This window comes from Mycobacterium sp. KBS0706 (genome assembly GCF_005938675.2).
Classification (GTDB): domain Bacteria; phylum Pseudomonadota; class Alphaproteobacteria; order DSM-16000; family Inquilinaceae; genus Inquilinus.
Window position 1 is genome coordinate 55,362 of sequence record NZ_VCCH02000012.1, and the last position, 51,261, is coordinate 106,622.

The 51,261-nt window shown below is 69.3% G+C and carries 69 protein-coding genes, 3 tRNA genes and 1 pseudogene (2 of these 73 running past the window's edge); 37 read left to right on the forward strand and 36 right to left on the reverse strand.

The window, feature by feature from the left end; genetic code table 11:
* The 6 genes from FFK22_RS08840 to FFK22_RS08865 all read right to left on the reverse strand — a co-directional run.
* Positions 1-1,102, reverse strand: the 5' portion of a protein-coding gene (locus tag FFK22_RS08840; RefSeq protein WP_186002383.1) for a phage portal protein. Its footprint begins 410 nt before the window's first position; only the first 1,102 of its 1,512 coding nucleotides appear in the window; its start codon is at positions 1,100-1,102; the stop codon falls past the left edge of the window.
* Positions 1,099-1,311, reverse strand: coding sequence for a phage head-tail joining protein (locus FFK22_RS08845; protein ID WP_138886035.1), 213 nt, complete (start codon positions 1,309-1,311; stop codon positions 1,099-1,101). The genes FFK22_RS08840 and FFK22_RS08845 overlap by 4 nt, the downstream gene beginning before the upstream one ends.
* A gap of 1 nt (position 1,312) precedes the next feature.
* Complete coding sequence (locus FFK22_RS08850; protein ID WP_138886034.1) at positions 1,313-3,310, reverse strand: phage terminase large subunit family protein; 1,998 nt, start codon at positions 3,308-3,310, stop codon at positions 1,313-1,315.
* Complete coding sequence (locus FFK22_RS08855) at positions 3,307-3,933, reverse strand: hypothetical protein (protein WP_138886033.1); 627 nt, start codon at positions 3,931-3,933, stop codon at positions 3,307-3,309. Before FFK22_RS08855 ends, FFK22_RS08850 begins: the two co-directional genes overlap by 4 nt.
* Positions 3,934-4,242: 309 nt before the next feature.
* Positions 4,243-4,953 carry a hypothetical protein gene (locus tag FFK22_RS08860; RefSeq protein ID WP_138886032.1) on the reverse strand — a complete coding sequence of 237 codons (711 nt, stop codon included), beginning with the start codon at positions 4,951-4,953 and terminating at the stop codon, positions 4,243-4,245.
* Between the two features lie 342 nt (positions 4,954-5,295).
* Positions 5,296-7,065: a hypothetical protein gene (locus FFK22_RS08865; protein WP_138886031.1), complete on the reverse strand. Its 1,770-nt coding sequence runs from the start codon at positions 7,063-7,065 to the stop codon at positions 5,296-5,298.
* A gap of 274 nt (positions 7,066-7,339) precedes the next feature.
* Here FFK22_RS08865 and FFK22_RS08870 point away from each other — a divergent pair, with 274 nt between their 5' ends.
* Complete coding sequence (locus tag FFK22_RS08870; RefSeq protein ID WP_138886030.1) at positions 7,340-7,609, forward strand: BrnT family toxin; 270 nt, start codon at positions 7,340-7,342, stop codon at positions 7,607-7,609.
* Positions 7,590-8,054 carry a BrnA antitoxin family protein gene (locus tag FFK22_RS08875; protein ID WP_138886029.1) on the forward strand — a complete coding sequence of 155 codons (465 nt, stop codon included), beginning with the start codon at positions 7,590-7,592 and terminating at the stop codon, positions 8,052-8,054. The genes FFK22_RS08870 and FFK22_RS08875 overlap by 20 nt, the downstream gene beginning before the upstream one ends.
* Before the next feature lie 100 nt (positions 8,055-8,154).
* On the opposite strand, the gene FFK22_RS08880 is transcribed toward FFK22_RS08875, so the two are convergent.
* Together FFK22_RS08880 and FFK22_RS08885 are read right to left on the reverse strand one after the other, a co-directional pair.
* Positions 8,155-10,425 carry a DNA cytosine methyltransferase gene (locus FFK22_RS08880; protein WP_138886028.1) on the reverse strand — a complete coding sequence of 757 codons (2,271 nt, stop codon included), beginning with the start codon at positions 10,423-10,425 and terminating at the stop codon, positions 8,155-8,157.
* Positions 10,425-11,624, reverse strand: coding sequence for a CHC2 zinc finger domain-containing protein (locus FFK22_RS08885; RefSeq protein ID WP_138886027.1), 1,200 nt, complete (start codon positions 11,622-11,624; stop codon positions 10,425-10,427). The genes FFK22_RS08880 and FFK22_RS08885 overlap by 1 nt, the downstream gene beginning before the upstream one ends.
* Before the next feature lie 122 nt (positions 11,625-11,746).
* Between FFK22_RS08885 and FFK22_RS08890 the strand changes: the two genes are divergently transcribed.
* Positions 11,747-12,334, forward strand: a complete 588-nt coding sequence (locus FFK22_RS08890; protein WP_138886026.1) for a hypothetical protein — start codon at positions 11,747-11,749, stop codon at positions 12,332-12,334.
* Between the two features lie 11 nt (positions 12,335-12,345).
* Here FFK22_RS08890 and FFK22_RS08895 read toward each other — a convergent pair whose 3' ends face one another.
* The 7 genes from FFK22_RS08895 to FFK22_RS08925 form a co-directional block, all read right to left on the reverse strand.
* A complete protein-coding gene (locus tag FFK22_RS08895; RefSeq protein ID WP_221938485.1) occupies positions 12,346-12,885 on the reverse strand; it encodes an MT-A70 family methyltransferase in 540 nt (179 codons plus the stop codon).
* Positions 12,886-12,925: 40 nt separating this feature from the next.
* Positions 12,926-13,474 (reverse strand): hypothetical protein, encoded by a 549-nt coding sequence (locus FFK22_RS08900; protein ID WP_138886024.1) that lies wholly within the window; start codon positions 13,472-13,474, stop codon positions 12,926-12,928.
* Complete coding sequence (locus tag FFK22_RS08905) at positions 13,474-14,001, reverse strand: hypothetical protein (RefSeq protein ID WP_138886023.1); 528 nt, start codon at positions 13,999-14,001, stop codon at positions 13,474-13,476. Before FFK22_RS08905 ends, FFK22_RS08900 begins: the two co-directional genes overlap by 1 nt.
* Positions 13,998-15,092 (reverse strand): GcrA family cell cycle regulator, encoded by a 1,095-nt coding sequence (locus FFK22_RS43805; protein ID WP_221938486.1) that lies wholly within the window; start codon positions 15,090-15,092, stop codon positions 13,998-14,000. The genes FFK22_RS08905 and FFK22_RS43805 overlap by 4 nt, the downstream gene beginning before the upstream one ends.
* Positions 15,092-15,562, reverse strand: coding sequence for a phage regulatory CII family protein (locus tag FFK22_RS08915; RefSeq protein WP_138886022.1), 471 nt, complete (start codon positions 15,560-15,562; stop codon positions 15,092-15,094). Before FFK22_RS08915 ends, FFK22_RS43805 begins: the two co-directional genes overlap by 1 nt.
* 288 nt (positions 15,563-15,850) lie before the next feature.
* The gene (locus tag FFK22_RS08920) at positions 15,851-16,069 is read right to left on the reverse strand and encodes a hypothetical protein (protein ID WP_138886021.1); all 219 of its coding nucleotides are present in this window, start codon (positions 16,067-16,069) and stop codon (positions 15,851-15,853) included.
* Positions 16,066-16,272: a DNA-binding transcriptional regulator gene (locus FFK22_RS08925; RefSeq protein WP_138886020.1), complete on the reverse strand. Its 207-nt coding sequence runs from the start codon at positions 16,270-16,272 to the stop codon at positions 16,066-16,068. The genes FFK22_RS08920 and FFK22_RS08925 overlap by 4 nt, the downstream gene beginning before the upstream one ends.
* Positions 16,273-16,366: 94 nt before the next feature.
* Between FFK22_RS08925 and FFK22_RS08930 the strand changes: the two genes are divergently transcribed.
* The 23 genes from FFK22_RS08930 to FFK22_RS09030 all read left to right on the forward strand — a co-directional run bounded on the left by FFK22_RS08930 (position 16,367) and on the right by FFK22_RS09030 (position 28,304).
* Entirely contained in the window at positions 16,367-17,071 is a 705-nt protein-coding gene (locus FFK22_RS08930) for a helix-turn-helix domain-containing protein (protein ID WP_186002384.1), read from the forward strand.
* Between the two features lie 209 nt (positions 17,072-17,280).
* Complete coding sequence (locus tag FFK22_RS44390) at positions 17,281-17,415, forward strand: hypothetical protein (protein WP_306770086.1); 135 nt, start codon at positions 17,281-17,283, stop codon at positions 17,413-17,415.
* A 2-nt stretch (positions 17,416-17,417) separates the two neighbouring features.
* Positions 17,418-17,651, forward strand: a complete 234-nt coding sequence (locus FFK22_RS08935) for a hypothetical protein (RefSeq protein ID WP_138886018.1) — start codon at positions 17,418-17,420, stop codon at positions 17,649-17,651.
* 8 nt (positions 17,652-17,659) lie between these two features.
* Positions 17,660-17,734: transfer RNA gene (locus FFK22_RS08940), tRNA-Met, on the forward strand.
* 227 nt (positions 17,735-17,961) lie between these two features.
* Complete coding sequence (locus tag FFK22_RS08945; RefSeq protein ID WP_138886017.1) at positions 17,962-18,288, forward strand: hypothetical protein; 327 nt, start codon at positions 17,962-17,964, stop codon at positions 18,286-18,288.
* Positions 18,288-18,677, forward strand: a complete 390-nt coding sequence (locus tag FFK22_RS08950) for a hypothetical protein (protein WP_138886016.1) — start codon at positions 18,288-18,290, stop codon at positions 18,675-18,677. Before FFK22_RS08945 ends, FFK22_RS08950 begins: the two co-directional genes overlap by 1 nt.
* A gap of 10 nt (positions 18,678-18,687) precedes the next feature.
* A complete protein-coding gene (locus FFK22_RS08955) occupies positions 18,688-19,104 on the forward strand; it encodes a hypothetical protein (RefSeq protein ID WP_138886015.1) in 417 nt (138 codons plus the stop codon).
* On the forward strand, positions 19,097-19,549 hold the full coding sequence (locus FFK22_RS08960; RefSeq protein ID WP_138886014.1) for a hypothetical protein: 453 nt from the start codon (positions 19,097-19,099) through the stop codon (positions 19,547-19,549). The genes FFK22_RS08955 and FFK22_RS08960 overlap by 8 nt, the downstream gene beginning before the upstream one ends.
* The gene (locus FFK22_RS08965; protein ID WP_138886013.1) at positions 19,546-19,785 is read left to right on the forward strand and encodes a hypothetical protein; all 240 of its coding nucleotides are present in this window, start codon (positions 19,546-19,548) and stop codon (positions 19,783-19,785) included. The genes FFK22_RS08960 and FFK22_RS08965 overlap by 4 nt, the downstream gene beginning before the upstream one ends.
* Before the next feature lie 49 nt (positions 19,786-19,834).
* Positions 19,835-20,185: a hypothetical protein gene (locus FFK22_RS08970; protein ID WP_138886012.1), complete on the forward strand. Its 351-nt coding sequence runs from the start codon at positions 19,835-19,837 to the stop codon at positions 20,183-20,185.
* A gap of 13 nt (positions 20,186-20,198) precedes the next feature.
* On the forward strand, positions 20,199-21,182 hold the full coding sequence (locus tag FFK22_RS08975; RefSeq protein ID WP_138886011.1) for a DUF2303 family protein: 984 nt from the start codon (positions 20,199-20,201) through the stop codon (positions 21,180-21,182).
* 1 nt (position 21,183) lies between these two features.
* Positions 21,184-21,528 (forward strand): hypothetical protein, encoded by a 345-nt coding sequence (locus FFK22_RS08980; RefSeq protein ID WP_138886010.1) that lies wholly within the window; start codon positions 21,184-21,186, stop codon positions 21,526-21,528.
* Positions 21,528-21,725 carry a hypothetical protein gene (locus FFK22_RS08985; protein WP_138886009.1) on the forward strand — a complete coding sequence of 66 codons (198 nt, stop codon included), beginning with the start codon at positions 21,528-21,530 and terminating at the stop codon, positions 21,723-21,725. Before FFK22_RS08980 ends, FFK22_RS08985 begins: the two co-directional genes overlap by 1 nt.
* On the forward strand, positions 21,722-22,576 hold the full coding sequence (locus tag FFK22_RS08990) for a dATP/dGTP pyrophosphohydrolase domain-containing protein (protein WP_221938487.1): 855 nt from the start codon (positions 21,722-21,724) through the stop codon (positions 22,574-22,576). The genes FFK22_RS08985 and FFK22_RS08990 overlap by 4 nt, the downstream gene beginning before the upstream one ends.
* Positions 22,576-23,445, forward strand: coding sequence for a DHH family phosphoesterase (locus FFK22_RS08995; RefSeq protein ID WP_138886008.1), 870 nt, complete (start codon positions 22,576-22,578; stop codon positions 23,443-23,445). The genes FFK22_RS08990 and FFK22_RS08995 overlap by 1 nt, the downstream gene beginning before the upstream one ends.
* The gene (locus tag FFK22_RS42820) at positions 23,438-23,596 is read left to right on the forward strand and encodes a hypothetical protein (RefSeq protein WP_186002385.1); all 159 of its coding nucleotides are present in this window, start codon (positions 23,438-23,440) and stop codon (positions 23,594-23,596) included. Before FFK22_RS08995 ends, FFK22_RS42820 begins: the two co-directional genes overlap by 8 nt.
* A complete protein-coding gene (locus FFK22_RS09000) occupies positions 23,593-24,297 on the forward strand; it encodes a hypothetical protein (protein ID WP_138886007.1) in 705 nt (234 codons plus the stop codon). The genes FFK22_RS42820 and FFK22_RS09000 overlap by 4 nt, the downstream gene beginning before the upstream one ends.
* Positions 24,294-24,788: a DUF1643 domain-containing protein gene (locus tag FFK22_RS09005; RefSeq protein ID WP_138886006.1), complete on the forward strand. Its 495-nt coding sequence runs from the start codon at positions 24,294-24,296 to the stop codon at positions 24,786-24,788. The genes FFK22_RS09000 and FFK22_RS09005 overlap by 4 nt, the downstream gene beginning before the upstream one ends.
* Before the next feature lie 11 nt (positions 24,789-24,799).
* Positions 24,800-25,921: a hypothetical protein gene (locus tag FFK22_RS43810; protein ID WP_221938488.1), complete on the forward strand. Its 1,122-nt coding sequence runs from the start codon at positions 24,800-24,802 to the stop codon at positions 25,919-25,921.
* Between the two features lie 3 nt (positions 25,922-25,924).
* Positions 25,925-26,215: a hypothetical protein gene (locus FFK22_RS09015; RefSeq protein ID WP_138886005.1), complete on the forward strand. Its 291-nt coding sequence runs from the start codon at positions 25,925-25,927 to the stop codon at positions 26,213-26,215.
* 7 nt (positions 26,216-26,222) lie between these two features.
* Positions 26,223-26,732 (forward strand): hypothetical protein, encoded by a 510-nt coding sequence (locus tag FFK22_RS09020; RefSeq protein WP_138886004.1) that lies wholly within the window; start codon positions 26,223-26,225, stop codon positions 26,730-26,732.
* Entirely contained in the window at positions 26,729-27,001 is a 273-nt protein-coding gene (locus tag FFK22_RS09025; RefSeq protein ID WP_138886003.1) for a hypothetical protein, read from the forward strand. Before FFK22_RS09020 ends, FFK22_RS09025 begins: the two co-directional genes overlap by 4 nt.
* A gap of 19 nt (positions 27,002-27,020) precedes the next feature.
* Positions 27,021-28,304 (forward strand): site-specific integrase, encoded by a 1,284-nt coding sequence (locus FFK22_RS09030; protein WP_138886002.1) that lies wholly within the window; start codon positions 27,021-27,023, stop codon positions 28,302-28,304.
* 196 nt (positions 28,305-28,500) lie between these two features.
* On the opposite strand, the gene FFK22_RS09035 is transcribed toward FFK22_RS09030, so the two are convergent.
* The 11 genes from FFK22_RS09035 to pgm form a co-directional block, all read right to left on the reverse strand.
* A tRNA-Phe gene (locus FFK22_RS09035) sits at positions 28,501-28,576 on the reverse strand.
* 55 nt (positions 28,577-28,631) lie between these two features.
* Complete coding sequence (locus tag FFK22_RS09040; RefSeq protein WP_138886001.1) at positions 28,632-28,829, reverse strand: DNA gyrase inhibitor YacG; 198 nt, start codon at positions 28,827-28,829, stop codon at positions 28,632-28,634.
* 45 nt (positions 28,830-28,874) lie between these two features.
* Positions 28,875-29,957, reverse strand: coding sequence for a ribonuclease E/G (locus FFK22_RS09045; protein ID WP_186002386.1), 1,083 nt, complete (start codon positions 29,955-29,957; stop codon positions 28,875-28,877).
* On the reverse strand, positions 29,954-30,553 hold the full coding sequence (locus tag FFK22_RS09050; protein ID WP_306770087.1) for a nucleoside triphosphate pyrophosphatase: 600 nt from the start codon (positions 30,551-30,553) through the stop codon (positions 29,954-29,956). The genes FFK22_RS09045 and FFK22_RS09050 overlap by 4 nt, the downstream gene beginning before the upstream one ends.
* 5 nt (positions 30,554-30,558) lie before the next feature.
* Positions 30,559-30,777, reverse strand: a complete 219-nt coding sequence (gene infA / locus FFK22_RS09055) for a translation initiation factor IF-1 (protein ID WP_138885999.1) — start codon at positions 30,775-30,777, stop codon at positions 30,559-30,561.
* Positions 30,778-30,886: 109 nt separating this feature from the next.
* A complete protein-coding gene (locus FFK22_RS09060) occupies positions 30,887-31,180 on the reverse strand; it encodes a type II toxin-antitoxin system prevent-host-death family antitoxin (protein WP_138885998.1) in 294 nt (97 codons plus the stop codon).
* Positions 31,181-31,404: 224 nt separating this feature from the next.
* On the reverse strand, positions 31,405-31,845 hold the full coding sequence (locus FFK22_RS09065; protein ID WP_138885997.1) for an arsenate reductase ArsC: 441 nt from the start codon (positions 31,843-31,845) through the stop codon (positions 31,405-31,407).
* Positions 31,846-31,848: 3 nt separating this feature from the next.
* Entirely contained in the window at positions 31,849-32,340 is a 492-nt protein-coding gene (locus FFK22_RS09070) for a UPF0262 family protein (RefSeq protein ID WP_138885996.1), read from the reverse strand.
* The gene (gene hisD, locus FFK22_RS09075) at positions 32,337-33,629 is read right to left on the reverse strand and encodes a histidinol dehydrogenase (protein WP_138885995.1); all 1,293 of its coding nucleotides are present in this window, start codon (positions 33,627-33,629) and stop codon (positions 32,337-32,339) included. The genes FFK22_RS09070 and hisD overlap by 4 nt, the downstream gene beginning before the upstream one ends.
* Positions 33,613-34,281, reverse strand: a complete 669-nt coding sequence (gene hisG / locus FFK22_RS09080) for an ATP phosphoribosyltransferase (RefSeq protein ID WP_138885994.1) — start codon at positions 34,279-34,281, stop codon at positions 33,613-33,615. Before hisG ends, hisD begins: the two co-directional genes overlap by 17 nt.
* Positions 34,282-34,379: 98 nt before the next feature.
* Positions 34,380-36,035: a phosphoglucomutase (alpha-D-glucose-1,6-bisphosphate-dependent) gene (gene pgm / locus FFK22_RS09085; RefSeq protein WP_138885993.1), complete on the reverse strand. Its 1,656-nt coding sequence runs from the start codon at positions 36,033-36,035 to the stop codon at positions 34,380-34,382.
* Between the two features lie 222 nt (positions 36,036-36,257).
* Here pgm and FFK22_RS09090 point away from each other — a divergent pair, with 222 nt between their 5' ends.
* On the forward strand, positions 36,258-36,851 hold the full coding sequence (locus FFK22_RS09090) for a TetR family transcriptional regulator (protein ID WP_138885992.1): 594 nt from the start codon (positions 36,258-36,260) through the stop codon (positions 36,849-36,851).
* A 75-nt stretch (positions 36,852-36,926) separates the two neighbouring features.
* Here FFK22_RS09090 and FFK22_RS09095 read toward each other — a convergent pair whose 3' ends face one another.
* Complete coding sequence (locus FFK22_RS09095; RefSeq protein ID WP_138885991.1) at positions 36,927-37,691, reverse strand: calcium-binding protein; 765 nt, start codon at positions 37,689-37,691, stop codon at positions 36,927-36,929.
* A 244-nt stretch (positions 37,692-37,935) separates the two neighbouring features.
* Between FFK22_RS09095 and FFK22_RS44760 the strand changes: the two are divergent.
* Positions 37,936-38,100, forward strand: a pseudogene (locus tag FFK22_RS44760) (TetR/AcrR family transcriptional regulator); the annotation flags it as partial.
* A 45-nt stretch (positions 38,101-38,145) separates the two neighbouring features.
* Here FFK22_RS44760 and FFK22_RS09100 read toward each other — a convergent pair.
* Positions 38,146-38,742, reverse strand: a complete 597-nt coding sequence (locus FFK22_RS09100) for a TetR/AcrR family transcriptional regulator (RefSeq protein ID WP_138885990.1) — start codon at positions 38,740-38,742, stop codon at positions 38,146-38,148.
* A gap of 127 nt (positions 38,743-38,869) precedes the next feature.
* Here FFK22_RS09100 and FFK22_RS09105 point away from each other — a divergent pair, with 127 nt between their 5' ends.
* The 5 genes from FFK22_RS09105 (at position 38,870) to FFK22_RS09125 (ending at position 43,640) form a co-directional block, all read left to right on the forward strand.
* Positions 38,870-39,625, forward strand: a complete 756-nt coding sequence (locus tag FFK22_RS09105) for an SDR family NAD(P)-dependent oxidoreductase (protein WP_138885989.1) — start codon at positions 38,870-38,872, stop codon at positions 39,623-39,625.
* A gap of 267 nt (positions 39,626-39,892) precedes the next feature.
* Positions 39,893-40,672: a substrate-binding domain-containing protein gene (locus tag FFK22_RS09110; RefSeq protein ID WP_138885988.1), complete on the forward strand. Its 780-nt coding sequence runs from the start codon at positions 39,893-39,895 to the stop codon at positions 40,670-40,672.
* A 102-nt stretch (positions 40,673-40,774) separates the two neighbouring features.
* Positions 40,775-41,851 carry an ABC transporter substrate-binding protein gene (locus FFK22_RS09115; protein WP_306770088.1) on the forward strand — a complete coding sequence of 359 codons (1,077 nt, stop codon included), beginning with the start codon at positions 40,775-40,777 and terminating at the stop codon, positions 41,849-41,851.
* Positions 41,852-41,878: 27 nt separating this feature from the next.
* Entirely contained in the window at positions 41,879-42,871 is a 993-nt protein-coding gene (locus FFK22_RS09120; protein ID WP_221938490.1) for an iron ABC transporter permease, read from the forward strand.
* 49 nt (positions 42,872-42,920) lie between these two features.
* The gene (locus tag FFK22_RS09125) at positions 42,921-43,640 is read left to right on the forward strand and encodes an ABC transporter ATP-binding protein (RefSeq protein ID WP_138885987.1); all 720 of its coding nucleotides are present in this window, start codon (positions 42,921-42,923) and stop codon (positions 43,638-43,640) included.
* Between the two features lie 18 nt (positions 43,641-43,658).
* On the opposite strand, the gene FFK22_RS09130 is transcribed toward FFK22_RS09125, so the two are convergent.
* Positions 43,659-43,859, reverse strand: a complete 201-nt coding sequence (locus tag FFK22_RS09130) for a hypothetical protein (protein ID WP_138885986.1) — start codon at positions 43,857-43,859, stop codon at positions 43,659-43,661.
* 189 nt (positions 43,860-44,048) lie between these two features.
* Between FFK22_RS09130 and FFK22_RS09135 the strand changes: the two genes are divergently transcribed.
* Genes FFK22_RS09135 through FFK22_RS09145 form a run of 3 tightly spaced genes read left to right on the forward strand, consistent with a single transcriptional unit; the run spans position 44,049 to position 46,691 of the window.
* Complete coding sequence (locus FFK22_RS09135; RefSeq protein ID WP_138885985.1) at positions 44,049-44,858, forward strand: ABC transporter permease; 810 nt, start codon at positions 44,049-44,051, stop codon at positions 44,856-44,858.
* Between the two features lie 34 nt (positions 44,859-44,892).
* A complete protein-coding gene (locus FFK22_RS09140; protein WP_138885984.1) occupies positions 44,893-45,870 on the forward strand; it encodes an ABC transporter substrate-binding protein in 978 nt (325 codons plus the stop codon).
* A gap of 5 nt (positions 45,871-45,875) precedes the next feature.
* Positions 45,876-46,691, forward strand: a complete 816-nt coding sequence (locus tag FFK22_RS09145; protein WP_138885983.1) for an ABC transporter ATP-binding protein — start codon at positions 45,876-45,878, stop codon at positions 46,689-46,691.
* A gap of 5 nt (positions 46,692-46,696) precedes the next feature.
* Here FFK22_RS09145 and FFK22_RS09150 read toward each other — a convergent pair whose 3' ends face one another.
* From FFK22_RS09150 to FFK22_RS09165, 4 genes are read right to left on the reverse strand one after another with little or no spacing between them, the layout of a single operon-like run.
* Positions 46,697-47,137, reverse strand: a complete 441-nt coding sequence (locus FFK22_RS09150; RefSeq protein ID WP_138885982.1) for a DUF2948 family protein — start codon at positions 47,135-47,137, stop codon at positions 46,697-46,699.
* A gap of 1 nt (position 47,138) precedes the next feature.
* Positions 47,139-48,422, reverse strand: coding sequence for a UDP-N-acetylglucosamine 1-carboxyvinyltransferase (murA, locus tag FFK22_RS09155; protein ID WP_138885981.1), 1,284 nt, complete (start codon positions 48,420-48,422; stop codon positions 47,139-47,141).
* A gap of 33 nt (positions 48,423-48,455) precedes the next feature.
* A complete protein-coding gene (gene dcd / locus FFK22_RS09160; protein ID WP_138885980.1) occupies positions 48,456-49,010 on the reverse strand; it encodes a dCTP deaminase in 555 nt (184 codons plus the stop codon).
* 3 nt (positions 49,011-49,013) lie between these two features.
* Complete coding sequence (locus FFK22_RS09165; protein WP_138885979.1) at positions 49,014-49,199, reverse strand: hypothetical protein; 186 nt, start codon at positions 49,197-49,199, stop codon at positions 49,014-49,016.
* A 152-nt stretch (positions 49,200-49,351) separates the two neighbouring features.
* Between FFK22_RS09165 and FFK22_RS09170 the strand changes: the two genes are divergently transcribed.
* Positions 49,352-49,426, forward strand: a tRNA-Thr gene (locus FFK22_RS09170).
* Between the two features lie 34 nt (positions 49,427-49,460).
* Here the strand turns inward: FFK22_RS09170 and FFK22_RS09175 are convergent.
* From FFK22_RS09175 to FFK22_RS09185, 3 genes are all read right to left on the reverse strand, one after another.
* Entirely contained in the window at positions 49,461-50,468 is a 1,008-nt protein-coding gene (locus FFK22_RS09175) for a hypothetical protein (protein ID WP_138885978.1), read from the reverse strand.
* A gap of 75 nt (positions 50,469-50,543) precedes the next feature.
* The gene (locus tag FFK22_RS09180; protein WP_138885977.1) at positions 50,544-50,756 is read right to left on the reverse strand and encodes a hypothetical protein; all 213 of its coding nucleotides are present in this window, start codon (positions 50,754-50,756) and stop codon (positions 50,544-50,546) included.
* A gap of 366 nt (positions 50,757-51,122) precedes the next feature.
* A protein-coding gene (locus tag FFK22_RS09185; RefSeq protein ID WP_138885976.1) for a cisplatin damage response ATP-dependent DNA ligase crosses the window boundary here: on the reverse strand, positions 51,123-51,261 show its 3' portion. 1,445 nt of this gene lie beyond the right edge of the window; 139 of the gene's 1,584 nt are visible here — the last part of the coding sequence; its start codon lies off the right edge, out of view; it ends in the stop codon at positions 51,123-51,125.

The following is a 51,261-nucleotide window of genomic DNA, read 5'->3' on the forward strand; positions in this document are numbered from 1 at the left end:
TCTGCTCCTGCTCCGCTTCGCAGCGGCGCTGGAACTCGTTCAGCCCGGCGCGGATCGAGGAGAAGTTCACCCCCGTCAGGTCGCCGGTCAGTTGCTCATAGGTCACACCGATGCCGACCGCGATGGCCCGCAGGTTGACGCGCATGAACTGCTCGTAGCTGCCGCCGACATCGGCGGGCTCAGCGAATTTGATGTCTTCTCCGGGCTTCAGGAACTGCGTCGTGCCAGGTTCCATCACCCCGCCGGTACCGGTCTCCGGATCCGCCGCTCCGACCAGCCCGGCCGTGTCCGCCTCCTGCGAGGTGATGAAGGCCGTGAACATGGCGGCGAACTTCTTGCGCACCACCTCGGCATCGCCATACTCCAGCATGTCGCGGATCTTCAGGATCACGCTCGACAGCCAGGGATAGCCACGGACCTGGCCGGGCCGCAGCGGCTTGAAGATGTGCAGCACCTCCGACGCCGGCACCCGCACCGGGATCATGCTGACGTTGCCAGTCAGGATCTCGCCGGGGTGCTTCTGATACAGCCAGTAGGCGACGCGCTGCCCGGTCGTGTCGAACTCGACGCCGCAGATGATCTGGTTGCCGTTCGGCAGCGGCTCGGTCTTCTCGACCGGCAGATGGTCGGCCTCGATCACCTGGATCTGCAGCGGCACCGACAGGCCGTCCGTCGACCGGCGTGGCCGGAAGCGGATCAGCACCTCGCCGGCCTCGATCACCGACCGGGCCGCCAGGCGCTGCTGGCCGTAGAAATCGGTCAGGCCGTCGGCGTCGCTCTCGTCCGTCCAGTCCAGCCACAGCTCCTGCAGCGCCTCGCGGAACGCCTCGTCCTTCGCCCGGCTCATCGGCTTGATGCCGGTTCCCACCAGGTTGGCGGCATAGGTCTCGATGCCGTTTCCCGCCCACGGATCCTTGCGGGCGAGGTCGCGTGACCGGGCGCGCAGCCAGGTCAGCGATCCGCTGAGGATGGCGTTGATGCCGGACGAGCTCGGCCGCCAGTGGCGCAGCCGGCGCCCCTGTCCCGCGCCGTCGAAATCCGGCTCGCCGCCGATGTACAGCCTGGTCCCCTTGATCCGGGTGCGGGTGGCGGCGGGGGTCACCGGCACAGCCCCCGGCGGCTGGACAGCAGTACCTGCCGCGGCGGCGGGTTGCCGGCCTCGGTGGCCAGCGCCTCCTCGACCAGGCGAAGCGCCTCCTTCAGGTCGGCCATCGACCGGTACTCGACCGACCGGCCGTTGTGGGTGACGCGCAGCGTCCCGTTCACGATCGCCTTCTGCAAGGCGTCGCGCTCTGCGGTGGTGTAGGCCATGCTACCTCGCGAGAGAGCTGCGCAGCACCCGGCCGCGCCCTGCGGGCCGGGGCTGCGGCGACGCCGGCGGCGGTGCCGGTGTCTCAGGGGCCGGTGCCGCCGCGACGATCGGGCGGCTCGGCTCGAACAGGTCGGGATGCGCGGCGTTTCGGATCTCGGCGCCGGCTGCGGCCAGGCGCGCCTCGATCTCGTCCGCCGCCTTGTCGGTCAGGGCACGCCAGCCGCAGCGGATCGCCGCGGCCTCGGCATAGATCGCGGTGTCCAGCGCCTCGTTGTCCTGCGCCTCCGGCTTGGTCCAGACATAAACCGTGAAGCCGTCGGCCCGCTTCTTCGGGGTGCGCCGTTCGGAGCACAGCTCCTGGAAATACTCGTCCTCGAGCCCCTGTGGGAAGCCGACGAAGCCGCGCTCCTGCGGATCGTCCTTGGCCAGGGCGGTGTACAGCGTCGTCTTCAGGCCGGACACGCCGACATTGTAGAACCGCTTCTGGCGCTTGCGCGGCTTGCCGTCCGGCTTCTTGTCGGTCTGGGTGGCGGCCAGCGGCGGCGCCGTCTCGCTCCGGGCGCCGCGAACCATGATCACCCTGGTTTCCGGGTGCTTCTTCGCCCAGTCCTCGACGTCGCGGGTCCAGGCGTTGCCGTCGATCGCCAGCATCTGCAGCTTGCGGTGCGGTACGCGCTCGCCGCCATGCTCGTCCGGCCAGGTCTCCAGCAGCAGCTCGTCCAGCTTCGTCCGGCAGGCGTCGGTCGAGATGTGGCCCGGGATGACCCGGTACTCCACCACCCAGCGGCGGCCATCGCGGCCGAAGGCCTGAAACTGGACCTCGACATGATCCTTCTGACAGTCGGCGCCGGCAACGAAGATCAGTCCGCCATGGGGGATGACGCCGAGCTTGTGGCCGAACTCCTTGGCCCGGTCGCGCAGCGCCTCCCATGGAGGGCTCTCGCCGACGCCCTTGTACGCCCGGCCGATGGTGTCGTTCAGGAACACCATTTCTGCGGCCGGGTTGCCTTTGGCCTTGATCCAGGCCCGGGCGATATTGGCCCAGGACTGCGAGGGCGAATAGGCGGCCCAGATGTAGAACGAAAGGTCGGCCGCGCCAGGGTTGTTCGCGACCCAGTCGCCGCTGGCGATCATCTGGTTGCGGTGCCGCTCCTCGATCCGCTCGTCGCAGGCGACGCAGGTGAAATGCGCGTCGTCCGGATCGGCCTCATCGAGGCCGGCCAGCATGTTCTCCCAGACCAACTCCTGCATCACACCACAATGTGGGCAGGGGACGTGGTAATGCTCCTGGGTTCCGGCCTTGTAGTTCCGCGTAATGCGGCAATTGTGCTCCAGCAGCGGAGTCGAGACCTTGAAGATCTTGGCGAACAGGAAGGCCATAGACCGGCTGTCGGCGCCGGTCTCGCTGTCGCCGGCCTTGAGCACCTCCCATTTCGACAGGTCGTCCTGGATTTGAACCCGGGCCGACTTCATCGAGACGGCCGGGCCGCTGTTCGACCCGGCGACGGTCAAGGCGCCGCGACCGTCCTGCCGCTCGTAGTACAGGATGCTCTGCTGCCCGCTCCGGCTCCGCTCCTCCCCGAGCAGTTCCCGCAGCCGCGGCGTGTTTCTGATCATGGGCTTCCACTTGGTGCGGACCCATTCCGTCGCGTTGCTCTCGGTCGGGTGGTAGTAGATGACCTGGCACGGGTCGAGGTCCAGCGAACCTCCGACAAACACCTGGCAGATCACCGACTTCCCGATCTGGGCGCTGCCCATCAGCGTGACGATCCGCGCCGGGTGGTCCGGCGACAAGCCCTCAAGGATGCGCTTGAACTGCGGCATCCGCCGCGGATCGTAGCGCCCAGGGAACGGGCTCTCCTCACCGAACCGCACATACTCATGGGCCCAGGCCGAATAGTCCGGCGGCGCCGGCGGCTCCAGCACCTTCTGCGCGACCGTGGCGAAGAGCCAATCGAGGTTCGCCAGGGGACGGAAGTCGGCAGCGACGTCGCTCATCCCTGCGGCTCGTCCTCTTCGGCCTGCTGGCTGGTCGCGACGCCGGCGGCGGTCGCGCCCATCTGGTCGGCGATCTTCTGGCGGACGGATCGGAAACCGCGGCGCAGCGCCAGGATCACGCTCTTCCTGTCGCCGGTCGGAACAGCCAGCAGCTCGTCGGCCAGGTCAGGGAACGCCGCCTCGATCAGCGCCATCAGCTCGACCAGGCGGCGCGACCAGGCCGGCTGGATCTCCGCGGTCCGCACCCAGGTGCCGTTGCTCGCCAGCAGCTCGGCCCGGGCCCGCAGCGCCTGCGTCTCCTTGAGCTCGGCATTCGCCCGCACCAGCCGCTGCTGGTCGTTGTTCAGCGCCGGAGGAATCGCCGCGGCCGCGCTGGCAGCCGAGGCCTGGGCCGCCCGCTGGATCGGATCCAGCGTCAGGTCCAACTGCCGCAGCGCCTCGTCGACAACGATACGCTCGACGCCGTCCTCGTGGTCGAGCGCCCGGCCGCTGATCTTCCCGTCCTTCACGTACCCGGTGACGGCCGCCTTCGACCGGCCGATCATGCGGCTGAACTCGGCCTTGGACACGACGCGTCGGGCAGCGCCGTCACCGGCGCCGCCAGCACTGGCTGCGATGGTCATGACGATGCTCCGATTGAACCTATGAACGGGCTGGCCGTTCAGGCGTTAACCCTGTCGTGAACCCCTAAATCTGCCCACCCCAAACTCCATTGCTGCCCGTATACGTCGGGCGGCCGGAAGGACCCAAAGGGGTGGGGGCCCCCAGGGTTTCGGCGTTACACCACAACAAGTTTCAACGCAGTAATGTCAGGACCGATCCGGCCTGAACGACGAAGCCCGCCGCGGCGGTGCCGGGCGGGCTCGGTGGACGCACGCTGCGTTCCTGCTCGAAGTCAATAGTCATAAACCTGGGGGCTGTCAAGCACCCGTTCACCAATAGGTGGTGGCATTAAACCCGGTGATGACGTGGTCGCGCAGCGCGACCCCGGCCAGCGCCCGCTGCAGCGACGTCATCGCCTCATGCCAGCGCCGATACGCGCCCTGCTGCCACATGATCCACTCGATCGACGGCGCCCAGTTGAGCGGGCAGTACATCACCTCGACTGTCCTGGCCTTCGGCACGTCCCGCATCCTGCGGCGCCGCTCGTCCCATTCCTGTTCGAAGTACTCCTCCGACACCCGCTCAGCCACCAGCTGACGGTACTCGACCCGGTTCCCCTCGATCGCCTGCCGCTCTCGCCACTCGGCGGCATTGCGATAGGTCTTCAGGTCCATCCACCCCCAATTGACATCCCGATCGCGCACTGCGATCTCAGGCCACGCGCGCGGCAGGCACGATGGCCACTCTGGAGCATCGCCGAGGCGGGCGTGGAAGGCGACGATCGGATCCTTGACCCGGTCTGCCAGGGCCACTGCGTCCGGATGTACCCGGTCATTGAGCCCCTTGTGCTGGCCCCCGTCGACCGTGCAGCCGAGCCGCCGGATGTCCTCGACCCGACCGTGCCGCGAGACGGGCACAGGCTCATCCCCATCCAGCTCACGCTCCGCCTCGAACAGCCCGCGGCCGGTGACGATGTCGACCCGCTGCACTTGGTACGCCCAGACGCACAGGTCGAACAGGTCCAGGTGCCGCTTCACCACGCGCCGCTCATGGTCGGGCCGAACGCCGGTTCCGGCGGTTCTGGCATTATTCCGACGATGTTCCGATCTCAGTTCCGGCTTACCTATTGATTTCATTGTATATTCCTATAATCGGAACCAAATTCGAGGCATACGGTCACTCTCAACGCACGCGCGCACCCGCGTTTAGGGCCGTCCCGACATCGGCTTATCCGGTTCCGATCCGGCCTTTCCCATGCGATATCAACAGCTTGGCCGGAACCGAGGTCGGAACCGGGCCGGAACCGACCGGAACCGCAGTTCCGGCTAAGCCCTTGATGTGCCGTCGGAGGGGGTGACAGGGGCCTGCCCTGCGGCCGCACGTCAGTCATCACCGTCGAGATCCGGACCCGACCCGCGGGTCATGGGCTCGTACTCGGGCAGCAGGGTCCAAGGGATGACGACGGCATGGCTCTTGGGGCCGCCGAACTGCCAGGCGCGTCCGCTCGGCCGGGCCACCCAGTCAGGCCCGCGCACCGGGCTGCCCAAGCGCAGCAGCGAGATGCGATGGCCCCCGCCCTCCCAGCGCGTCCCGGCATAGATGCGCTTCACCGCCTGGTGGTTGTTCGCCACCAACAGCACAGGCCGCTCCGACCCGTCCTCCCGCTTCTCCGGCTCGAGCCGCATGCCATAGGCGCGCAGCTCGTCCCGGTACGGACTGGTCAGGTCCTTCGCGGCCGCGGCCACCATGGCGCCGAGCGTGATGCGCTTGCGGGCCTTGTACGGGTCGGCCGGCTGGCCCAGCAGGTGGTTCCAGCACTGCGCGGCGTCGCCGTCTTCCTCGTCGGCCTGGCTCAGCTCGGAGATGATCCCGCCGAGCCGCTCCATCTCCGCCGCCACGCTGTCGGGGTCAGGGGGGCCGTCATGCAGCAGCAGATCGCGCCCGGCCAGCAGCGCCGCGAACATATCGGCCTGCCGACCGTCGCACCCAGCCTCGATCAGCGCCCGCCGCCACACCGGGGCCGAGGCCTCGAACACTGGCCATTGCTTGATGGCCCGTGCCCTCAGCCTTGGGCTCATCCCCCGGGCCCCCTCGGTCGCGGCAGTGAGCTTCGCTTCGGCGTCGGGGTCCCGCGTCGCCTTCACGAGGCGGAAACCGTAGATGCGACTGCGGTCCTGCGGCAGGAGCGGAGGCGGGTTGATGCCGGCGAGAAAGGCCGAGCCGGAGACGTGGTTTCGCATCGCCTCCTGGTTGGGCGACCCGCGCGCCACCTCGGCCCCCTGCGCGCCCGACATGCGGCGGATCAGCCCGATCACCATCTGCATGCGCGACGCGCCGCCGCCGCCCGGCGCCACCTCGGCCTCGTCCAGCAGGATGGCGCGGGACTGGTTGGTCAGCGAGGCGCGGATCCCGGCCTCGGTGTAGTCGTTCAGCGTCTCGCTCTGCGGCCCCAGCCCGGCGCCCAGCAGCACGATCAGCGCCGTCTTGCCGGAGCCGTGCTCGGCGTCGCACTGCATGTGCACCCGCCATGGTGGCATCTCACCGAGGAGCGCGAGGGCGTACCAGCCGAACACCATGTCGGCGTCGACCGGCTCGCCGAACCGCCACAGGTCGATCGCGTCGCGCATCCGCTGTGCGTCCTCGGCCGAGGCCGGCTCGTCGAAGTCCGGCCTGGCGCAGCGCGGCCGGGCGACATAGAGGCCGGGGTCGAGCCGCAGCCCGGGCCGCCGCCATCCGCCGGCGACATAGACCGCGTCGCCGCAATGCACGATCGGCGACCCGTCCGGCGCCTTCCAGACGCCCAGGCCTCGCCGCCCGAGCGACGGATCGTACAGCCCGATGCGGTGGCACCGCGTCATCAGGTCGGCCGCCGCCTTCTTCGCGTTGAAGTCGTTGACCGGCTCGCCGTCCTTGTCGTGGCGGACGTGGTTGGCGATCAGCCACGCGTCGCGCCCCTCGAACAGCGACAGCAGGCCGATCGCGGTGAAGTCGGACCGCACCATCCGCCGCAGCTCGCCGGAGGGCGACAGGAACCAGTACACGCCGTCGGTCGACCCGACCGCGCGCACCGGGCAGTCGTCCCGCTCCTGGGCGTCGATGGTGGCGAGGATCGGATCGGGGCGATCCCCCGGATCCTCGGTAGGATCGACCATCTACAGCAGCCTCCCCTGCCCCGGCTTGGCCGGCGGATTTGTCATCTTCGGCTGGATGGTGGGCTCGGGAGGCGAAGGGCGATGCTCGGCGCAGAACCACTCGCCGAGTGCCGGCGGAACCTTCAGTAGGTTGCAGCCGTAACCGAACATCGCCCGGCCGCCGCAGACCTTGCAGCTGAACTCGATGTGCCGCCCGTCAGTTCGCATGATGATACAGCCATTTTGTATATACGATTTTCCTTGCAATCGAGAAACCCGTATATACAATCAACACATGTTCGAGTGGGACGAAGACAAGGCCGCAGCCAATCTCGCCAAGCACGGCGTGGCCTTCGAAGCCGTCAGCGACTTCGACTTCGCCACCGCGATCGAGACACTGGATGATCGGTTCGACTATCGCGAAAGCCGTTGGGTGGCGATCGGGTTTATCGGAACCGACCTGCACGTCCTGGTCTATACGCCGCGCGGCACCGACGTCCGTGTCATCAGCCTGCGCCGGGCTAATGCCCGGGAGAGGAAAGCCTATGAGCAAGCGAAAGCCTAACCACGTCAGCCAGGAGGCCTGGGACGCCGTCGACTCCCCTCCCCTGTCCGACAAGATGCTGGCCCGCATGCGCCCGGCGACCGAAACACATCCTGGATTGGTCGCCGAACAGCGGCGCACTCGGGGGCCGCAGAAGACACCGACTAAGGAGCTCGTCTCGATCCGGCTGGATCGCGATCTTCTGACCCGGCTGCGCGCGCAGGGGGAAGGCTGGCAGCGGATGGCGAACGAGACACTACGCCGCGCGGTCGGCCTGACTGCCGCCGCTACCGGGGCCGCCGTAGTGCTGCGGTCTGCCGCCGGGAAGCACTCGGCCAAGGCTGTAGCCGGCAGCGCTCTGACGCAGAGCTCCGGGAAGAAGAGAGACGGCCGCCACCCGGCCAGCGACACCGCCAGAACCGGAGGGACTGCCAACACCATGACCGGCAAAACGCGGAAGAAGTAGCGTTTGTAGACTGTCGTCTTTGGCGCATGCCGAAGTCGACAATGGACGACTGAGGGGGCCGCTCCCCCAGGGGCGGCCCTTTTCTGTACGGTTTCCGTACTCACGCCGCCACCTCGTCGATATCCATCAGGGCACCGATTAGGGCCCGGGCGGTGCGCACCGGCACGGCGTTGCCGATCTGCTTCGTCACCTGCTCGCCGGTGCCGCAGAATTCGTACTCCGTCTCCTCGTCCGAGAACGATGTCGCCCGCGCCAGCTCCGGGTTCTTCAGCATGCGGAACGGCAGCTTCAGCACGTGCAGCACACCATCGATCAGCACTAGGCGCCGCACGGCCGCGAGGCGCCGCAGCTCGGCGTCGGCATCGGCCACGGCCTCCGGCGCCGCCTCGGCCAGCCCGAACCGCGCCTTGGTGGTGACGGTCTCCAGCGGCTCGTCGACCGGGCTAGCCACGCCGGTCGCGTAGTAAGGCTGGACGAAGGGTTCGACCAGACCCATGCCGCGCTTGCCTGTCACCGACGGGATCGGCTCGCCGATCGGCTGCACCCGCCCGTCCTGGCCGGCATGGGCCACCTGGAGCAGTACAGGCTCGGCCATGGCCTGCGCCTGCACCGTGGTTATGGTCCGCAGCGGCTCAGCAGCCGATCGCACCCCAGCGCCGCCGCCGCCCTGCTGGTCCAGCTGCACGATCACCGGTTCGGCAACGGCCAGGCTGTCGCGGGTCAGCAGCGTCGGCAGAGGCTCGCTCGCCGGGGCGATGCCGCGCGCCCGTCCACCCGACTGGTTTACCGGGAACACCACGGGCTCGGCCACCGCCAGGTGAGGCACCTGCGCCGTGATCGTCGGCGTCGGCTCGTCTATTGACCGGGCGTCGGACCCGCCCTTCAGGTTCACCAGCGTCGGCTCCACCAGCGCTATCGCGCCGTCCATGGCGATGGTCGGCAGCGGCTGGGCGACAGGCCTGGCGACGGCGCCGCCGTGCTGGCCGAGTACGAACGGCTCCGGCACCGATTCGGCGACATAGCCGGCGCCGCGCGTGGTCACGGTCGGCATCGGCTCGTCGACCGAGGCGACGCGGTCGCTGCCGTTCTCGCCATGGCGGTTCAGCAGAAAGGGCTGTGCCTCGGCCGAGACGACGGCCGGCTTGCCGTGGTTCGTCATCGTCGGCAGCGGCTCGTCGGCGGGCCGGACCGGCGGCGCCGAGCTCTTCGGCACCAGGAACGGCTCGGCCAGCGCGCCGGCGCCATGGCTGGTCACGGTCGGCAGCGGCGCATCGATGGCGTGGGTGCGCGGCGCCTGGCCGGGCCGCTCGCCGAACTGCGGCACCAGGAACGGCATGGCCAGCGCCAGATGCGTGCCCTGGGACGTCAGCGACGGGATCGGCGCATCGACCGGCTGGGCCGTGCCGGTGCCGCGCAGCTCCACCAGGCAGGGCCCGGCATGGCCCGCAGCACCGGCCGCAGGGCCGCGCTCGACCTTCACCGCCTTGTCTCCCCAGCGCGCGATCGACCGCTCGATCTCGACGTCCAGCGCCGCCATGTAGGCCGGCGCCAGCGGGCCAAAGAACCGCTCGGCCCCGATCCGGGTGCGGCGCAGCGTGTTCGGGCGCAGCGGCACGGCCCGCTCGAACACGCACCGGCCCTTGTCGCTCCAGTCGATGATCTCGCGCGCCGAACGCCAGGGTTTCAGCCCCAGCAGCACGGCGCGCGAGGCCGGGGCGTGGCTCGGCTGCGGCCAGCGGATCCTGCGGCCGTCCGACCGGCCCATGGCGAAGAACCGGGATCGGGTCGTGGCGTCGCCGTGGTCGGCGCAGTTCTCGATCCGCCAGTCCATCCGCATGCCGACGGCGCGCAGCGCCTTCAGCCAGGCCCGGAAGTATTCGCCCTTGCGGCTCGGGATCGGCCGGCCCGTCTTCAGGTCGCACGGGCCCCAGTCGACGAACTCGGGCACGTTCTCGATCAGCAGGCGGCGCACCCGCAGGGTGGTGCACCAACGAACGATGATCCACGGGTCCATCCGCTGCTGGTCGTTGACCGGCTTGCCGCCGCGCGCCCGGCTGTGGAAGGTGCAGGTGGGCGAGGCCAGCAGCAGGTCGAGATAGCCCTCCGGCACCAGGACCTCGGGCTTGGCCGATTCCAGGTCGGTGCAGTAGTGCCGCGCCTCCGGATGGTTCCGCTGGTGCGTCTCGATCGCGATCGGCCAATGGTTGACGCAGGTCAGGATCATCTCCAGCCCCGCGAGCTGGAACGCCTTCTTCGCGCCGGTCGATGTTCCGCCGGCGCCGCAGAACAGGTCCGCGACCATCTTCTTGCGCAGCTTCGGTGCCGCGCTTGCCGGCAGCAGGTCGTCGGTACGGAAATCGCCGTCCGGCATCAGTCAGTCCCCTCCGGCGGCTTGCGCGCCATGTCGTTGAAATCCATCCCGGCGGCGGCCCAGCTGGCCCAGGCGTCGATGCCGAGGGCGCGATAGCGGTCCAGGCCGCGCTCCACCAACAGGCGCCCGGCTTCCGGATCCTTGCCGTCGCTGTCGCCGAGCCAGCCGAATCGCAGCGTTCCGGGCGGCGGCACGAAGCCGGGCCGGGCCGGGTCGGGAACCGGTGAGGGCCGTCGCTGCCAGCGCACCCGCCCGTTCACGATCTCGCGCGTGCCCGGCTTCTTCGGGCCGTGGCCCAAACCGCCGCCGGCAAGGTTGCCCAGGGACCCCAGCGCCCACACCGCGTCGCCGCGCCCGGCGCGCCGCAGCGCGGCCAGCACCGTCATCGACGTCTCGATCCCCTCGCCGCCCCGCATCGTCGGTCCCGGCGGCGTCAAGCGGATCGAGCCGCCGAAATACTGGCCGAAGATCTTCTTGGCCGGCAGGATCTCGCCGGTGACCGGGTCGGCCAGGTCCGTCTTCACCCAGCGCCCGTCGACCGCCACCCGCAGCCAGGTGACATGCGTCGCGATGTGCGACCCGTCCGGCCCCTGCACCATGGCAACCATGGCGGGCGGCGTGGCCACCACCCGATAGCGCTCGGCGCGCGGCGCGCGCGGGTCCGTCCGCTCGTCCAGCCAGTGATACGGCACCAGGCCGCAGCGGATCACCGGCGGCACGCCGCCGATCGCGTCGATGTCGATGCCGCGGCCGCGCAGATAGAGCTCGACCGCCGTGCCCCCGACCGGATGCTTGCCGGCGGCGGCCCAGATCTCGGCGGCGTTCTGCATCTTGGCCCGCTGCGAGGCGGCACGGCGCCGCTCGGCCTCCGCCTCCTGCCGGCGGATCCGCTGCCGGTCCGCCTCGGTCAGGCGCTGCGGTCCGCCCAGCTGTTCGACCGCGTCGAGGAAGCCGATCCCGTCCAGCCGGCGGACGAAGGCGATGGCGTCGCCATGGGCGCTGCAGCCGAAGCAGTGGAAATGCCCGGGCCGCGGGTGCCGGAACACGAAGAAGCTTGGCGTCGTCTCCTGGTGGAACGGGCAGCAGCCCGACAGCTTGCCGCTCCGCTCCTTCAGCAACACCCCGCGCTTGCGCACCAGCTCGGCCAGGTCGACCCGGTCCAGCACCGCGCGAACGTCGATCTCGTCTCGGGCGGTCAAGGCACACCGACCCGGTCGAAACACTTCAGAACTGAAGTATTAGCCACTATTGCACTGGCATATCCGGCTCCCCATCTGTTCGCCCGACTGGAAATAACTCCAGCAACAGTTGGGAGCAGCTCATGAGTGCGGACGTTGAATATCTGTGCACGTTTTCTGTGAAGCCGCGGAAGATCGGCGAACCGCCGATTCTGGCGGGCTCGAACGAGCAGCCGCCACACACCGTCACGGTGAAGGTCGACATCAAGTCTGACGTCTTGGCGGCCCCGATCAGCGAAACCGTCAGGATCGGGGACATGACGGCTGCCCGCGAGGGTAGGATCGTCGCGGCTGCGGTCGCCTACGGCATCGCCGGCCTGCTCACCGATGCCGCCGAGGGCGGCATCGGCCTCAACAAGGTCAACGATCCGACCCTCGCGATCAGCCAGGCCGGAGGGGTGCTCCGATTCACCATCGAGATTGGCCCGAGTCTCACCGTGCGAGCCCAGGTCAAGGAAGTCACCGATCTCAAGGCGATCAACAGGCACGCCGAGGCAGCCTTTCGCGACAGCGCGGCCGAAATCAGGGCTGCCGTCCAGGGCTATTGGATCGCCGAGGATGCGTCCTTCATCCACGACCTGTTCGACAAGGTCCACCGGGGCCCCATCTGGATTCAGGACAGCAAGCGCCTCGTCCAGCGCGGGCTGCAGGACATCATTAGCGGCGCGTGACATAGGCGCGGTCATGGTGCGACCTCGTCGAACAACCCGACCTGGTCGCCCCAGGCGGTCCACCCGGGGCGGTTGCTGCGCGAGAACAGTTCGAGGTACGGGCCGTCGAGCAGGAGTTCGAGCCGCTCCCGCATCTCGTCCGGCTTGCGGCTGTGCTCGCGGACCGGGGCGCTGATGACGTTGCGGATGGCTCGGTGGTACCGCTTGGGCTCTCCGATCGTGGCGATCAGGTAGGGATCGCAGGCATTCCGCTCGATGTAGCCGGGCCCGAAGGCCTCATGCTTGCCGGTGGGGCTGAGCTTCCGCCACGCCCCGCCGGACTTGTACGTGAAGCCCCAGGCGTTGACGACGTCGAAGGCCTGTTCGAGGAATGGCCACGTCGTCCACAGGTAGAGCACGCAGTCGCCGGCGGCGAGATCCCGCACCGGCATCGCCCTGATCTCGTCGATCGGCATGCAGCGATAGTGGCGAGTGGCGTTCTTCCCCTCGCCCTTGGCGCTGCGATTCCGGAACAGCCAAGGGGGATCCGCGTAGATGACGCGGTATCCCATCGGCCTGATCTCGTCCCCCCAGAACCATCCCATCGCCGGTTCACCGCGGCTCGGCCGGCGGCGCCAGCAGGTCGAACAGGCACGCCATGACGCCCGCGGCCGTGCCGTCCGCGTTGCGCAGGAAGGCGCCGCGCAGCGTCTCGATCGTGCAGCCATGCTGCAGCGCCAGGCTGACCGCGATCGCAGCGTCCTTCGTGGCGATGGACAGCGCGGTGCCGGTCTTGCCGCTGTCGAGGAAGATCTCGCCGATCCGGCCGTCCGGCTCAGGCCGGTAGCCGATGGTGGCGACATAGCTGAAGCCGCCATGATCGAAGGTGATCGTGTCGGACTGACGGCGCTGCGGCAGGCGATCGCGATCGGTCATCGGGTCCAGCTCCGCCTCGAGCCGGTCGAGCGCACCGCGGAGGTCGGCCATCTCCCGGCGCAGCCATGCACCGTTGGTTTCGCGGGCATACGGCGGCAGCTCCGGATTGACGCTGTCGATACCGAAGCGCTGGGTCTTCCCAGCGGCGGCAAGGAACTCCCCCGCCTCCTCGACAGCATGCGCGAGAGCGAAGTCGAAGCCTGGGGCTAGGTACTTCTGATGCATCACACCGCCTCCGCCGCCAGCGCGGCGCTGCAGCCGGTCAGGCTCTGCGCCGGCGCGGCACTGCGCACCCCGAGATGCGTCCAGGTCTCGGCCCCGGCTTTCGGCCCCTGGATGCGGATCGGCGGCCCCCGACGCAGCGACGCATCATAGGCGGCGACGCTGATCCGGGTCGGCCGCGGCCAGCCGGCCGTCGCCTCCCGGATCCGGGCATCGACCTGTTGCCGCTTGATGGCCAGCATCGTCTCGGCGCGCGGCACGGTGCGTTGCCCGGTCGCGCACATCTCGAACACCCGCAGCCGCTTTCCGCCATGCAGAGCGATTCGGCCAGCCTGCACCAGCCGCCCGATCTCGTAGGACACGACGTTGCCGGAGTGCCGATGCCGGCCGTCGGCAGCGGCATACAACCTGAAGCCCGCGGCGCGCAGTGCCGCCTCCATGGCTTCGTTGCGCGGCGTTTCCTCACCAGCGGCCGCTGCCCGGGCGATGATGTCGAGCACGAACAGGGTGCGCGGCGGAAGATCGGTCATGCGGCATCCTTGGGTTTGGCGGTGCTCCGGGGCAGCAGCGGCTGCCAGCACAGCGCGTGGTGCTCGGGGCAATAGCTCGACCGGCGGCCGTCCGGCCGCTCCAGCACCGGCGCGCCGCAAAAATCGCGATCGCGCGCCTCGCCGTGCAGGTACTGGCAGGCGCCGAAGGGCGACCGGTCTGTCAGGCCGGCGCCGGATGCCCAGCCCCGGCTCGGAGGTTTGGTGCGATAGCCCTTGTCGCGCCACGGGGCGGGCGCCGGAGACGGCTCGTCCGGCATCGGCTCCGTGGCCGTCCGTGGCATCGGCTCGGCGGCAGACCGCACCTTCGCCAACGTCAGGCCGAGCCGTCCGGCCTTGCCGATGACGGCGTTCCGCGAGACGCAACCCAAGATCTCGGCGATCTCGCTGGCGGACCGTACGCCCCACAGCTGGCGCAGCATCGCCACCTTGTTCTCGGTCCACGCCCCGGTCGGGCCATGCTTCCGCCGCGGCGCCGGCGCCTGCAGCATCTCGACCGGAGCCGCGGTCGATTCGACTCGACCGCTCCGTTCCGTCACACTCGCCGCGGCGCCGCGTTGAGACGGCGCACCTATGGGGAGAGATCGAGATGGCGAAGAAACCGGCGAACGAGACGACATCGCCGAAGGCGGGGTCGGCGGCATCGAGGGTGCTGCGCGATCCGAAGTCGACGAAGGACCAGAAGTCGGCGGCGGGCAGTGCCCTGACCCAGCGGCCGACGAAGAAGAAGTAGCACCGGCCGGGGCGCTGGCGCTCGCCGCCGGCGCCTCGACCGGCAGGGTGCCGGGTTGCTCTCCACCCGGCGAAGTCGCGTCCATTCGCTCAGACGTTGCAGCCGGCCTCCGACGGCCGGCAATCCTACTCACGGGCTCCGCCTCGGCCGTCTTCGGCTTGGCCTGGGCATCGACGCCCGCTTTCGCGTGGGATCCATCGGCCGGCTCGCCCTGCAGCCGCGCCGTGGCATTGGCGATCGCGGCCTGCACGGCGCGGATGCCAATCAGCAGCCGGCACGAGATCTCGACCTCGTCGAGCCCCTTGGCGTGCAGCTTGAGGATGCGGCGGTCCTGGGACATCACGCCCGCCTCGGCGCGAGGTCGCGCTCCAGCTCGGCGCGCATCGCGGTGGCGACGCGGATCACGTCGCCCAGCTCGTCGCAGATCTTCCGCCGCTCGGCGCCGGTCAGGCGGCCGTCGGCCGTCGCCTCGTCGACCGCGCGGTTGACGTCGCCGAGCTCGGCGCCGATGCGGCGCAGATGCGCGTCGGGCCCGACCGCCCGCAGCGGCACCGGGCCGCCCATCGCCGCGGCCTCGGCCCGGACCAGAGCGACGATCGTCTCCACCAGATCGTGGCCATGGCCCCGCACCTCGCAGGCCGCCGCCAGGCGCACCAAATCGTCCACGCCCAGGCGCCGCCCCTCATTCGGGTTGCTGGCCTTGCGCAGCGCGTCGATGGTCTTGCCGGTGGCGGCGATTACGCCGGCCTCGCCCAGCGACGCCATCATGCGCAGCGTCAGCTCGCCCAGCATCGTGCGCGGCGCGGTCATAGCGTGCCCACCATGTGGGGCCGTCGCATTTCGGCACCCCGATCGGACGAGACAACGGCCTCGACCATGGCCACATGCCGGACATGGACGGCAGCGACCACATCATTCGGGAATCGGGCACCGGCGACGATCCGCTGCGGGTCGGCGGCGCAGTCCTTCGCCTTGCGGCAGGCGGCGCGGTCGGTGCAGGCGGGGCACACCATCACGGCCACCCCAGCCACAGCAGGATGCCGGCCACCGCCCAGAACGGGGCGACGATCACCAGCCCGTTGACGAGCGGGTGCCACCTCATGGCCGCCGTCCGAACGCTATCCGGGATGCCGGACGCGGCGGCGCCGCGCTCCGCTGCAGCCGGCGGTCGCCTAGCATGGCCGCGGCGCAGCAGGCCAGGCCGAGCGCCAGGGCCGGTGCGCCGGCGATCCAGTCGCCGTGCAGCATCGGCTGTGCGCCGGTCGGCAGCAGCACCCCGGCCGCGCAGGCGGTGACGATGACGAACACGCGCATCATGCTGCGGTCTCCCGAGCGGCATAGAAATCGTTGGCCGTGACCTCGCCGCCGGTCGCGTCCCGGATCTTCGCCATTTCGGGCGGTCTCGGGATCCGCTCTCCGCTCACCCAGCGGTGCACGGTCTTGCGGTCGCGGCCGATCTGCCGCGCGAACTCGGCCGGGCTGATGCCCCGCACCTGCAGATAGTCACGAAGGATGGTCATGGGCCCGAACTGTGGCCATTTTAGACACAGAGGTCAAGCCGAATGTGGCCGAACTGATTACAGCGCATCGGGACCAATTCGGCCACAATCAGACATGGCAAACCGAATCAAAGAGTTGCGCGAGGCTGCCGGCCTCTCTCTGGACGGGCTGGCCAAGCTCGTCGCCGTCGATCGGTCGACCATCTGGAAGCTGGAGACCGGCCGGCAGAAGCTGACGGTTGATTATCTCAAGGCCATCGCCGCTGCCCTGCGCGTCGACATCGCCGATGTGGTCGAGTCGCGCGGCAGCGAGAAGGCCGCCGAGGTGTCGGGCCTCGCAGCGACCAGCAGCGTCGTCGAGATGCCGCGCGGGCTGGAGCTCATTCCGGTGGTCGGCGCGGTCCAGGCCGGCCACTGGGTTGAGGCGCTGGAGTTGCCCGAAGAGGAGTGGGAATGGATCTCGGCGCCTGTCGACCCGCGGCTGCGCCAGGTCAAGCGATTCGGGTTGCGGGTGAATGGCCGGTCGATGGACCTGGTCTATCCGGAAGGAACCATCCTCGTCTGCGCCAAGCTGCTGGATCTGGGCATCGAACAGCAGCCTGGGCAACGCGTCATCTGCCTGCGCCGCAGCCGCGAAGGGCTAATGGAGGCGACGGTCAAGGAATACGTGGTCGACAACGGACGTCGCCTGCTGATGCCACGGTCGTCCGTGCCGGCCTATCAGCAGCCGGTAGAGCTACACGACCCCGGCCCGGACGACGCCAACGGCGACGTGCTCGTCTTCGCTCTCGTCCTCGGCAGCTACCGCTCTGAAATTTAAGCGATTTGGCTACACTCGTTGCTTAGTGCATTCGTGATGTAGCGGATCCAGCTACAATCTCGCTTGACACATCGTGGCCGTTTCAGCCACAGTCCCTCTTGCACGTCCGCATCGTGCATGAAACCTCCCTGTTCACTGGCCCGGGGTGACAGCACCCCGGGTCCCTTTTCGGGGAGGCGAGAGAGGGAGGCCCCGCGTGGGGTATGTCGATGCCCGAGCTTCTTCCCGAACCCCTGATGATCGGCCTAGCCCTGATGGGCGCCTGCCTCGGCGTCTGGGCCATCAAGCTGCTGTTCGTCTCGATCTACACCGCGCCATACGACCCGACCGAGGAGCGCGGCTGACCATGGCTGTCCACCTCTCGGAGAGCGCCAAGGCCGCTTGGAAGTGGCTGAAGGATCACAACGGCGACGGCGGCTTCGACAAGAACGGCGTCCTGCTGGCCGGCGGCGAGCAGGCCCCGTTCATGCGCAGCACCTGGAACACCCTGCGGGACGGCGGTGCCGTCGAGTTCTACCGCAACGGCCAGCGCGGCCGCCCGCGCGTTCGGATCAACCAGTTTCCCGGCTTCGACAGCTAGCCCCTTCCAGCAGGGTAGATCAGCGGTAGATCGCCGGGCTCATAACCCGGAGGCCGCGGGTTCAAATCCCGCCCCTGCAACCAGATCCGGCGCAAGGCGCCGGAGGCGTCGGCAGTAGGCCGGAGAGATGCCCGGCCGAATACGGCGCCACCCCCGCCCCCTTACCCGGCCTCCACCGGGTGGGGGTCGAGGCGTCAGAGGGGCCGGCGGCCGTGCCGCCATGCGGTACGGGCCAATGGCTTACCGGGACCGACACATCAGGTCTACGCCGCCGGCCCCTCGTCCACTCCGCACAGGGAGACCGGCCGCCATGTCCGCCGCCACCATCGCCACCATTGCCGACCTGGAGCGCGCCTTCGACGGCCGCATCCCGGCCGGGCTCCTGGAGCTCGCCAAGCGGGCGCCGCAGCGGGTCGCCCGCATCTGCCGCACCCGGGTCCGCGCCAAGCTGAAGGCCGGCGCGGTCCGCTCGGCCATGGTCGAGGCGATCGTCGAGATCTTCGAGGCCCAGGGCGGCGAGGTGTCCGAGGCGGACCTGCTGTCCCGCGGCTTCACCCGCAAGGACCTGCACGACCACGGCCACGCCGCCAAGGCCGCCGCCCGCCCCCGCCTGCGCCGCGACCGGAGCGCCGCGTGATGGCGGCCCGGATGATGAGGGGCAGCCCCGCCGGCGCGAAGCCCGTGCCGCCGCGACGCGACATGCGGCCAACTATCCCAGCCCCTCCGCCTGCCATCCGGCCCGAGCTGCTCGACGCGCTCGTCTCCCATGCGCGGTTGCATCGGGACAAGCTGGACGTGAGATCGCTCGCCATGGACGGCGAGCGGTTTCCGCCGATCAGCCGCATCCTCAGCTTCGCCACAGAGGGTGAATACACGGCGAGGGAAGTCATCAAGCTCCTGGCCCGGCTGGACCAGCGGGATGCGCTCCGCACCATCATGCTGCACCAGGCGCTGCGCTGGTTGTATGCGGCCGGCGAAGTCCTGACGGCTCCGGGCGACGCTTCCGACGACGAGATCCCGTTCTAGGAGGCCGCCGATGCCTGACAGCACCAGCCCGGCCGCCCCGCTGCCGTCCGCCATCACCGACATCCGCGTCTATGTCGAAGGCGCCGACGGCCTGCACGGCCGCCCCTACATGCCCGACCATGCGATCGACGTGCTGTTGGAGATCGCATGGGAGCGGCAGCGGCGGAACGATCTCGTACGCAGCCGGGCCCTGGATGACCTGATGCCCATCGGGGATTTCATCCTCGATCTGTTCGCTGCTGTCCGCAGTGCGATGGATTGCGCGCCAGCTGCGGGCGAGGTGCGAAGCCGGTTGCTGCAGGTCGCCGGCCTCGCCATGGCCGCGGTCGAGTCGATCGACCGGCGCACCGGCAACGCCCGGCCGGACGATCCGATCGAGCCCGTGCCGCCCGGCGCGGCCGCGCAGGAGGCTGCTGCCCATGGGTGACGTCGTCCAGCTCCGCACGACCCTGCCCGGCCCCCAGCTGCGCCAGGCGCGGCAGCCCCGGCCGATCCCGTTCCGGCCCGACGACACGGTCCGGGACAAGCTGACCGACCGCACCGGCACGGTGCGCGGCTACGCCATGGTGCCGGGCACCAACATCATGGGCTGCGTCATCCGCTGGCGCGGAGCCAGGGTCGACAACACCATGCCGGCCAGCCGCCTGATCCTGGTGCAGCGGGCACCGGCCGCCCCGCCGCCGTCGCCGGCGGACTGGCCGCCCGGCTCCGCCGTGGTCCGCCTGCCATCCGGCCAAGTCCTGCGCCGCGACGCCGGCCGGGCCACCTGGGTGCCGGCTCCGGAGGCCGAGCCCGCCGCCCTGACCGCCCGCAGCATCCGCCCGGCGACCTGGTGGCCCGGCAAGAACGACGACCCGAAGGGGGCGGCATGACCCGGCTGACGAATGAGGAGATCGACCGGATCGCGCTGACGTCAGAGCTGCGCGGCGCCGGCCAGGAGCTGGCCCATCTCGGGTCGCTGATCACCGGGCGCCGCGCGGTGATGCCGTTCGATCTGCGCCAGGCCCGCGGCGCCATCAAGCGCGCCGCCGACGCCCTCGACCATTTCGAGCGGCGCGCCGCCAGCCATCGCGACGCCGATTCATCGCAGCCGCCCAGCGCGGCCTGACCAGAGGGAGCCCATGTCCACGCGATTTCTGGAGAGCAGGGAGACCGGGATGTCCGACACAGCGCCCGAACCGGGCGAAATCACCAGCTTCGCCACCTTCATCGCCCAGCTCGAGGACGGCGACCTGAACGCCGACCTGTCGAAGCTGCTGCAGGAGATCGGCGCAGCCTTGTCGAACCACGCGATCGAGCACGGCGGCAAGCCCACGGCCCGCCTCTCGGTCGGGCTGGCGATCACGCTCGACAGCGGGGTCTTCCAGATCAAGGCGACCAAGAAGGTCACCCTGCCCGATCCGCCGCGGCGCCAAACGATCATGTACGGCACCGCCAGCAACCGCTTTTCCGTCCGCAACCCGCGGCAGTCCGAGCTGTTCGGCCCGCGCGAGGTGAAGACCGTTTGAGGGGAGCACACCTATGTCATCTTCCGAGAACCCCGCGGCGATGATCGCCGCCCCGACCCAGGCCGAGGCGGCGGCCGTCGCCGGCCTGGTGAAGGACCTGCACAATCCGCAGGTCCTGAGCGTACCGCACGTCTCGCCCGGCGAGGCCGGCGACGTGCCGTTCATCGTGCTGCCGAAGGGCATGGAGGCGAAGAGCCTGCAGCCATTCCTGGACGAGACGCGCGTGCGCCCGAAGCGCCGCACCGGCACCGCCACGCTGGCCGACCTGGATTCCTTCATCGACCACGTCAACCGGTTCCGGGACGATCAGTCGGCCATCTTTGCCGACGCCAAGGACGGCACGCCCCAGCTGATCGGCGTCATCGACTATCACGAGGGCGGCGACGGCCTGCCCCGCCACGGCACGCACCGGGCCCTGTACCCGTTCCCGCTGGCCGACGAATGGAAGGCCTGGGTGGCGATCGACGGCCAGAAGCTGGCCCAGGTCGACTTCGCGTCCTTCCTCGAGGAGAGGATCCTGGACATCGCGCCGGTGCCGCTGTGGGCGACGCCGATGTCCGACGTGGTGCCGTCCACCCCGGCCGAGCAGAAGCTGCGCAGCATGATCGACCGGCTGGGCGGCCGCGTCGCCGGGCCCGAGCAGGTGCTGGAGCTGTCGCGCGGCCTGGCGATCGCCGAGAACGCCCAGGCCGAGCAGCGCGTCAACCTCGACAGCGGCGAGGCGACGCTGTTCTTCAAGTCCGAGCATGTCGGCCAGGACGGCCAGAAGGTCCGGATCCCGAACCTCTTCCTGATCACCATCCCGATCTTCCAGCTCGGCGCGGTGTACCAGCTGGCGGTCCGCCTGCAATACAAGCTGCGCAGCGGTAGCATCAGCTGGTTCCTGTCGATCGTCCGCGCCCGCGAGGCCTTCGACGACGCCTTCCGCGAGGCGGCGGAGCGGGCGCGGGTGGAATGCGGCCTGCCCGTGTTCTACGGCACGCCGGAGACCCGCTGAGATGACCCAGCGGCCGGGCGTCCACCGCAGCAAGGCCTTCCTGCACGTCACGCGCTATCTGCGCCTGGACGAGGGCGGCGGCTGCGAGATGACCGCCCGGCCGCCCTCCCTGCGCGCCGGCCAGGTCGCGATGGAGCTCACCATCGCGATCCCGCTCCGCCTGTTCGCCCGGCCGCTGCTCACCGCGCATGTCGCGGTGCCGGAGGACGCGGCGATGCCGGAGCGGCTGTCGGCCGAGGTCGTCCAGCACCTTCAGACCGAGCTCGGCCGGGCCACCGGCCTCGAGGTGTCGATTGACCTGCGGCCTCGCACCCATCCGCCGGCGGCCACGGAAAGCGACGCCTGATGGGTACCATCCCCGATCCGCTCGCCACGATGCGCGACCTGTTCGAGCAGATCAGTGCCATGACCGCACCGGGCGACGTCCTGGGCGCCCGCGGCCGGCCGGTCAAGAAGCTCAGGGCCATCCGCATCACCGCCGACGCAGGCGCCGAGCTGGCCCGGCAGATGCTCGACATCAAGCATGGAAAGGTGACCTTGTGATCGCCGAGATCCTGGCCGACTGCCGCGCCATCGTCGCGCAGCACCACCAGCAGACCCGCACCGATCTACTCCGCGCTATCGACGCCGCCCTGGCCGCGCCGGCGCCGCGCTGGACCGAGGCGGCGGTCGAGCGGATCGCCCTCGCCACCGAGATTCCCGTCGGCACCGTCGCCCGGGTGCTGACGCGCGCCGAGGCCGAGGCCTCGGTCGGGCCGGACAGCTTCGACCTGCTCGCCTTCCTGGCCGAGCTCATGGCCTGGCAGGCCGAGACCTTCGGCCCGCGCCAGACCGTCGCCGGCGTGGTCGACCACATCCGCAGGGAACTGATCGAGGTCGAGGCCAACCCGGCCGATCCGATGGAGCCGATCGACCTGCTCAACCTCGCGGTCAGCCTGCTGCGCCTCGCCGGCGCCACGCCGGACCAGATCTGCCAGCTCTGGCGCCTGAAGTTCGGCATGCTCCAGGCCCGCACCTGGCCGGATTGGCGCACCGCCGACTCCGACCGCGCGATCGAGCACGACCGCTCGGCCGAGCCGCCGACTCAACCCGAGGGCCTGGCCGATTTCGGCCTGCTGGTCAGCTTCCCGGACCAGTCGCCCAGCTTCGTCCACGGCTTCGAGGCCGGGATGATCTGGATGGACCTGCGCGATTCTGCAGACCCGTTCGACCTGACGATGCACAGCGCGAACCGGGTGCTCGCCACCAGGATCGCCTCCCACCACGGCTGGAACGTGACCTTCCGGGCCACCGAGTTCGAGGAGTGGACCACCGCCTCCTTCGCCCGCGGGTCCCGCCCCGCCCTGACCTCGATCGACGGCGGCCGTGCCGCCACACCGCAGGAGCCCCGCTGATGCCCACGCCTGATCTCTGCATCTACCACGGCAACTGCGCCGACGGGTTTACCGCCGCCTGGGTGGTCTGGCGATGCTTCGGCAACGCGGTCGAATTCCTGCCCGGCATCTATGGCGCCGAGCCGCCGGACGTCACGGGTCGGCACGTCGTGCTGGTCGATTTCTCCTACAAGCGGCCGGTGCTGGCGCGCATGGCGGCGCAGGCCGCCAGCCTGCTGGTGCTCGACCATCACAAGACGGCTGCCGCGGATCTCGACGGCTTCGCGGCCGAGCATTCGAACGCGACCGTCGTCTTCGACATGAACCGGTCGGGGGCAAGGCTCGCCTGGGAGCATTTCCACGGCACCACACCGCCCACCCTGGTTCGCTATGTCGAGGATCGCGACCTGTGGCGGTTCCTGCTGCCGGGAAGCCGAGAGGTCGCGGCCTTCGTCTTCTCCTACGGCTACAGCTTCAGGAACTGGGACTATCTCCACGCCCTGATCGGCCGCGGCGAGCCGGGCGACACGATGGGGCTGCAGCAGGCGATCGACGCCGGCGGCGCGATCGAGCGCAAGCACCACAAGGACATCGCCGAGCTGCTGGCCATCGCGACGCGACGCATGGTGATCGGCGGCCACAGCGTGCCGGTGGCGAACCTGCCCTACACCATGGCGTCCGACGCCGGCCAGGTCCTGGCCAAGGGCGAACCCTTCGGCGCCTGCTACTTCGACCGCGCCGACGCCAGGGTGTTCTCCCTGCGGTCGACGCCAGAGGGTGTCGACGTCTCGGAGATCGCGGCGCGCTATGGCGGCGGCGGTCACCGCAACGCCGCCGGCTTCCAGATGCCGCTCGGCTGGGACGGCGACGAGGGCCGGTCCGATGGCTGACCACATCCTGAACCGCCCGGCCCCGCCGGCCAAGCCGAAGGCCGACCCGGCGCCGAAGCCGACGCCAGAGCAGGCGAAGATCGACGAGAACAAGCGCCGCACCAAGGCCGCCGAAGCCGTTGCGCGGGCGATTTCGGGAGGACGTCGATGACCGACCGCCCGATCATCTTCTCCGCGCCGATGATCCGCGCGCTGCTCGACGGCCGGAAGACGCAGACCCGGCGGCTGATCAACAAGACATGGGCAAAGGCCGCACCCGGCGACCGGCTGTGGGTCAAGGAATCCTGCGCCGACGAGCATCCGCTCTCGATCCAGGACGGCCGTTATTCACAGCTAGGCCGCGCAGGAATCCCGGGACCGCCGCCCGTCAACTATCGCACGATCTATCGCATCGATGGCGAGCCGCTGCAGGTCTGGCGCAGCGGGCTGGAGCACCCGTATTTCAGCCTTTCCGGCCCGGCCGATGATATCGCCGCGAAGCACCCGACCGTCTGCAGCAACTACACGCGGGCGAATGGCAAAGGCATTCATTGGTCGCAGGCGAGGTTCATGCCGCGCTGGGCCAGCCGCCTGACGCTGATCGTCGAGGCCGTGAAGGTCGAGCCGCTGCAGGCCATCAGCAAGGCCGATGCGATTGCGGAGGGGATCGCCAGGAACCCGGTCCAGGAAGGGACCTGGATCGACTACCCGGAGGGAACGTCAGCCGCCGGGTGGGAAGACCCGCGCGAAAGCTTCCGCAGCTTGTGGTCGAGCATCCACGGCGATTTCGTGTGGTGGAGCAACCCCGATGTCGTCGCCCTCACCTTCTGCGTCGTCCGGGCCAACATCGATCACCAGTCGGCGGCAGCATGATCGACCTCTTCACCGATTCGGGCGCGACCTTCAGCCCCTGCGGGTGCTACCGCACCGCCCTATGGCGGATCTGGGACCCGGGTTCCGCCCCGCTCATGTTCACCCTGCTCAACCCCAGCACGGCGGACGACCTGGCCGACGACCCGACCGTGACGCGCTGCCGGCGCCGCGCCCAGGCCGGCGGCTTCGGCGGGTTGGTCATCACCAACGCCTTCGCGCTGCGCTCCACCGACCCGCAGGCGCTGTTCGGCGCGCCCGACCCGGTCGGCCCGGGCAATGACGACGCGATCCTGGAATTCGCCGGCCGCGCCGGCCTGGTGGTGTGCGGCTGGGGCGAGCACTGCGACCGCGTCCGCCCCGGCCGCTCGGTCGTGGTCCTCGACCTGATCCGCGCTGCCGGCAAGGTGCCGCACGCCCTCGCCGTCAACGCCGGCGGCGCCCCCAAACATCCCCTCTACTGCAGCTACGAGCTGCAGCCGATGCCCCTGTGAAAGGTCAAACCATGACCCCCGCCCCTGCCCCGCTGCCGCGCGAGGAGATCGAGCGGCTGGAGAAATTGCTGGAGAAAGCGACGCATGGAGAGCATGCAGCTGATACCGATCTGCCCGTAAATCGGCATCCGCGTGTCCATGCCGGCGGCCGGCTGGTGGCGGTCTTCGGCAATATGGAGACCGGAGAAGAGAGCCGCTGGGAAGCCGACGCCGCGCTCTTCGCCAAGCTGCGCAACGCCGCTCCCGCACTCATTGATCTGGAGCATAAGTACAGAGCAGCTCTAGACCGGATCATCGATCTGGAGATCCTGCTCGGCGAAACCGGACATGACCTCGAACAGCTTAGGGCCGAGATCGAGGCTGGCCGGGCCGGCGCCGAGCGGGTGCGACCGCACGAAGCCGCGTATGCCGCGCAGTCTCAGCTTGTGCTCGGCCAGCAAGCGACGATCGAGCGCCTGCAGAAGGAACTCGCAACCCTTCGCCAAGCCGCGCAGCCGGCACCCGACATGATCCAACAGCACGAAAAGCAGCTAGCCGATTGGGTCTACGCGCACCCCGTCTTCGGCTCGGCTCACGGTGCCTACATGGCGCCGAAAGCCGCGCAGCCGGCCGATGGCGCGCAGGCGGTTACAGAGGCTCAATACTTGGCGGCCGTGACCGGACGCAGCGACTTCCGGAATGCATATCGGCGCGCGCTCGTCGTGGTGAAGTACGCCCGTGTCCTGCGCGACAAGTGGCGCACCGCTGGTCAGAAGATCGACAGCGACGACTTCATCGGCGCCGTTGCCGATACCTGCGATGCTGCTGACCAGTTCGATTTCGGCAGCGGCAAGATCGAGGACGCTTCGGACACAACCCCCGCAGCCCCTGCGCAGGTTGGCGCGCAGCCGGCGGGGCGAGGGGAGCCTTTCACCTTCCTCTACCTCAACTACAAGGGCGAGATCGGCGAGCGGCGCGCCGTCCCGATGTCCGTCCGGTTCGGATCGACCGAATGGCACCCGGAGCCGCAATGGCTGCTTCGCGCCTTCGATGTGGAGAAGCAGGCCGAGCGCGAGTTTGCCATGAAGGACATGCTGGTTGCGCCGCCGGCCACCCCGCCCACAGCCGGCGCGGGCGAAGGCGAGGGCGCCTGACCGATGTCCTGGAATCGAAAGCTGATCGAGGATGCCAAGCCGATCTTCGCGGACATCGCGAAGGCCCGACGCAGGGTCCAGGATGCCCAGTCGGGTCTGGAGCTGCTGGAACGTAAGCTGGTCCCCCGCCTCGCCGATTTGGCGGGCGTTCCGCCCGAGGAGTTAAAGGCGACCAACATCTCCTGCATGGCGCCCGATGTCAGAGGACACGTGTATCACGGCCGCCGCGACGCCGAGCCTGGGCTTGGTCACAGGCGATGCATCTTCTGCGGCATCGACGACTTCACCGAGTGAGGCGGCGATGATCCACCTCTCCGACCGCCGCCGGATCGAGCTCGCTTTGCCCGCATCCATGATGGCGCGCATCGTCCGCCAGCTCTCCGACCATCCCGAGACGGACCGCGCGACGATCGTCGCGATCGGCCGCGACTGCGACCTGGCGCAGTTCGCCCCGTTCCAGGACATGGCGGCCGAGCGGCAGCGCGCCCTGCACAAGCGGCTGCTGCGCACGCGCGCGGCCGCGCTGGACTGGATGGAGAATCGCAGCATCGCCACCGCCTATGTCGCGGTGGTGCGCTGGATCCAGGCGATCACCGAGGCCGAGATCCTGGTGCTGGCCGACGACGCGCCCTTCCTCGCCGCCTGCGAGCGCCTCCTCGAGGCGATCCAGGAGCGGCCGCGGAACGTCGAGCTGCTCGGCGAGGTCGACCGCAGCGCCACCAAGGCGGCGCGCCGCATCCATGAGATCCTGGCGGACCAGGGCTATTATCGCGAGTTCGACAACCCGTTCGAGCGGAGGGAAGCGGCATGATGGCGAACGCCAGGCCTCGCCCCGGCTATTACGGCCGGACGGCGGCACCCGTCCCGGTCGAGCGGAAGCCGGAGCCTGTCACCGGGGCGGAGGACATCGCGGCCGTGATCGGCTTCACGCCCGACCAGATCTATCGCATGGCCGACCGGGCGCGCCGCCGGCCGGACGATCCGGACGCGCCGCCGATCCGGAAGCAGCCAGGCGTCGGCCTGGTTGCCGATCGCCGCGCCCTGCTCGACTGGTATCGCCGCGTGTACTGCCCGGCCTGATTCGGCGTATCGTCGCGCCATGGCGTCCATCAACAAGCGCAGCTGGGCCACGCGGTCCGGCGAATCCCGCTCCGGCTACGAGGTCGAGTGGAAGGACGCTTCCGGCCGCCGCCGGCGCAAGGCCTTCAGCGGGCCCAAGGCGAAGAAGCGGGCCGAGGCGCACAAGACCAAGGTCGAAGCGATCGCGCAGGGGCTGATCGCCGCCCCGGTCGAGCCGGCCGCCGGCGACGCCCCGCCCGTCGTCGTCACCGTGAAGATCGCGGCCGACAACTGGATCACCGACGTCAAGGCGCGCGGCCGCGAGACCTCGACGATCGACAAGTACGAGGATCACCGGGACCTGCATATCGTCCAGGCCGAGATCGTCCGCCGCGACATGCCGGGGACCTGGCGCTTCGGCGATATCCCGCTCGCAGAGCTGACGCCGCCGGACTGCGAGGCGCTGAAGAAGGTGCTGCTCGCCAAGCTGACATCGCGGAACGCCGCGAAGGTCATGACCAGCGTGCGCATGCTGCTCAGCCAGGCCGTGCGCGACGGCCTTTGCCCGGTCAACGTCGGGAGGGAGACCAGGGTCGAGATCATCGACCGGGGCGAGAGCGACGTCGAGATCCCGCCGAAGGATGAGATCAAGGCCCTGCTGTCGGAATCGGCCACCGAAGCGCCGGCGCCACCCACCTTCACCGAGGTCTGGGTCCATCTCGGCGTCTTCGCCGGGCTTCGGCCGTCGGAGCTGCGCGGACTGGCGGTCGAAGACCTGGTGCTGGCCGGCGCCGACACCGGGTTCTGGGTCCGCCGCAAGGCGGATGAGTACGGCATCCTCGGCACCGTCAAGACGAAGCAGTCGCGCCGCTTCATCCGGATCGGCAAGGCCTCGGCCGCGCTGCTGCGCCGGTGGCTGCTGGCGGTGCCGCGCAGCTCGGCGCTGCCCGATCCGGCCCGGAAGGGCGAGACGATCCATCTGCTGCTGCCGACGTCGATCGGCACGGTGCAGAGCCTGGCGAATGTCTACAACCGGGTGTGGGTCCCGCTGTGCCAGGACGCCGGCCTGACCGTCCCGGCCGAGCGCGAGGGTCCAGAGACGGGCGAGACGATCGTCCGCCAGGTCCCGCGCTACTCCCTCAACTGCCTCCGGCACATCCACGCATCGCTTCTGATCGACCAAGGCATGACGCCGAAGCAGGTCCAGATGCGCATGGGTCACAGCTCGATCAAGGTGACCTATGACATCTACGGCAAGCTGTTCGACAAGCGCGACGCCGACCGCGAGATCAGCGCCACCCTCGAGCGCGACCTGCTGTCCTGAGCCCCGTCCCAATGACGTGAACAGGGCGCGAACACCAGCGGCCCCGTATGTGGAGTCCTGTGTGGAGTCGAGGGTGCAAAATAACGCGAAAAGGGGGAATTTGGAGAACGGCGCGGAAAGCGCGGACCGTCTCCGCAACCCGGCCCGGAAGGCCAGGAAAGCCGCCGGATCCAGCGTTCTCTAGGGGAAGAGAGAATGGTGCCCAGGGACGGAGTCGAACCGCCGACACGGGGATTTTCAATCCCCTGCTCTACCAACTGAGCTACCTGGGCGCCGTTGGTTCCGCGATGCGGAGGCCGTGCTTATAGGAAACCGGACGGCGGCTGTCTAGCGCTGATCTTCATCCGGCTGCAATGTTTCTTCGACGTCGTCACCGGGCTTCGTCGGGATCGTGTAAGCCTCGGAAAACCAATGGCCGAGATCGATGTCGGCGCAGCGGCGCGAGCAGAACGGACGGTACTGCTGCACCGTCGGCTTGCGGCAGATCGGGCAACGCCCGCGGGTCTCGGTGGGGGTCGTGGTCATGCTCACAGAATCGGTTCATGGAGGCCCGGCTTCAAGCCCGTAGGCTCAGCCGTTGACGACATCGGCCAGGGCCTGGCCGCGGCGCTCGCGCGCCAGCTCGGCCAAGCCCAGCGGCGACAGGGACTCGCTGAGGTGCACCCGCAGCGGATCATCCCCCAGGGCGCTGCGGAAGGCGTTGAGTAGAGCCGCACGGTCGCCGCCGCGACGCAGCGAGATGAAATCGACGACGACGGTGCCGCCGATGTTGCGCAGCCGCAGCTGGCGGGCGATCTCCACCGCCGCCTCGCGGTTGGCGCGGACATGGTCGGGCGCCCGGCCGCCATCGACGTCGATCACGGTCAGCGCCCGGGTGGCCTCGATAGTGATGCTGCCGCCGGAGGGCAGCGGCACGGTCGGCGTCAGCAACGTGTCCAGGGCATCGCCCAGCGGCGCCGCGCCGGCGGCGATACGGGGCGCGAGATCGGGTATGGCCGCGGCCGCCCAGCGCTGCAGCGGCGGCAGCAAAGCGGCGCCGTCGACCACGATTCGGGCGGCGTCCGGATGGTCCAGGATCAGACGGCGGGCAGCCCCTGGCGCCGGCTCCAGCAGTGCCGGGGCCCGCGTCGCCTCGGCGCGGTCGGCGACCGCCTCCCAGCGCCGCGCCAGCCGCATTGCCTCGTCCAGCACTTGGTCGACCGCCATTCCGGCGCTCGCGGCGCGCACGATCCAGCCGCCTTCGAGCCGCTGCTGCCAATCCCGCTTCGCCGCGGGGCCGAGCCGGCTCGACACGGCCACGTTCGCCGAGAACGGCAGATGGATCAGGCCGGCGCCGGGCAGTGCCACGTCGCGCGTGGCCTCCGCCCCCTTCTCGCCCCGGGGGTCGGCGACCACCTGGACGACCACCGGCGCGCCGGCCCGCAGCGAGTCCGCCTCCGGCCCCCGCAGCGGCAGGAAGGCGCTGCGGCCGGTGCCGATGTCGAGGAAGGCGGCAGCGGAGACGCGGTCGACCCGCTCGACCCGCGCCAACACCACCGCGCCGGCCAGGCTCGGCCGGGACAGGCGCTCCGCGGCAAGGTCGGTCAAGCGGCCATCGATCACCACGCCGGCCAGCAGCAAGCCGTCCGTCGCGGTGATTTCGACCGACTTCACCAGCGATAGCCCGCGCCGCCGAGCAGCTGCGAGGTCTCGAACAGCGGCAGGCCGACGATGTTTGAATAGGAGCCTTCGATCGCCCGGATCAGCGCCGCCGCCCGCCCCTGGATGGCGTAGCCGCCGGCCTTGCCGCGGCCCTCGCCCGAGGCGACATAGGCCTCGATCTCGCCGGGTGTCAGGTGCTTGAAGATCACGCTGCTCTGCACCAGCCGATGGCGCATGGTGCCGTCGGGCGCGATCAGGCAGACGCCGCCATGGACTCGGTGGCGCCGGCCGGACAGCAGCTCCAGGCACTGCCGCAGCTCGGCGCCGGTCTCGGCCTTGGGCAGGATTCGCCGGCCGCAGCCGACCACGGTGTCGGCCGCCAGGACGAAGGCGCCGGGCGCCCGGGCCCGAATCGCCTCAGCCTTGGCCTGGGCCAGGCGCCTGGCGTGCGGGCCGGGCAGCTCGCGCTTCAGCGGGGTTTCGTCGAGATCGGCAGGCAAGACCTGGTCTGGCACGATGCCGATCTGGCGCAACAAATCGAGACGCCTCGGCGAGGCCGAGGCGAGCACAAGCAGGTCGGTCCTGCCCGTCCTTTCCGGATCGGGCACGGCTGTTACTTGAAGCGGAAGGTGATGCGACCCTTGGACAGGTCGTACGGGGTCATCTCGACATTGACCCGGTCCCCCGCCAGCACCCGGATGCGGTTCTTGCGCATCTTGCCTGAGGTGTGCGCGAGAACTTCGTGGTCGTTGTCGAGCTTCACCCGGAACATCGCGTTGGGGAGCAGCTCGGTCACGGTGCCCGAGAACTCGATCAAATCTTCCTTGGCCATCCAAACTCGCCATGTTGAGAATCCGCCCAAGAAGTGGGCGACCGAACTTGTTGGGTCAAGAAATTTGTGCGGTTTCGTGCCGCGCTTCGGCCATGTCTTCGCCGATGAGTCAGGTCCATGAAGGCAGGTCGTGCACCGGCGATCGCTCTCGGAGAGGCTCCAACTCATCCAATGCCGCGAACGGCCCATTTCCGAACAGCTCGATCAGGCTGACGGTTGCCGATGGCGCGAGCCGAGCGTAGTCGGCGGCAGACAGGACCACGACGGCATCCTGCCCATCCAGAGCGACCCGCTGCGGCCCGATTTCCTGGGAGCGCCGAACGACCTCGCCGAATTGAGTCTCGGCGTCCTCGCATTTCCAGACCGGCAGGGCGAATAGTAGATAGGGCTTGTTCGGGAGCATCCGTCCTCCCCCTTATTGTCATTGCCGGGCTTGACCCGGCAATCCAGGAGCCACCCAGAGCGGCATCGACATTCTCTGGATGCCCGGGGCAAGCTCGAGCGTGACAGTTTAAAATAGAATCGTGACCTCGAATACCTTCTTCCGGTTGCTGCCCTTCTTCAGCCAGACGGTCGTGGGTCAAGCCCGGCAATGACAGCAAGATGGCTATCGCCCAAAGACAGCCGTCACGCTCGCTCCCTCGCCCGATCACCGAAACGCTCGCGGATACGGGCCAGCAGCATGTCGCGGACCTGGCGGAAGGCGGCCAGCCGGGTCTCGCGGTTGCCCTCGACGGCGGTCGGGTCGTAGGTATTCCAGAACTCCAGGTCGCAGGCCGTGGTGCGGGTCATCTCCACCGCCCGGTGCTGGGCCTCCGGCGACAACGAGATCACCAGGTCGAAATTGTCGTCCTCGAGGTCGTCGAACCCCTTCGGCCGGTGCCGGCTGAGGTCGATGCCGATCTCCTTCATCACCGCCACGGCGAACGGGTCGAGCTCATCCGGCCGCACCCCGACGCTGTCGACGAAGATGCGCGACCCCGCCACATGCTTCAGGATCGCCTCGGCCATGGCAGAGCGGATCGCGTTCTGGGTGCAGGCGAAGAGGACGCTGGTCGGCCCCGCCATCGCTCAGCCGCGGATCTGCAGGACGCACAGCAGCGTGAACAGCCGCCGCGCCGTGGCATGGTCGATCGCGATCCGGTCGGCCAGCCGCTCGCCAAGCAGCACCGAGCCCTCGTCATGCAGCCCGCGCCGCCCCATGTCGATCGCCTCGATCTTCGACGGCGGCGCCGTCTTGATCGCGGCGTAGTAGGTCTCGCAGACCAGGAAATAGTCCTTGATGATCCGGCGGAACGGCTGGACCGGCAGGGCCACGCGCTTGGGCTCGCCCACTTGCCCGCTCGTGATCTCGAAAATCAGCCGGTTCTCCTCCATGCGCAGGCGCAGGCGGTAGGGGCCGGCCGGGCCCGAGACCAAGCGGAAGCTGTTCTGCTCGATCAGGTCGTGGATCGCCACCCGGCGCTCATGCGCCACCTCCGGCGACCGGCGGACGGCGGCGCTCTCGTCGATCACGATCTCGACGAGGCGCCCCTCCTCCGCGTCCCCGGCCGGGCCGCTCATCCCTTCAGCCGCTGGGCGATCGATAGCGCATGCGCCTCCAGCCCCTCGGCCCGGGCCAGCCGCACCGCCGACGGCCCGATCCTGGCCAGGCCCGCCGCGTCGCAGCGCACCAGCGTGGTACGCTTGACGAAGTCGAAGACACTGAGGCCGCTGGCGAAGCGGGCGCTGCGCGCGGTCGGCAGCACATGGTTCGGCCCGGCGACATAGTCGCCGACCGCCTCCGGCGCGTGGCGGCCGAGGAAGATCGCCCCGGCATGGCGCACCCGGTCGGCGATGCGGTCCGGGTCGGCGACCGCGAGCTCGAGATGCTCCGGCGCCAGCCGGTCGATCAGGGCCGACGCATCGTCCAGCGACCCGACCACGATCACGCCGCCCTGGTCGCGCCAGCTGGTGCCGGCGATCTCCGCCTTCGGCAGCCGCGCCAGCACCCGGTCCACCGCCGCGGTCACGGCATCGGCGAAGGCCGCGTCGTCGGTGACCAGCACCGACTGGGCGTGGGTGTCGTGCTCGGCCTGGGATAGCAGGTCGACCGCGATCCACTCCGGGTCGTTGCCGGCATCGGCCACCACCAGGATCTCGGACGGGCCGGCGATCATGTCGATGCCGACGGCGCCGAAGACCTGGCGCTTGGCCTCGGCGACATAGGCGTTGCCTGGGCCGGTGATCTTGTCGACCGGGCGGATGCTGGCAGTGCCGTAGGCCAGCGCCGCCACCGCCTGGGCGCCGCCGACGCGCCAGATCTCGGTCACCCCGGCCCGCTCCGCCGCGGCCAGCACCAGCGGGTTCAGCACCCCGTCCGGCGCCGGCACCACCATGGCGATGCGCCCGACCCCCGCCACCCTCGCCGGAATCGCGTTCATCAGGACGGAGCTCGGATAGTTGGCGAGGCCACCGGGGACATAGATCCCGACCGCATCGATCGGCGTCCAGCGGGCGCCGAGGCCGATGCCGTCCGCGTCGACATAGGACAGGCTCGGCAGCTCGGTCCTGGCATGAAAGGACTCGATCCGCCGGGCCGCCAGGTCCAGCGCCGCCAGGGTCTCGGCATCCACCTGCGCCTTGGCCGCGGCGATTTCCTCGGCGCTGATTCTCAGGGTCTCCGACGTCAGCCGCACCCGGTCGAAACGCTCGGTGAAGGCGATCAGCGCCGCGTCGCCGCGCGCCCGGGTCTCGGCGATGATGGTCGCGACCACGCCGGCGACATCGGCATGGGCGCCGCGGCGGGCCGAGACGAAGGCCTCGAAGTCCTCGGCGAAGCCGGGCGAGCGGGCATCAAGACGCAGCGGCATGGACGGCGTTCCGGAAACGGTCGACCCAGCCGGCGATCTCCTCCGGCCGGGTCTTGAAGGCGGCGCGGTTGACGATCAGCCGCGAGGTGACGTCGGCGATGTGCTCGATCTCGCGCAGCCCGTTCGCCTTCAGCGTCGACCCCGACGAGACCAGGTCGACGATGCGGCGGCACAGGCCCAGCGTCGGCGCCAGTTCCATCGCCCCGTTCAGCTTGATGCACTCGGCCTGCACCCCGCGGGCGGCAAAGTGACGGCGGGTGACGTGCGGGTATTTGGTGGCGACGCGGATATGGCTCCAGCGCCGCGGGTCGTCGGTCTCGGCCAGGTCCACCGGCTCGGCCACCGCCAGACGGCAGGCGCCGATGCCGAGGTCGAGCGGCGCGTAGAGCTCGGGATAGTCGAACTCCATCAGCACGTCGTTCCCGGCGACGCCGATCTGTGCCGCGCCGAAGGCGACGAAGGTGGCGACGTCGAAGGACCGCACCCGGATCAGCCGGATATGCGGATGGTTGGTGGCGAAGGACAGACCGCGGTGCCGCGGGTCGTCGAAGGCCGGCTCCGGCTCCAGCCCGGCCTGCGTCATCAGCGGGCGCAGCTCGTCCAGGATGCGGCCCTTGGGCAGGGCGATGGTGAGGGGGTCGGGTACGGTCATGGCGCCGGCTTCCGCGAGAACGGCCGGCACCATAGCCGAAAGCGCAGCTGCGAGACCAGAAGAGCCCGCGACTCGCCCATGCGTGAAGGGAAGGGCCGCTACCCCTGCCCCGCCGCCGCGGCGAAGGCCCGGCTGATCAGCGCCTTGGCGTCGTCCTGCACCTGCCGCAGGTGATCCTCGCTGCGGAAGCTCTCGGCATAGATCTTGTAGACCTCCTCGGTGCCCGAGGGCCGGGCCGCGAACCAGCCATTGGCGGTCGCCACCTTGATGCCGCCGAAGGACTGGCCGTTGCCAGGCGCCTTGGTTAGCGTCTGGGTCACCGGGTCGCCGCCGAGCTGGCTGGCGCCGAGGGCTTCCGGCGTCAGCGTCTTGAACACCTGCTTCTGGGCGCTGCTGGCCGGCGCATCGGCGCGGGCGTACCAGGCGGTGCCCAGCTCCTGCGTCAGCCCGGCATAGAGCTCGCTCGGATCGCGGCCGGTGACGGCGGTGATTTCCGCCGCCAGCAGGCCGAGGATGACGCCATCCTTGTCGGTGGTCCACACCGTGCCGTCCTGGCGCAGGAAGGAGGCGCCGGCGCTCTCCTCGCCGCCGAAGCCGACCGACCCGTCGCTCAGGCCCTCGACGAACCATTTGAATCCGACCGGCACCTCCAGCAGGCGGCGGCCCAGCTTGGCGGCGACGCGGTCGATCATGCTGCTGCTGACCAGCGTCTTGCCGACGGCGCTGTCGGCGCGCCAGCCCTTGCGGTGCTGGAACAGATAGGCGATCGACGCCGCCAGGAAGTGGTTCGGGTTCATCAGCCCGGCGGTGCGGGTGACGATGCCGTGGCGGTCGGCGTCGGTGTCGTTGGCGAAGGCCACGTCGAACTTGTCCCGCAGGCCCAGCAGCCGGGTCATGGCGTAGGGCGAGGAGCAGTCCATGCGGATCTTGCCGTCCCAATCCGCGGTCATGAAGCGGAAGGTCGGGTCGACCAGGTCGCTGACCACGGTCGCGGCGATGCCGTAGCGGTCGATCAGCGGCTTCCAGTAGCCGACGGCGGCGCCGCCCAGCGGGTCGATGCCGATCTTGACGCCGGAGGAGCGGATCGCCTCGAGATCGACGACGCTGCCGAGGTCGCCGACATAGCCATCGATGTAGTTGTGGCGATGCGTGGTGGCCGCCTTCAGGGCGCGGGCCAGCGGCACACGCTGCACCCCGTCCATGCCCTTGCCGATCAGCTCGTTGGCCGTGCGCTCGATCCAGCCCGTCACCTCGGTGTCGGCCGGGCCGCCGTTCGGCGGGTTGTACTTGAACCCGCCATCCTCCGGCGGGTTGTGCGACGGGGTGACGACGATCCCGTCCGCCAGCCCGGAGGTCCGGCCGCGATTGTAGGTCAGGATGGCGTGGGAGATCACCGGCGTCGGGGTGTAGCCGCCGTCCCGGTCGATCATGGTCTCGACGCCGTTCGCCGCCAGCACCTCCAGCGCGCTGGCCAGCGCCGGCTCCGACAAAGCGTGACTGTCGATGCCGATGAACAGCGGCCCGTCGATGCCGGCGCGCTTGCGGTACAGGCAGATCGCCTGGGTGATGGCGAGGATGTGGTCCTCGTTGAAGCTGCCGGCGAAGGCCGTGCCGCGATGGCCGGAGGTGCCGAAGGCGACGCGCTGCGCCGGGTTGGCCGGGTCGGGCTTCGTCGTGAAATACGCCGTGATCAGCCGCGGCAGGTTGACCAGATCGGCCGGATCGACGAGCTTTCCTGCGCGCGGGCTGACCATCTGCGTCCCTCCCTGGGCTCGGTTTCGGATCTCCCGGCAAATTGCGCCAGCCGGCGGCGTCTGTCGAGGCGGGGGGCGCCTCGGTTTTCGCTTTCGCCTGCCCGCCGGGTGCGGGCAAATGGACAAGGCAGCAGGGGCGACGCCTTGGACCGGATCGAGAGCACCGCGGGCAGGACTGCCGAGGGCAGAATTCGGGCGCGATGGCAGCGCGACCCGGAGGGCATGCGCCAGCGCATCCTCGCGGCAGCGCTGGCCGAGTTCACCCGGCACGGCTTCGGCGGCGCCCGGATCGACCGGATCGCCGCGGCCGCCGGCGCCAACAAACGCATGCTGTACTACCATGTCGGCAACAAGGAGACGCTGTACTTGGCGGTGCTGGAGGCGACCTATGCCCGCATCCGCACCGCCGAGCGCGCGCTGAATCTGGAAAGCCTGGCGCCGGACGCCGCCATCGCCCGGCTGGTCGAGTTCACCTGGAGCTATTTCCTGGAGAACCCGGACTTCCTGACCATGCTGAACCAGGAGAACCTGTACCAGGCCCGGCACCTGAAGCAGTCGCCCAATGTCCGCCCGCTGCATTCGCCCTTCGTCGAGATGATCGGCGAGGTGCTGGGCCGCGGCGTCGCCGCCGGCGCCTTCCGGGCCGGGATCGACCCGGTGCAGCTCTACATCTCGATCGCCGGCCTGGCCTATTTCTACGTCTCGAATCGCTGGACGCTCGGCGTCATCTTCGACCGCGACCTGTTCGAGCCCCAGGCCCGCGCCGACCGCCTGGCCCATATGACGGACCTGGTGCTGTCGGCGCTGCGGCCCTGACGCCGCTTTACAGCACGAAGTCGCCGGCAACAAGGGTGAGGTTGCCGGTGAGCTGGATGTGGAAGTCTGAGGTGCTCAGGCCATTGGCTCCGCCGTTGCCGCCCAGCACGTCGTCGCCGAGCCGGCGAGGTTCTCGATCGTGGTCAGGGTGTCGCCCGCGGCCTCGCCCCCCGAGCCGGAGCCCGTGCCGAGGTCGACGGACACCCCGGCGCCGCCATCAAGGCCATCGGCGCCGGCCGCGCCGATGAGCGTGTCGTCGCCGTCGCCGCCGGACAGCCCATTGGCATCGCCGTCGCCGCGCAGTTGGTCGTTGAAGGACGACCCGGCCAGGTTCTCGATGTCGTCGAGGGTGTCGCCCTGGGCGTCGCCGCCCGTGCCGGTGCCGCTCTGCAGGTCAACCTGCACACCCGCGCCCCCGCCGAGATAGGTGACCGTGTCGACGCCGCCGCCACCCTGGAGGTCGTCGGCGCCGGCCCCGCCGGAAAGCGAGTCGTCGTCGCTGCCGCCGAACAGGGTGTCGGCACCGTCGGCGCCGGAGAGCGTGTCGTTGCCGGCGCCGCCGGTGAGGGTGTTGGCCGCGCCGTTGCCGGTCAGGAAGTCGGTGGCGATCGTGCCGATGACGTTCTCGATGTTCACCAGCACGTCGCCCTGGGCGTCGCCGGAGGTGCCCTGGCCGGTGCCCAGGTCGACGACGACCGGCGTGACCGAGCCGTCGTACCGGAGCGTGTCGTCGCCGTCGAAGCCGTTGATAGTCTCGATGCCGTCGGGGTTGGCTGGATCGCCCGGATTGAACCCGACCAGGGTGTCGTTGCCGGCGGTGCCGTTGATGATGATGGCCATTGATTTGTCCTCCCTGTCGGGTTCTGCGGCCCGGGCTGATGCGGAATGGGGAAAATTTAGCAGGGGCGGCCGGATATCTGGTTAGGCCCATGTTCGCGGTTGCCCTCGGCGATGGCGGCCGCCTCGCCCCCATCAGGGGGATATGGCTGACCGGCCGATCGGTGCGACATGAGCCGGATGGTGATCCGGGCGCCGATGCCCGTCGACCAGGGGTGCCGCACGACCCGATCCATGAGTCGGCGAGGTGCTAGGCCGCGGCGTCGCCGCCGGCGCGTTCCGGGCCGGGATCGACCCGATGCAGCTCTACATCTCGATCGCCGGCCTGGCCTATTTCTACGTCTCGAACCGCTGGACGCTCGGCGTCATCTTCGACCGCGACTTGTTCGAGCCCCAGGCCCGCACCGACCGCCTGGCCCATATGTCATGGCACAGCGACGGCCTGCGCGTTCAGCATCTAAGGTCTGGAACGGCCGTCAGGCCATGTGGACAGCGCTTGCTCGGCAACAGCGTCCAGCATGTCTCGGCTGAAACCGGCTTTCGCTTGCACCGCCATGCCGTGAGTGACAGCCATTACGAAGGCCGCGAGGGCATCGGGTTTGGCCGTCTCCGGCAAGTCGCCCTCGGCCTTTGCCCGTTCGAAGCGGTCCCGAATCTGCGCCTGAGCCGCCGCGCGATAATCGATCAACGCCTGTCGCACGGGCTCCGCTTCATCCGATCCCGCCAGGGCCCCATTGATCGCCATGCACCCCCTGTGGTCGGGATAACGCGAGTTGAGCTCGGCTGCATTGTACAGGATGTGCGCCGCAACCTGGCGCGCGGTGGGCAGCCGAAGCGCCTCCGGCAGGTAGCCTAGATATCGCTCGTCATAGCGAGCCAGGGCCCGGCGGAACAGCGCTTCCTTGTTGCCGAATGCGGAATAGAGGGCGGGTCTCTCGACACCGGCGGCCTCGACCAAGTCGGCATAGGACGCGCCCTCGTAGCCCTTGCGCCAGAACACGCATAGCGCGGCGTCGAGCACCGTCTCCATGTCGAATTCGCGATGGCGTCCCATCAGCCCAGCTCAGCATTTATCATAATGGCCATTACTAAACCGCTTGACAGCTCTTGTCCAGATTTCATACCAAACGTTATCGTAACGTTGATTACGAAACGAAATATCGCTCGCTGAAAGGATCCTCATGGAGACCATATTGAAGGGCAAGGTCGCCCTCGTGACCGGCGGCTCGCGCGGGCTCGGTGCCGCTACGGCGGAGGCGCTAGCCGACCAGGGGGCGGATGTGGCGATCAGCTACGTCGCGTCGGCCGAGAAGGCCGAAGCCGTGGTCGAGACGCTGAAGGCGAAGGGCGTGCGCGCTCTCGCGATCCGGAGCGACCAGGCCGACACGGCCGCGGCCAGGCCGCTGGTCGACACGGTGGTGGCGCATTTCGGCAGGCTCGACATCCTGGTCAACAATGCCGCGATCGCCGTGCAGGGCAAGACGGTCGACCATCCTGATCTCGACACGGTCAATCTCGATCGGCAATGGCAGATCAACGTCATGGGCGCGGTGGCGACCACGCGCGCGGCGGCCCCGGTGCTGCCGGATGGCGGCCGGATCATCTTCATCGGCTCCCTCCTGGGCAGCCGCATCCCGTTCACCGGCGTCGCCGACTACGCGGGAACCAAGGCGGCCATCGCCGGATATGCGAAGGGCGTCGCCCGCGATCTCGGCGGTCGCCGCATCACGGTCAACATCGTCCAGCCCGGCATCATGCCGACCGACATGGCGGCAGAGGTGCGCGACAAGCTCCCCGCCGCGGTCATGGACCTGCACCCCATCCGTCGGATCGCGACGCTCGAGGAGGTGTCGGCCCTCGTCTGTTTTCTGGCCGGGCCGAACGGCGGCTACATCACCGGCAGCGTGATCGACGTGGCCGGCGGCCTGCAGGTCTGAGCGCCGGAGCTCAGGACCGAGAGGTCCGAGCTCTTATACCCACGGCCCAGTACCAACCCGTCATGGCGAGGAGCGAAACAATGTAGCCATCCAGAGGGGCGGTGCCGCTGGGATGGCCACGCCCCTTCGGGGCTCGCCATGACGAGGATGGCTGGAGAGTCGATCTCACAGGCCGCTGACGTTAGTAATTGATCGGCGCCGTGTGAATCAGAACCGACATGCCGCGTCGATCCCGTCTGTGAGTTTACGGCCTAGGTGATCCGCCCGATGAGCAGCCCCAGCGCCCCCGATCGGATCATGGTCTTTGCCGCCGGCAGCCTGCGCGTCGCCCTGCCGGCGCTGGCCGCCGCCTTCATCGCGGCGACGGGAGTCGCGGTCGAAACCCGGCATGGTCCCGCCGGGCTGCTGCGCGAGCGGATCGAGGCCGGCGACCGGCCCGACCTGTTCCTGTCCGCCGATCTCGGCCATCCGAAGCGGCTGGCCGCGGCGGGGTTGGCCGGGCCGCCGGTGCTGTTCGCCCGCAATGCCATGGTCGCCCTGGCCCACCGCCGGGCCGCGGTGACCGGCAGCGCCGAGCTCTTGGACCGGATGCTCGACCCCGCCATCCGCCTCGGCACCTCGACGCCGCTGAAGGACCCGTCGGGCGACTACGCCTGGGCGATCTTCCGCCGGGCCGACCGGGTGCGGCCGGGCGCCTTCGCCCGGCTCGACGCCAAGGCCCTGAAACTGGTCGGCGGGGCCGAGCCGCCGCCGGCCACGGCGACCGCCGCCCCCTACAGCCCGGTCGCCCGGGCCCTTGCCGAGGGCGATGCCGACATCTTCCTCGGCTATGCCACCGGCCTGCGGCCGCTGGCCGCCGAGCATGTGGACCTCACCGTCGTCGACCTGCCGGCCGAGCTGGTGGTCGGCCCGGAATACGGCCTGGCCCTGCTGGCCGGCGGCGCGCCGGACGCGGTCCGCTTCGCCCTGTTTCTGCTGTCGCTGGACGGCCAGGCGCTGCTGCGCCGGGCCGGCTTCTCACCGGTCGCGCTGCCCGCCGAACCCTGACCGGCGACGTTGCCGCCTCAGCCCGATCGATATATACGCTCCCATACAGCGGCGGCACGCCGCCCGCCGGCAGACTCACACGCATAAAAGGGTCCAAGGGGCATGATGACATCGTGGCATCGCGGTCTACGCGGCGCGCTGGCGCTGCTGTGCGCCGCCTGGCTGCTGACGCAGCCGCCGGCCCCTGCCCTGGCGGCCGACACCATCACGGTGACCGACCAGCTCAACCGCAGCGTCGCCGTGCCGGCCGATGTCCAGCGCATCGTCGTGCTGCAGCACCAGACGCTGGACATCCTGGTCGAGCTCGGCGCCGCCGACCGGATCGTCGGCGTGCTGCGCAGCTGGCCCAGCCTGATCCCCGGCCTCGACCGCTACGCGCCGCAGCTGAAGGGCCTGCCGACCCCCGGCGACCTGTCGATGGTCAATGTTGAGGAGCTGCTGCGGCTGAAGCCCGACGTCGTCTTCGTCACCAACTACGCCCCGCCGGCGATGATCGACCAGATCAGCCGGGCCGGCCTCCCGGTGGTCGCCATCTCGCTATCCCAGGGCGAAGGGGTCGAGGCGCCGAAGCTGAACCCGACCTTCGCCGATGACGACACCGCCTATGCCGAGGGGCTGAAGGCCGGGGTGACGCTGATCGGCCGGATCGTCGGCAAGGCCGACCGCGCCGATCAGCTGCTGGACTACGCCTTCAGCCGGCGGAAGCAGGTCGAGGACCGGGTGGCCGGGCTGGCGGCGGGCGACCGCATCCGCCTCTACATGGCCAACCCCGATCTGAACACCTATGGCTCGGGCAAGTACACCGGCGTGATCATGGCCCGGTCGGGCGGGGTCAATGTTGCCGCCGGCGTGCGCGGCGCCACCAAGGTGTCGATGGAGGACATCCTCGCCTGGGACCCGCAGGTGATCTTCGTGCAGGACCGCTACGCCGCGGTCGCCGACCAGATCCGCCAGGGCAGCGCCTGGCAGCATGTCGAGGCGGTGAAGAACGGCCGCATCTACATCACCCCGGAATATGTGAAGCCCTGGGGCTATCCGCTGCCCGAGGCGCTGGCGCTGGGCGAGCTGTGGATGGCCAAGAAGCTCTATCCCAACCGCTTCGCCGACATCGACATGCAGACGGAGGCGACCGCGTACTACCAGCGCTTCTACGGCCAGCCCTACACCGGTCCGAATTAGGTGTCTCGATCACGGGCTTCGATACGATTGACAGCGCTGCTACTGGCGCTGCTGCCTGTCGTCATCTTCCTGCTGTCCTTCCTGGTCGGCCGCTATCCGGTGCCACCGCTGACCGTGATCCGGGTGATCGCGGCGCAGGTCCTGTCGGTGACGCCGGACTGGCCGGCGGTGGTCGGGTCAGTGGTGCTGGATGTCCGCCTGCCCCGCGTGCTCGCCGCCATGATCGTCGGCGGCGGCCTGGCGATGTCCGGCGCCTGTTACCAGGGCGTGTTCCGCAACCCGCTGGTGTCGCCCTTCACCCTCGGCGTCTCGGCCGGGGCCGGCTTCGGCGCCGCCATCGCCATCCTGCTGTTCCAGCAGCGCTACGCCGTCCAGCTCTGCGCCTTCGCCTTCGGCCTCGCCGCCGTCGGCCTGTGTTTCTTCATGAGCCGGATGTACCGGGCGGGATCCACTCTCGTCCTGGTGCTGGCCGGGGTGATCGTCGGGTCGCTGTTCACGGCGCTGCTGTCACTGCTGAAATACGTCGCCGACCCGAACTCCAAGCTGCCGGTGATCGAGTTCTGGCTACTCGGCTCGCTGTCCTCGGTGTCGATGGCCGACATCGCCGCGGTCGCCGTCGTGGCCGTGCCATCCGCCGCCATCCTGCTGCTGCTGCGCTGGCGCATCAACCTGCTGGCCATGGGCGACGAGCAGGCCCGCATCCTGGGCGTCGAGGCCGGGCGGCTGCGGGCCGTGGTGGTGCTGCTGGCCACGCTGATCGCGGCCTCCACCGTGGCGGTCAGCGGCATCATCGGCTGGGTCGGGCTGGTCATCCCCCACTTCGCGCGGATCATCGTCGGCCCGGATTTCCGCAAGCTGCTGCCGGCCACCCTGTCGCTCGGCGCCTGCTACCTGCTGGTGATCGACGACCTGGCACGGTCGGTGACGGCGGCGGAGATCCCGCTCGGCATCCTCACCGCCCTGGTCGGGGCGCCGGCCTTCATGCTGCTGCTGCGCCGCGGGTCGCTGGGATGGGCGTGATCCTGGCGGCAGAGCGGCTGGGCTTCACCTATCCCGGCCGGGCGCGGCGGTGTTCGAGGGCGTCGGCCTCGACGTCTCGGCCGGCGAGATCCTGTGCGTGCTGGGCCCGAACGGCATCGGCAAGTCGACGCTGCTGCGCTGCCTGGCCGGGCTGGTGCCGCCGACCGCCGGCACCGTCCGAATCGCCGGCCGGCCGATCGCCACGCTGGGCCGGGCCGAAATCGCACGCCATCTGGCGCTGGTGCCGCAGAGCCACCAATCCGTCTTCGCCTTCCCGGTCCGCGCCGTGGTCGAGATGGGCCAGGCGCCGCATCTCGGCTGGTTCGGCGTGCCCGGGCGGGAGGATGCGGCCCGGGCCGAAGAGGCGCTGGCGACGCTGGGCATCGCCCATCTGGTCGATGCGCCCTACACCGAGATCAGCGGCGGCGAGCAGCAGCTGGTGCAGATCGCACGGGTGCTGGCGCAGGGGCCGGCGCTGATGATCCTGGACGAGCCGACGGCCCATCTCGACTTCGCCAACCAGGCCCGCTTCCTGGCGCTGGTTCGCCGGCTGGCACGCCAGGGACTGGGCGTGATCTTCACCACCCACGCCCCCGACCACGCCCATGCGCTGGCCGAACGGACCCTGATCCTGTCGCCGTCGCACCCGCCGCAGCTGGGCCCGACCGCCGCCCTGCTGACGGAGGACACTCTGTCGGGCGCCTATGGCGTGCCGATCCGGCTGGTCCGCGCCGACGGCCACGTCGCCTGCGTCGCCATGGTGGAGTGACGCCTGGCCCGGCCTTGGCTACAGCACGAAGTCGCTGACCGTCCGGGCATGGTCGGCGGTGACGTTGATGGCGAAGTCCGAGACCTTGTCGCCGTTGACGTCGACATAGACCACCTGGACCGCCCCGGACGTCACCACCCGCAGCTCGCCGGCGTGGCGGAGCCTGCGCGCGTCTGCACGCCGATCGCGGCTACCATCGTCCCAAACGAACCTCGTCATCCCGCTTTCGAAAGCGGGGATCTCGTCACGGCCTGACTGGCGAGAGATTCCCGCTTTCGCGGGAATGACGACCAAAGGAAGGGCTGGCTCCTCGCACTTCCCCCTCTTGACCCCTGCCCCGCTCCACAGCAGGATTTTAACCAACGGGTTAAATTCTGCCGGGCCAAAGCCCGCGACCGGGAGACGCCGATGGGATCGCGAAGCGCGAAGGGCCGCGCGCTCAGCCTCTTACAGGCGGGCTGGATCCGGCCGGTCATCCTGCTGCTGATCATCATCGTGCTGTGGGACCTGGCGATCCGGGTGTTCCGGCTGCCGCCGTATCAGGTGCCGGCGCCCTGGGACGTGATCGTCACCCTGTGGCGCGACGGGCCGGAGCTGCTGGCGCAATCGGTGCCCACCACCGTCGCCACCGTGCTGGGCTTCCTGCTGTCGGCCGCGATCGGCATCCCGACCGCGATGCTGATCGCAGGCTCCCGCACGGTCGAGGCCTATGTCTATCCGCTGCTGGTGTTCTCGCAGTCGATCCCGAAGGTGGCGATCGCGCCGCTCTTCGTCGTCTGGTTCGGCTTCGGGCTCGAGCCCAAGGTGATCTCGGCCTTCCTGCTCGGCGTGTTCCCGGTCGTGGTCTCGGCGGTGCAGGGCTTCAAATCGCTCGACCCCGACACGCTCGACCTGGCCCGGGCCATGGCCGCCAGCCGCTGGCAGGTGTTCCGCATGGTCGGTCTGCCCGCGGCGATGCCGGCGATCTTCTCCGGCCTCAAGGTCTCGGTGACGCTGGCCGTGGTCGGCGCCGTGGTCGGCGAGTTCGTCGGCGCCAATTCCGGCATCGGCTTCGTGCTGCAGCGCTCGATCGGCAATTTCGAGCTGCCGACCATGTTCGCGGCGCTGGTGATCCTGGCGCTGCTCGGCGTCGTGCTGTTCTGGCTGGTCGATGTCGTCGAGCGCCTGGTGATTCCCTGGCACGCCAGCCGGCGCCGGGAGCTGATCCTCGCCGCCTGACGCGGCGCAACCAATCACAGGGGGAGGAAGAACCATGATCCGCAGCCTGCTGGTCGCCCTCGGCGTCCTGCTCATGGCCGGCTCGGCCCAGGCGGCCGACAAGGTCGTGCTGATGCTGAACTGGTACGTCTATGGCGAGCACACGCCGTTCTTCTACGGCAAGGCCAAGGGCTTCTACGCCGACCAGGGCATCGACCTGGAGATCCAGGAGGGCCGCGGCTCGGCCATGACCGCCCAGGCGGTGGCCGCCGGAACCGTCGGCTTCGGCTATTTCGACGTGCCGACCATGATCAAGGCCGCGGCCAAGGGCGCGCCGCTGGTCTCGGTCGGGGTGCTGCTGCAGAAGAGCCCGATGTCGGTGATGGGTTTCACCGACAAAGGCATCCGCAAGCCGGAGGACATCAAGGGCAAGACCGTGGCCACCACGCCCGGCGATTCGCTGTCGCAGATCTGGCCCTTCTTCCTGCAGAAGACCGGCCTCTCGGAGAGCGACTTCAAGACCGTCTCGGGCGACGCCCAGACCAAGCTGAACGCCGTGATCAACGGCCAGGCCGACCTGCTGCTGGGCTATGCGATGGACCAGAGCATGAAGATCAAGGACGCGACGGGCAAGGACGTCACCCCGATCCTGTTCGCCGATTACGGGGTCAACATGGTGTCCTCGGGCATCGTCGTGCAGAAGGACCTGCTGACCGAGAATCCCGACCTGATCCGCCGCTTCATGGCGGCGACGACCCGGTCGGTCGAGGCGGCTGAGAAGGCGCCGGCCGAGGCCACCGCGGCGACGCTGGCGGCGCTGCCCAAGGCGGGCAAGCCGGAAACGCTGCAGGAGGGCTTCGAGCGCACCATCCCGCTGTACCGGACCGAGGAGACCCAGGGGCAGCGGCCGTTCCGCGTCACCGACGCCAACATGGCCGAGACCGTGAAGCTGCTGGTCGAATATGGCGGCGTCGCCGCCGATGCGGCGAGCGATCCGAAGGCCTTCTACACCAACGAGTTCCTGCCGAAGTGACGGGAATGGGGAAGGCAAAGCTGCATCTGGTCGAGACGGCGGAGGCATCGAGCCCCGCCGTCATCGCCGTCGAGGGCGTGTCGAAGACCTACCGCAGCCGCGACGGCGAGGTGCCGTCGCTGGCGCCACTGGACTTCACCATCGACGAGGGCGAGTTCCTGGTGCTGGTCGGCCCGTCCGGCTGCGGCAAGTCCACGCTGCTGCGCATGATCGCCGGCCTGCTGCCGCCCAGCACCGGCCGGATCCGCCTCGGCGGCCGCACGGTCGACCGGCCGCATGGCGATGCCGGCATCGTGTTCCAGAACGCGCTCCTCCTGCCGTGGCGCAACGTCCTGGCCAATGTGATGATGCCGGTCGAGGTCAAGCGCCTGCCGCGCGACCCGCATCTCGAGCGCGCCCGGCAACTGCTGCGCATGGTCGGGCTGGAGGGGTTCGAGGCCAAGCTGCCCTGGCAGCTGTCCGGCGGCATGCAGCAACGGGTGTCGCTGTGCAGGGCGCTGGTGACCGACCCGCCGATCGTGCTGATGGACGAACCCTTCGGTGCGCTCGACGCCATGACGCGCGAGCGGATGAATGTCGAGCTGCAGCGGATTCAGCGCGAGACCCGCAAGACCATCCTCCTGATCACCCATTCGATTCCGGAGGCTGTGTTCCTGGCCGACCGGGTGCTGGTGATGAGCGAGCGGCCGGGATCGATCGCAGCGGTGTACGACGTGCCGATGCCGAAGCCACGGTCGCTCGACATCCTGGGCGATCCGCGCTTCGTCGAGCTGACCCAGCGCATCCGCGGCCATTTCCGCGCCCAGGGCGGGCTGGACTGACCCGGTCAGTCCGGATGCTGCGGCTTCTGCGGCGTCGGCCAAGGCTCGCCGCGGTCCTCCAGCATCACGTCGATGCCGGCGCCGGCCAGGCGCAGGGTCACGTCCCCGGCGAAGCTCAGCAGGATGCCGCCCTCCTCCGCCGTCACCGCCAGCAGGTCCAGCATCCGCGACCGCTCGCCCAGGTCGAGCTTCCGGCTCTGCACCGCCTCGACGCCCTGGACGCGCACGCCGCATAGGGTGCGCTGCCAGAACTCCTGGCCGTCGACCAGCTGCGCCGGCAGCTCCCAGCAGAAGCGGTTCAGCGCCATCACGAAGCAGCGGTCGGACCGCAGGAAAGTCATGTCGTGCACCGGCACGATCGCATCCTGCAGCGCCGCGGACAGCACCGCGAGGTCGTCCGCGTCGCGCGCCCGCAGGCGCAGGGGAACGGTCGTGTCGGGCGCCATCTCAGTCGCTCTTCAGCCGGGTGATGTCGGCGCCACAGCCGGCCAGCTTCTCCTCCAGCCGCTCATAGCCGCGGTCGAGGTGGTAGACCCGGTTCAGCACCGTCTCGCCCTGGGCCACCAGCCCCGCGATGACCAGCGAGACGCTGGCGCGCAGGTCGGTCGCCATCACCGGGGCGCCGGTCAGCTTCGGCACGCCGCGCACCAGGGCCGAGGCGCCGTGCACGGTGACGTTGGCGCCCATCCGCGCCAGCTCCGGCACATGCATGAAGCGGTTCTCGAAGATCGTCTCGGTGATCATCGAGGCGCCCTTGGCCACCGTCATCAGACCCATCATCTGGGCCTGCAGGTCGGTCGGGAAGCCGGGATAGGGCTCGGTCATCACGTCGACGCCGACCAGGTCGCCGCTGCGGCGCACCTTGAAGCCGTCGGCCGTCGGCTCGAACTCGACCCCGGCGCCGCGCAGCACGTCGGCCGCCGCCTCGATCAGATGCAGGCTCGTGCCGACCAGCTCGACCTCGCCGCCGGTCGCGGCCGCGGCCATGACATAGGTGCCGGTCTCGATCCGGTCGGCGACGATGCGGTGGGTGGCCCGGTGCAGCCGCTCGCGGCCCTGGATCCGGATGGTGTCGGTCCCCGCCCCTTCGATCTGCGCCCCCATGGCGGTGAGGCAGACGGCGAGGTCGACGATCTCCGGCTCGCGCGCCGCATTGACCAGCACGGTCTCGCCGCGGGCCAGCGACGCCGCCATCATCAGGTTCTCGGTGGCGCCGACCGAGACCTTCGGGAACACGATGCGGGCGCCCTGCAGCCCGTTCGGGGCGCGGGCGTTGATGTAGCCCTCGGTGACCTCGATCTCGGCGCCGAGCTGCTCCAGCCCCATGATGTGCAGGTCGACCGGCCGGCTGCCGATGGCGCAGCCGCCGGGCAGCGACACCTTGGCATGGCCCTCGCGCGCCACCAGCGGCCCCAGCACCAGAACGCTGGCGCGCATCTTCCGCACCAGGTCGTAGGGGGCGGTGGTGCTGCGGATGCGGCGGGCGGTCAGCTCGATCACCCTTCCCTGCGCCCCGTCGGAGGCGGCGCCGTTCAGCGCGATCTCGACGCCGTGCTGGGCCAGCAGCGTCGCCAGGGTCGAGATGTCGACCAGATGCGGCAGGTTGGTCAGGGTTAGCGTCTCGTCCGACAGCAGCGCCGCAGCCATCAGCGGCAGCGCCGCGTTCTTCGCCCCGCTGATCGGCAGCCGGCCCTGCAGGGGCCGCCCGCCCCGGATACGAATCTTGTCCATCTTGGCTCCCCCGGGCCCCGGTATGAGATGACGCTACAGCTTCGGCAGGGTGACGCCGCGCTGGCCCATGTATTTGCCGGCCCGGTCGGCATAGGACACCTCGCAGGGCTGGTCGCCCTTGAGGAACAGGAACTGGCAGGCGCCCTCATGGGCATAGATCTTGGCCGGCAGCGGCGTGGTGTTGGAGAATTCCAGCGTCACATGGCCCTCCCATTCCGGCTCCAGCGGCGTGACGTTGACGATGATGCCGCAGCGGGCATAGGTCGACTTGCCCAGGCAGATCACCAGCACGTCGCGCGGGATGCGGAAATACTCGACCGTGCGGGCCAAAGCGAAGCTGTTCGGCGGGATGATGCAGACCGGGCCCTTGCGCTCGACGAAGCTCTTCGGATCGAAGTTCTTCGGATCGACCAGGGCGCTGTCGACATTGGTGAAGACCAGGAACTCGTCGGAGACGCGGGCGTCGTAGCCGTAGCTCGACAGGCCATAGGAGATCGTGCCCTCGCGCTTCTGCCGCTCGACGAAGGGGTCGATCATCTTGTCCTGGAGCGCCCGCTCGCGGATCCAGATATCGGACATGATCGTCACGGCCTAACCCCTCGCCTCATCGTCGCGGCCGGATTCGTCGTCCGGCGCACTCGTCTCGTCCTCGACCGCCGCCCGCCCCCGGCTCTGCGCCTTGCGCCGCGCCAGGTTGGCGCGCAGCGCCGCCGCCTCGCGCTCCTGGCGCGACGGGGCTGCGGGCTTGGCGGCCGGGGGACGACGCTGATCGGTCATTTCGGCTTTGGTATGGCCGATGCGACGCCGTTACGCAACCGGTGCGGAACGGTGGCGCGCACCGTTCCCGGAGACAATCGACAAGCCCCTCGGAAAAGCGCTTGCACCACCCCCGACGCTATGGCAGGTTCCGCGCCGCCTTGAAGGGCCGGGCTGCCGTAGCTCAGTGGTAGAGCACTCCCTTGGTAAGGGAGAGGTCCTGAGTTCAATCCTCAGCGGCAGCACCAGTATTCTCGACATCCCGTTCCTCGCGACCGGCCGTCAGCTGCGGCGGTCGATGGTGCGGTGGAGCCGGTTTCCCTTCACGTCGCGGGCGAAAACGACCAACCCGGCGAATGCCGACGCGTCATCCGGGAACGCCGCGGTGAAGGCCTGGATCAAGTCCCGGTTGCGCCGGTCCGCATCGGCGTCGTCGGTCCACGGCCCGACATCCTGCACCAGCTTCAGAAACAGCTCTCCGCCGACATCGTAGGGGCCGATCTCGCCGATCGTGAAGGTCTGCCCGCCCAGGGACCAGGCACGGGGCCAAGCCCCCTGCAACTCCTTCGGCCGCTGCAATGGAGCCGCATCGGCTTCCTTCCGAATCTCCGACTGCAGCGCGATCTGCAGATTCGGGCCGCGCTCCACCAGCCGCCCGGCCCAGTCATAGAGCAGGAAGGTGGTGAAGGCGTGGCCCTTGTCGCGTTCGCTCCTGGCCGCGTTCAGCAGGTCCATGACCGACCGCCCGGCGATCGTGGTCAGCGCCACCTGGAAATGGGCGACGCGCCAGTCCGGGCCGGCGATCATCCACAGGACGAAGGTCCAGCGCTGATGCCCGCTCTTGCCCTCGATAACGGCATAGCCCTGCTTCGCGGCCTTCCCGTATCTCACCGTGACCTTGCCTTCGGCCGGATCGAAGGTGCCGCAGGGCATCGCGCCGCCGCCCTTCTCCGCCCCGGTCAGAAGCAACGTGCGGCGGACGGCCGGATCCTGGAACGGGCTGACCTGGCTGGCGATCGAGCGCACGGAATTGTCGAAGCTGTCGCGCCCCATGGCCTGCGCAGCCTCGGGAGTCAGCCGGCCATAGGCACCGTCGAGATCGCCATCGACGACCCTGCGCGCGAAATCGAGCCCGGCCTGCTCAATGGCCGTGCGATCGCCGGCCGCGATCTCGTCGTCATGCTCACAGTGGATGGCGAAGAAGTGGATATCGAACTGGGCCGATGCCGGCGTGGCGCCGAGCCCCAGCCACACCGCGACCGCGGCGGCAATCACCACACCGAAACGCATCACAGTCTCCGCGGCTACGCTCCGCAGATCAGTCTGGCGAAGATTCGCGAGAGGGGCGAGGGGCGGTCGCGTGCCTCAGCTGGCGATGCCCGCGGCCCGCGGCAGCGGCGCCGTGCGGCCGAGGTCGCGGGCGGCGCGCTCGGCATCCGGGACGGTCCGGAAATCATGTCCCTCGAGATGCTGGAACCGGGAATCGGAAGCGTAGAAACGGAAGCCGCGCTTCTGGGCGACGACAATGCCGACCGCCTCGCCCGCGACCTCGATCGTGAACGCTTCGGAACGAACCATGATGGACCTCTGCGGAGACGGCGCACAGCGCCTGGCAATGACGGAAGCGACGGGAGAACAGGACGGCCGAGCCGTCAGTTCCGCCATCGCCCGGCCGGATGATCCGAGGTCGGGAGGGGCAGTCCGGTGCAGCTTGCCAACATCTCATCCTTCCGTGTCCTTGGCCGCGACCTTCAGAAGAAAGCGCCCGGCCCCTCGCCCTCTGCGGGGCGCGACTCGTCTGCTGGCATCAAGTGCTCGGCGGCCTTCATGAGGGGTCGCTCTTGCCGCCGACCCTCGCGCAGCGGGCGATGACTGTCAACGCTTAATACGCAGGCAATGCGCATAAAATTCATTGTCAAGTGAAGGTGATGTGAAACAGTAGTATTACTCGACGATCATTCGTTCCAGCGTCTCCAGCCGATCGGCTTCGGCGGCCGGCTTGTCCCAGCGGATACGGTGGACCCGGGGGAATCGCATCGCGACTCCGGATTTGTGGCGGGTGGAGCGGTGGACACTGTCGAAG

What these genes read in the sequence shown, in the direction of transcription:
- infA (WP_138885999.1), bottom strand. Translation starts at nt 30,777, where the DNA reads ATGGCCAAGGAAGATTTGATCGAGTTCTCGGGCACCGTGACCGAGCTG.
- FFK22_RS09180 (WP_138885977.1), bottom strand. Translation starts at nt 50,756, where the DNA reads ATGGTTCGTTCCGAAGCGTTCACGATCGAGGTCGCGGGCGAGGCGGTC.
- FFK22_RS08945 (WP_138886017.1), top strand. Translation starts at nt 17,962, where the DNA reads ATGTCCGCCGCCACCATCGCCACCATTGCCGACCTGGAGCGCGCCTTC.
- FFK22_RS09090 (WP_138885992.1), top strand. Translation starts at nt 36,258, where the DNA reads ATGCGCCAGCGCATCCTCGCGGCAGCGCTGGCCGAGTTCACCCGGCAC.
- FFK22_RS08855 (WP_138886033.1), bottom strand. Translation starts at nt 3,933, where the DNA reads ATGACCATCGCAGCCAGTGCTGGCGGCGCCGGTGACGGCGCTGCCCGA.
- FFK22_RS08960 (WP_138886014.1), top strand. Translation starts at nt 19,097, where the DNA reads ATGGGTGACGTCGTCCAGCTCCGCACGACCCTGCCCGGCCCCCAGCTG.
- FFK22_RS43805 (WP_221938486.1), bottom strand. Translation starts at nt 15,092, where the DNA reads ATGTCCCAGGACCGCCGCATCCTCAAGCTGCACGCCAAGGGGCTCGAC.
- FFK22_RS08915 (WP_138886022.1), bottom strand. Translation starts at nt 15,562, where the DNA reads ATGACCGCGCCGCGCACGATGCTGGGCGAGCTGACGCTGCGCATGATG.
- FFK22_RS09005 (WP_138886006.1), top strand. Translation starts at nt 24,294, where the DNA reads ATGATCGACCTCTTCACCGATTCGGGCGCGACCTTCAGCCCCTGCGGG.
- pgm (WP_138885993.1), bottom strand. Translation starts at nt 36,035, where the DNA reads ATGGTCAGCCCGCGCGCAGGAAAGCTCGTCGATCCGGCCGATCTGGTC.
- FFK22_RS09030 (WP_138886002.1), top strand. Translation starts at nt 27,021, where the DNA reads ATGGCGTCCATCAACAAGCGCAGCTGGGCCACGCGGTCCGGCGAATCC.
- FFK22_RS08870 (WP_138886030.1), top strand. Translation starts at nt 7,340, where the DNA reads ATGTTCGAGTGGGACGAAGACAAGGCCGCAGCCAATCTCGCCAAGCAC.
- hisG (WP_138885994.1), bottom strand. Translation starts at nt 34,281, where the DNA reads ATGACCGTACCCGACCCCCTCACCATCGCCCTGCCCAAGGGCCGCATC.
- FFK22_RS08865 (WP_138886031.1), bottom strand. Translation starts at nt 7,065, where the DNA reads ATGGTCGATCCTACCGAGGATCCGGGGGATCGCCCCGATCCGATCCTC.
- FFK22_RS08955 (WP_138886015.1), top strand. Translation starts at nt 18,688, where the DNA reads ATGCCTGACAGCACCAGCCCGGCCGCCCCGCTGCCGTCCGCCATCACC.
- murA (WP_138885981.1), bottom strand. Translation starts at nt 48,422, where the DNA reads ATGGACAAGATTCGTATCCGGGGCGGGCGGCCCCTGCAGGGCCGGCTG.
- FFK22_RS09130 (WP_138885986.1), bottom strand. Translation starts at nt 43,859, where the DNA reads ATGACGAGGTTCGTTTGGGACGATGGTAGCCGCGATCGGCGTGCAGAC.
- FFK22_RS09175 (WP_138885978.1), bottom strand. Translation starts at nt 50,468, where the DNA reads ATGCGTTTCGGTGTGGTGATTGCCGCCGCGGTCGCGGTGTGGCTGGGG.
- FFK22_RS08935 (WP_138886018.1), top strand. Translation starts at nt 17,418, where the DNA reads ATGGCTGTCCACCTCTCGGAGAGCGCCAAGGCCGCTTGGAAGTGGCTG.
- FFK22_RS09015 (WP_138886005.1), top strand. Translation starts at nt 25,925, where the DNA reads ATGTCCTGGAATCGAAAGCTGATCGAGGATGCCAAGCCGATCTTCGCG.
- FFK22_RS08925 (WP_138886020.1), bottom strand. Translation starts at nt 16,272, where the DNA reads ATGACCATCCTTCGTGACTATCTGCAGGTGCGGGGCATCAGCCCGGCC.
- FFK22_RS09040 (WP_138886001.1), bottom strand. Translation starts at nt 28,829, where the DNA reads ATGACCACGACCCCCACCGAGACCCGCGGGCGTTGCCCGATCTGCCGC.
- FFK22_RS09140 (WP_138885984.1), top strand. Translation starts at nt 44,893, where the DNA reads ATGATCCGCAGCCTGCTGGTCGCCCTCGGCGTCCTGCTCATGGCCGGC.
- FFK22_RS09115 (WP_306770088.1), top strand. Translation starts at nt 40,775, where the DNA reads ATGATGACATCGTGGCATCGCGGTCTACGCGGCGCGCTGGCGCTGCTG.
- FFK22_RS08965 (WP_138886013.1), top strand. Translation starts at nt 19,546, where the DNA reads ATGACCCGGCTGACGAATGAGGAGATCGACCGGATCGCGCTGACGTCA.
- FFK22_RS09070 (WP_138885996.1), bottom strand. Translation starts at nt 32,340, where the DNA reads ATGAGCGGCCCGGCCGGGGACGCGGAGGAGGGGCGCCTCGTCGAGATC.
- FFK22_RS08950 (WP_138886016.1), top strand. Translation starts at nt 18,288, where the DNA reads ATGGCGGCCCGGATGATGAGGGGCAGCCCCGCCGGCGCGAAGCCCGTG.
- FFK22_RS43810 (WP_221938488.1), top strand. Translation starts at nt 24,800, where the DNA reads ATGACCCCCGCCCCTGCCCCGCTGCCGCGCGAGGAGATCGAGCGGCTG.
- FFK22_RS09020 (WP_138886004.1), top strand. Translation starts at nt 26,223, where the DNA reads ATGATCCACCTCTCCGACCGCCGCCGGATCGAGCTCGCTTTGCCCGCA.
- FFK22_RS09110 (WP_138885988.1), top strand. Translation starts at nt 39,893, where the DNA reads ATGAGCAGCCCCAGCGCCCCCGATCGGATCATGGTCTTTGCCGCCGGC.
- FFK22_RS08975 (WP_138886011.1), top strand. Translation starts at nt 20,199, where the DNA reads ATGTCATCTTCCGAGAACCCCGCGGCGATGATCGCCGCCCCGACCCAG.
- FFK22_RS08895 (WP_221938485.1), bottom strand. Translation starts at nt 12,885, where the DNA reads ATGGGATACCGCGTCATCTACGCGGATCCCCCTTGGCTGTTCCGGAAT.
- FFK22_RS09060 (WP_138885998.1), bottom strand. Translation starts at nt 31,180, where the DNA reads ATGCTCCCGAACAAGCCCTATCTACTATTCGCCCTGCCGGTCTGGAAA.
- FFK22_RS08920 (WP_138886021.1), bottom strand. Translation starts at nt 16,069, where the DNA reads ATGATGCGCGTGTTCGTCATCGTCACCGCCTGCGCGGCCGGGGTGCTG.
- FFK22_RS09105 (WP_138885989.1), top strand. Translation starts at nt 38,870, where the DNA reads ATGGAGACCATATTGAAGGGCAAGGTCGCCCTCGTGACCGGCGGCTCG.
- FFK22_RS08970 (WP_138886012.1), top strand. Translation starts at nt 19,835, where the DNA reads ATGTCCGACACAGCGCCCGAACCGGGCGAAATCACCAGCTTCGCCACC.
- FFK22_RS42820 (WP_186002385.1), top strand. Translation starts at nt 23,438, where the DNA reads ATGGCTGACCACATCCTGAACCGCCCGGCCCCGCCGGCCAAGCCGAAG.
- FFK22_RS08980 (WP_138886010.1), top strand. Translation starts at nt 21,184, where the DNA reads ATGACCCAGCGGCCGGGCGTCCACCGCAGCAAGGCCTTCCTGCACGTC.
- FFK22_RS08900 (WP_138886024.1), bottom strand. Translation starts at nt 13,474, where the DNA reads ATGCATCAGAAGTACCTAGCCCCAGGCTTCGACTTCGCTCTCGCGCAT.
- FFK22_RS08890 (WP_138886026.1), top strand. Translation starts at nt 11,747, where the DNA reads ATGAGTGCGGACGTTGAATATCTGTGCACGTTTTCTGTGAAGCCGCGG.
- FFK22_RS08985 (WP_138886009.1), top strand. Translation starts at nt 21,528, where the DNA reads ATGGGTACCATCCCCGATCCGCTCGCCACGATGCGCGACCTGTTCGAG.
- FFK22_RS44390 (WP_306770086.1), top strand. Translation starts at nt 17,281, where the DNA reads ATGCCCGAGCTTCTTCCCGAACCCCTGATGATCGGCCTAGCCCTGATG.
- FFK22_RS09025 (WP_138886003.1), top strand. Translation starts at nt 26,729, where the DNA reads ATGATGGCGAACGCCAGGCCTCGCCCCGGCTATTACGGCCGGACGGCG.
- FFK22_RS09000 (WP_138886007.1), top strand. Translation starts at nt 23,593, where the DNA reads ATGACCGACCGCCCGATCATCTTCTCCGCGCCGATGATCCGCGCGCTG.
- FFK22_RS09100 (WP_138885990.1), bottom strand. Translation starts at nt 38,742, where the DNA reads ATGGGACGCCATCGCGAATTCGACATGGAGACGGTGCTCGACGCCGCG.
- FFK22_RS09135 (WP_138885985.1), top strand. Translation starts at nt 44,049, where the DNA reads ATGGGATCGCGAAGCGCGAAGGGCCGCGCGCTCAGCCTCTTACAGGCG.
- FFK22_RS08905 (WP_138886023.1), bottom strand. Translation starts at nt 14,001, where the DNA reads ATGACCGATCTTCCGCCGCGCACCCTGTTCGTGCTCGACATCATCGCC.
- FFK22_RS08930 (WP_186002384.1), top strand. Translation starts at nt 16,367, where the DNA reads ATGGCAAACCGAATCAAAGAGTTGCGCGAGGCTGCCGGCCTCTCTCTG.
- FFK22_RS09165 (WP_138885979.1), bottom strand. Translation starts at nt 49,199, where the DNA reads ATGACCGATCAGCGTCGTCCCCCGGCCGCCAAGCCCGCAGCCCCGTCG.
- FFK22_RS09145 (WP_138885983.1), top strand. Translation starts at nt 45,876, where the DNA reads ATGGGGAAGGCAAAGCTGCATCTGGTCGAGACGGCGGAGGCATCGAGC.
- FFK22_RS09095 (WP_138885991.1), bottom strand. Translation starts at nt 37,691, where the DNA reads ATGGCCATCATCATCAACGGCACCGCCGGCAACGACACCCTGGTCGGG.
- FFK22_RS08875 (WP_138886029.1), top strand. Translation starts at nt 7,590, where the DNA reads ATGAGCAAGCGAAAGCCTAACCACGTCAGCCAGGAGGCCTGGGACGCC.
- FFK22_RS09150 (WP_138885982.1), bottom strand. Translation starts at nt 47,137, where the DNA reads ATGGCGCCCGACACGACCGTTCCCCTGCGCCTGCGGGCGCGCGACGCG.
- FFK22_RS08850 (WP_138886034.1), bottom strand. Translation starts at nt 3,310, where the DNA reads ATGAGCGACGTCGCTGCCGACTTCCGTCCCCTGGCGAACCTCGATTGG.
- FFK22_RS08880 (WP_138886028.1), bottom strand. Translation starts at nt 10,425, where the DNA reads ATGCCGGACGGCGATTTCCGTACCGACGACCTGCTGCCGGCAAGCGCG.
- FFK22_RS09065 (WP_138885997.1), bottom strand. Translation starts at nt 31,845, where the DNA reads ATGGCGGGGCCGACCAGCGTCCTCTTCGCCTGCACCCAGAACGCGATC.
- FFK22_RS08995 (WP_138886008.1), top strand. Translation starts at nt 22,576, where the DNA reads ATGCCCACGCCTGATCTCTGCATCTACCACGGCAACTGCGCCGACGGG.
- hisD (WP_138885995.1), bottom strand. Translation starts at nt 33,629, where the DNA reads ATGCCGCTGCGTCTTGATGCCCGCTCGCCCGGCTTCGCCGAGGACTTC.
- FFK22_RS08845 (WP_138886035.1), bottom strand. Translation starts at nt 1,311, where the DNA reads ATGGCCTACACCACCGCAGAGCGCGACGCCTTGCAGAAGGCGATCGTG.